Consider the following 50,531-nt stretch of genomic DNA (forward strand, 5'->3'; position numbering starts at 1 on the left):
CCTCACCGCGGCGCTGGACGCCGAGCTCGCGACGGTCCCGGGGCTGCGCCGCCTCGGCCCGGTGACGGGGGACCGGCTGCCCGTGGCGGCCTTCCTCCTCGACGACCTCCCGCACGGCCTGGTGGCCGCCCGGCTGTCCGCGGAGTTCGGGATCGGCGTGCGCAGCGGCTGCTTCTGCGCCCACCCGTACATGGCCCGCCTGCTGGAGCTGAGCGAGGAGCAGGTCCGCGCCTTCCACGACGCGGCCCGGGCCGGCGAGGTCCGGCTGCCCGGCGCCGTGCGCGCCAGCGCCAACCGCGGGACGACCCTGGACGACGTCGCGGCGCTCGGAGCGGCGCTGCGCACCGTCGCGGCGACGCCGGAGGAGAGCGCCCGCTACCGCGTCGACGAGCTGGGCGAGTACCTGCCCGGTGAGGCGCGGACGCCGGTCCTGCTGGGGGCCTGACCCCGGGAGGTCAGACGCGGGCGAGCAGCGACCTCAGCGGCGGCGGGTACGCCGCGGGCTCCAGCCGCTCGACGAGGGCGCGCGCGTAGCGGGCCTTGCGACCGCTGGTGGTGCCGAGGAAGCGGCGCAGCTGCGCGTCGGCCGGGCGCCCGCGCTGCGCCGGCTGCCGCCGGAAGGTGGTCAGGGCGTGGGCCTCGCGGTGCTCGGCGACGGCCGCCTCCACCCCGGCCGTCCCCACCGCCCGGACGAGCTCGTCCTCGAGGTCGGCGACGCAGGCGGAGAACCCGGCCGTCGCCGGGTCGGGCACCCCGAGCGCCCGGCGGACGACGTCCCGCTCGGCGAGGTCGTAGAGGCCGGCCACGCGGACGCCGGGACCGATCGCGGCGAGGTGGCGGCGGACGGCGTGCGCACCGCCCATCGCGACCACGTCCACGCCCTCGGCGGCCAGGTCCCGGCCGAGGCCCCGCGCGGCCGCCAGCACGGCCTCGCGGTCACTGACCCCCTCGACGAGCACCACCGCGCGGAGGACGGGCGGGAGCGGCACGGGCGGACGGTCCCACGCGGGGGGGCGGGGAGGCCACCGGGTTGCCGGGTGGAGCGGAGGAGAGCGGGTGACGGGAATCGAACCCGCACTGTCAGCTTGGGAAGCTGATGTTCTGCCATTGAACTACACCCGCGACGGCCTGACGGCCGGACGCCAGCGTAGCAAGGACGGCGGGACCGGTCGGCAGGCCGGGGTCAGCCGGCGGGCCGGGGGCTGCGGATGGTCACCGTGGTCCCCTCCGGCCCCGGAACCGCGGTGACGTCGGCGAACGCGCTCATGAGCATCGAGCCGCGGCCGCGGTCCATGCTCGACGTCCGCTCCTTCCACTGCCCGTGGTCGCGCACCGCGATCTCCACCGCGCCGCCGTCGACGGCCACCCGGACGTCCACGTACGGCTCGCGCGGGTCCTGCGCGTGCTCCACCGCGTTGGTGGCGGCCTCGCAGGCGGCCAGCACGAGGTCGTGGACGCGGTCCTCGTCCAGGCCGGCGGCGGTGAGCAGCGCCCGCAGCCGGCGGCGCAGCGGCGGGATCGCCGCCGCGCTCGAGGGGAACCGCCAGGTCGTCGTCGCACCCGGGAGGTGCGCCGGGGCCGGCGCCGCGGGGGCGGCCGGGACGGCGTCGGCGGCGCGGGGACGCGGCGGCGCGGGAGCGGGGACGGCCGGGGCGGACGGCGACGGGGCGGCCGGGGGCGCCGGCTCCCGCCGGCCCCGGGAGCGCTCGAGGACCGCGCGCAGCCGGCCGAGCAGCTCCGCGGACTCGAACGGCTTGGGCAGGTAGTCGTCGACGCCGGCGTCGAAGCCCTCGACCGCGGCCTCCTGCCCGGCCCGCGCGGTGAGCATGACCACCGGGACGGCGCGCGTCGCGGGGTCGGTCCGCAGCGCGCGCAGCAGCCCGAACCCGTCCAGGCCCGGCATCATCACGTCGGTCAGGACGACGTCGGGACGCACCCGCGCGACGTCGCGCAGGGCCGCCTCGCCGTCGGCCGCCGTCCGCACCGTCCACGACGGCGACAGCAGCCGGGCGAGGTAGGCGCGCATGTCGGCGTTGTCGTCGACGACGAGCACGGTGCCCAGCGGGTCGGGCGACGGGGCGGGCCGGCGCAGGTCGTCGTCCCACGGGGTGAGCGCGGCCGCGCGGACCGCGGCGGCCGACGCGGGCGGCGGGGTGTCGGTGTCCGGCTCGCCGAAGGGCAGCCGCACGGTGAAGGTGCTCCCGGCGCCGGGCTCGCTCTCCACCTCCACGGTGCCGCCGTGCAGCGCGACCAGCTCCCGGACCATCGCCAGGCCCAGGCCGGTGCCCTCCCGGCTGCGCGCGGGGGAGCCGGTCACCCGGTGGAACCGCTCGAACAGCGCCGGCAGCTCGGCGGCGGGGATGCCCACGCCGGTGTCGGCCACCCGCAGGACCACCTCGTCGCCCTCGGCGCGCAGGGAGACGGTGATGCCGCCGACGAAGGTGTACTTGACCGCGTTGGCGACCAGGTTGAGGACGACCTTCTCCCACATCCGCGGGTCCACCGCGGCGGGGCGGGGCAGCGGCGGGCAGTCGACGTCGAGGGTCAGGCCGGCCCGCTCGGCCGCGGCGCGCAGCACGCCGGCCAGCTCGCCGGTGCAGGCGGCGAGGTCCGTGGCCACCCGCACCGCCGCCGTGCGCCCGGCCTCGATGCTCACGAACTCCAGCAGGTCGTCGACCAGGCGCTTGAGCCGCTGGCCGTTGCGCAGGGCGAGGGTGAGCCGCTCGCGCACCGGCTCCGGCAGCTCCCCGCCCGAGTCGGCGAGCGCGTCGGCGATCGGGGCCAGCAGCAGGGTCAGCGGCGTGCGCAGCTCGTGGCTGACGTCGGAGAAGAACGTCGTCTTGGCCCGGTCCAGCTCGGCCAGCACCTCCGCGCGGGCGCGCTCGGCGGCGTAGGCGCGCGCGTCGGTGACCGCGCCGGCGACCTGCGCGGCCAGCAGCTGGTGGAAGGTGCGGTACTCCTCGTCCAGCGCCCGGTTGGGGCTGACGCCGACCAGCAGGGCGCCCACCGCCTCCCGCCCCGCCCCGCCCGACAGCGGCAGCGCGACCGCCCGCTCCACCTCGTCACCGAACGGCCCGCCGGGCACGTGCAGGGCGGCGACGTCGACCGCGCCGAGCTCGGCCGCCGCGCCCACCGCCGCCGGCAGCGCCGCGGCGCCGACGCCCGCGGTGGCCACCCGGTGCAGCCGGCCCTCGCCGTCGCCCAGGTAGACCGCGGCGAACGGGACGTCGAGCGGGTCGGCCTCCAGCGCCCCGCACACCCGGACGGCCAGGTCGCGCTCGTCCTCGCGCCGGCCGGCCGCGGTGGCCACCTCGTGCAGCAGCCGCTGCCGCCGCTCGGCCACCACCTGGCGGGTCACCTCGGTGCACACCGCGTGCATCCCGGCCACCTGGCCGTCGTCCCCGAAGGCGGGGGCGTGCGAGACGGTGAAGTAGGTCTCCTCGCGGTAGCCGGCACGCTCGAGCAGCAGCAGGAGCTGCGGGATCCACGAGGCCTCGCGGGTGGCCATCGCCCGCTCGACCGGCTCCTGCAGCGCGGCCCAGCCCTCGGCGAGGGTGATCCGCAGGTCGTCGCCGATGGCGCCGGGGTGCTTCGCGCCGATCAGCGTGGCGTAGGCGTCGTTGTAGAACTGCGTGTACTCCGGACCCCAGGTCAGGATCATGGGGAACCGCGAGGCCAGCACGGTGCGGACGGCGTAGCGCAGGCTCGCCGGCCAGCTCTCCACCGGCCCGACCGGCGTCGTCGCCCAGTCGAAGGCGGCCATCAGCCGGCCGTTCTCGCTGCCGCCGGCGAAGACGTCCTCGGTCCCGGGGCCCGGCACGACGCCGCGGACCCCGCCGGACGCGACGGGATCCGGCGCCACGCACACCTCCCGGCACAGCCGTGCGGACGCGGGCGGGACCGCCGGCGCGTCAGGACCTCGGGAGCCGAGCTGCTCCCCGCTGCTCGAACGGTACATCCGTGACCCGGGACCCCACCGGCCGTGCCGCGGTCAGCGCCGCATCTCGGCCAGGAACCCGGTGGCCTCCGAGCGCAGCCGCTCGGCCATCTGCGACAGGCCGGTGACGTCGGTGTCCGCGGTGCCCAGCGACGCCGTGCCGTCGACGGCCGCGGCGATCCCGTCGACCAGGCCGTTCATGTCGGTGACCGTGGTGCCGACCGAGCCGATGACGGCGGTGACGTCGTCGCAGGCCGCGCGGATCGCCTCGACCTGCGCGGTCACCCGCTCGGTGGCCTGCGCGGTCTGGTCGGCGAGGTCCTTGACCTCGGAGGCGACGACGGCGAAGCCCTTGCCGGCCTCCCCGGCGCGGGCGGCCTCGATCGTGGCGTTGAGCGCCAGCAGGCGGGTCTGCGCGGCCACGGACTCGATGAGGGCGATGACCTCGCGGATCTCGGCCGAGGTGCGGGTCAGGGAGCCGAGCGTGCCGGTCGCGTTGCCCACCTCGGCCGACGCCGCCGACGCCGCGCTGGTCAGCCCGGCGGCGGACGCGCTCATCTCCGTCGCCGCCGTCGCGACCTGCTCGCTCATCGCCAGCACCACCGACTCGAACGCGTCGGCCAGCCGCAGCCGCGAGGTCTGCGCCTCGGTGACCCGCCCGGCGGTCGCCCGCATGGCGTCGCGGGCGGTGTTGATGTCGGTGGCCGCGTGCCGGTAGGCGCCGTGCAGCCCCGTGCGCAGCACGCTGCGGTGGAAGCGGCCCTCGGCGGCGGCGGCCAGCGCCGCCCGGGACTCGCGCACGAAGGCGTCGCTGACGTCGAGCGCGCGGTTGACGCCGTGCCGCAGCGCGACCAGTTCCGGCACGGCGTCCGAGCCGTCGACCGGCACGGCCCGCGCCTCCAGGTCGCCGCGCGCGGCCGCCTCGCAGGTCTCGGTCAGCCGGCGCACGAACGCGCGGTGGACCGCGAGCTCCGCGGCGTCGGAGCGGGTGCGGGAGCGGGAGCGGGCCATCTCAGTCCTCCTCCTCGGCGATGACCGACCACACGAAGTCCTCGTAGGACGCCGCGTGCTCGGCGATCAGCCGGTCGAACAGCTCGGACGACGCCGCGACGGCCGCGCGGGCGTTCGGGTGCCGCCGCTCCTCGGCCAGGAGGCGCTCGTAGATCGGGCGGACGCGGTCGACCGCCCGGCGGGAGGGCCGGCGGCGGTTGGAGTGGTAGCCCACGACCGACCCGTCGGCGCCGTAGGACGGCGTCACGTGCGCCAGCACCCAGTAGTGCGCGCCGTCGGCGGCCAGGTTGTCGATGTAGGCGAACAGCTCCTGCCGGGCGGCGAGGGTGTTCCACAGCAGCGTGAACACCGCGCGCGGCATGTCGGGGTGCCGGATGAGGTTGTGCGGCTGCCCGATGACCTCGTCGAGGGTGTAGGCGCCCACCCGCAGGAACACGTCGTTGGCGTACGTGATCACCCCGCGCGGGTCGGTCTTGGAGACGATGAGCTCCTCGGCCGCGAAGGTCCGCTCCTCACCCGTCGGCCGCACGGCGAGGCGGCCGGCGCGCGGTGCGGTCCGGGGGCGGGTGTCCAGCACGCGGTGTCCTCCTGCGTCCGGCGGGTCGTCCCGGCAGGTATCGGCAGGAACCGTCCGGACGCGACCCGAACCGGGGGGTCCGGGACCTCCGTCCCGCGGGAAGCGGAGGGGGCGCCCGGCGGCCTCCCTAGACTCCGCGCCATGCTGCTGTCCGACCGCGACATCCGCGCCGCGATCGCCGAGGGGCGTCTCGGCATCGAGCCGCACGACGCGGGGCTGGTGCAGCCCTCGAGCATCGACGTCCGGCTCGACCGCTACTTCCGGGTGTTCAACAACGCCCGCTACACCCACATCGACCCCGCCCAGCAGCAGGACGACCTGACCACCCTGGTCGAGCCCGACGGCGACGAGCCGTTCGTCCTGCACCCCGGCGAGTTCGTCCTCGGCTCCACCCTCGAGGTCGTCACCATCCCCGACGACCTCGCCGCCCGGCTGGAGGGCAAGAGCTCGCTCGGGCGCCTGGGGCTGCTCACCCACTCGACGGCGGGCTTCGTCGACCCCGGCTTCTCCGGCCACATCACGCTGGAGCTGTCGAACGTGGCCAACCTGCCGATCACGCTGTGGCCGGGCATGAAGATCGGCCAGCTGTGCCTGTTCCGGCTCACCGGCCCGGCCGAGCACCCGTACGGCTCGGCGGTGTACGGCTCCCGCTACCAGGACCAGCGCGGGCCGACGCCGTCTCGCTCGTTCCGGAACTTCACCCGCGCGGAGACCCGGCGGGCGCAGGGCTGACCGCCGCCGGCGACCAGCCGGGCACCTCGTCGTCGACGAACCGGTCCCGGGTGACCAGCCACCCGGTGACCGTGAGCCCGACGGTGGCGACGGCGACGAGCACGAACATGCCGGTGTAGCCGCCGGTCGCGCCGCGCAGCACGCCGACCAGCAGCGGCCCGGCGCCGGCGAGGACGTACCCCCAGCCCTGCGTGACCGTGGACAGCGCGGCCGTCGTCTCCGGCGTCCGGGCGCGCAGCCCGATCAGCGCCAGCACCATGCTGAAGGTGCCCATGCCGACGGCGAGCACGCTCATCCACAGCCACGGCAGCGTGCGCGGGGCCAGCCACAGGCCGCCCCAGCCGACGACGTAGCAGGCCATGAAGCCCAGCAGCAGCGGCCGCTGCCACCGCTGGCGGACGGTGAGCGACGGGGTGACCGCGTTGACCGGGATGACGACGACCGAGTTGATCCCGAGCAGCAGCCCGGCGGTGGCCGCGCTCAGGCCGGAGTCGCGCAGGTACTGCGCCGACCAGCCCATGACGACGTAGGCCTGCGTCGCCTGCAGGCCGAAGAACGCCGCCAGGGTGAGCGCCAGCGGGCTGCGCGCCAGCGGCGCCATCCGCACCGCGCGGTGGGTGCCCCGGCTCGCACCGGGGGAGCGCGGGGCGAGGAACCACGGCACCGCGGCGACCAGCGCGAGCAACGCCCACACGCCGATGGCCCACCGCCAGCCGCCCGGGCCGACGGCGGCGGCGATCGGCGCGGTGGAGATCGCCGCGACGGCCCCGCCGATGGCCATGGAGGCGCTGTAGGCGCCCACCAGCAGGCCGGTGCGCGCGGGGAACCAGCGCTTCACCAGGCCGGGCAGCAGCACGTTGCCCAGCGCGCCGCCGACCATCGCCAGCACCGTGCCGGCGACGAACAGCGGGAACGAGTCGACGACCGCCCGCAGCACCAGCCCGGCGGCCATGGTGAGCAGCGCGCCGGCCAGCACGTGCGCGTCCCGGAACCGGGCGGCGAGCGGCGGCCCGGCGAAGCCGATGGCGGCGAAGCACAGCACCGGCAGCGTCGTCACCACGCCGGCCGCGGCGCTGGAGACGCCCAGCCCGCGCTCGAGCTCCTCGAGCACCGGGCCGACGGTGCTCACCGCCGTCCGCAGGTTCGCGGCGGTCAGCACGATGGCGACCGCGACGAGCGCGAGTCCGCGCCGTCGCTCGCCGGCCGTCGGGATCGGGGGAGCGTCGTCGGCCGTGCGGGTCACCCGTCGATGGTCCCCCGCACGTCCGGCCCGCCCCGAGGCGGGTGCACGGGCCAACCGTCTAGGTGCGCAGCCCCGTGCGCGGCGTGGCCTCGAAGCGGGGCAGCACCTGGGGGACCCGCCGCCACAGCACCCGCTGCAGGAGCAGCGTGACCACGGCGGCCAGCAGGATGCCGGCGAGGTTGATCCCCAGCTGCAGGGCCGCGCGCCAGAACTCGGCGCCGCCGCCCAGGGCCAGCGACACGGCCATGTCCGCGGCGGCGGGCACCGTCGTCACGGAGATGAAGACGCCGACCAGCGCCCCGCTCTTCGCCGACGTCAGCGACAGCACGCCGGCGATGCCGGCCAGCACCGCCACCACCACCGACCAGTGGTCCGGCGCGGTGATGAACCCGGTCTGCGGGCGGTCCGTAGCGAGCACCCCGGGGTCGACCCAGCCCAGCCCGCGGGCGGCGAGCGCGGCCAGCGCGGTGACCGCGATCGCCAGGGCGAAGCCGGCGAGCAGCGCGCGGGCCGCCGCCCGGGCGACCCCGCGCCGCCGGTGCACGAGCGCGACGGCGAGCCCCGCCAGCGGGGCGAACTCCGGGCCGAGCACCATCGCGCCGATGACCAGGACCGCCGAGTCGTTGACGATCGCGATGCCGGCCAGCAGCGTCGCGATGGTCAGGAACGACAGGTAGGAGACCGACAGCGACGAGTCCGCGGCCGTCGTCCGCACCACCTGCTCCCAGACGACGGCGTCCGAGCCGTCGCCCGGCGCGGCCTCCTCCGCCCGCTCGGCGACGGCGGAGACGGCGGTGTCCACGGCCTCGATCGCGATGCCGCCGTCGCGGTCGACGTGCAGCTCGCGCAGCGCCCCGACGAGGGCGTCGGCGGACTCGCGGGCGACGTCGGCGAGGAGCAGGTCGCCGGGCGGCTCGACCGAGGCGCCGGGCAGCACGGCGAGGTGGGCGGTCCCGGGGCAGCGGGCGAACAGGTCGCGGACGGCGTCGGTCCGGTCGGGCGGGACGGTCACCCGCAACTGCAGCAGCACGCGCGGTGTTCTACCGGAGGACCGGCCCCCGAGACGGCGGACGCCGCCGGCGAGGAGTTGCCTTGCCGGCGGCGTCCGTCAGGGTGGTGCGGGTCCTCGCTCAGGCCTGGCCGTGGCCGGTGGCGGCGGAGCCGGTGCCCGCGACGTCGTCGTCCGCGGTGCCGACCTCGGCGCCGTGCTCGGTGCCCGGGGTGCCGACCGGCGCCATCGAGCGCAGCAGGATCTGGCTGACGTCGAGGACCTCGACGTGCTCGGCGGCCTCGCCGTTCTGCTTCTTCGCCGTCAGGGCGTCCGACAGCATCGTGATGCAGAACGGGCACGCCGTGGAGATGACGTCCGGGTCGAGGCCGAGGGCCTCCTCGGTGCGCTCCACGTTGATCCGCTTGCCGATCTTCTCCTCCATCCACATGCGCGCGCCGCCGGCGCCGCAGCAGAAGCCGCGGTCCTTGCAGCGGTGCATCTCCTGGGTGGAGAGGCCCTGCACGCTGTCGAGGATCTCCCGCGGCGGCGTGTAGACCTTGTTGTGCCGGCCGAGGAAGCACGGGTCGTGGTAGGTGACCTTGCGGTCCACCGGCGTCACCGGGGTGAGCCGGCCCTCCTCCACCAGCTGGCTGAGCAGCTGCGTGTGGTGGACGACCTCGTACTCGCCGCCGACCTGCGGGTACTCCCGGCCGAGCGAGTTGAAGCAGTGCGGGCAGGTCGTGACGATCTTGCGGGTGCCGGGCACGCGGCCCTCGAAGACGCCGTTCAGGGTCTCGACGTTCTCCTGGGCCATCATCTGGAAGACGAACTCGTTGCCCATGCGGCGGGCGGGGTCGCCCGAGCAGGTCTCCCCGGAGCCCAGGACGGCGAACTCGACGCCGGCGGTGTGCAGCAGCTCGGCGACGGCCTTGGTGACCTTCTTGGCGCGGTCGTCGATGGCGCCGGCGCAACCGACCCAGAACAGGTACTCGACGTCGTAGGGCAGCGGGCCGTCGGCCATGCGGACCTCGAAGTCGACCTCCTTGATCCAGTCCTCGCGGGTGCTCGGGCTGACGCCCCAGGGGTTGCCGCGGTTCTCGAGGTTGCGCAGCATCACGCCGGCCTCGGACGGGAAGTTCGACTCGATGAGCACCTGGTAGCGGCGCATGTCGTCGATGTGGTCGATGTGCTCGATGTCGACCGGGCACTGCTCGACGCAGGCGCCGCAGTTGGTGCAGCTCCACAGGACGTCGGGGTCGATGACCCCGCCCTCCTCGAGGGTGCCGACCAGCGGGCGGTGCGCCTGCGCGTCGTTGGTGCCCTCGATGCGCGCGTAGCCGGAGGCCCAGACCTGCTCGTCGCTGGGCTTGAGGACGTCGAAGTCCGGGGCGGTCTCGGCGGCGGTCTTCTCACCCAGGAGGTACGGGGCCTTGGCGTAGAGGTGGTCCCGCAGGTCCATGATCACCATCTTGGGAGACAGCGGCTTGCCCGTGTTCCAGGCAGGGCACTGGCTCTGGCACCGCCCGCACTCGGTGCAGGTGGTGAAGTCGAGCATCCCCTTCCAGGTGAAGTCCTCGATCTTGCCGCGACCGAAGACGTCGTCCTCGCCCGGGTCCTCGAAGTCGATCGGCTTGCCGTTCGAGGTCATGGGCTGCAGCGGGCCGAGGGCGGGGGCGCCGCTGGTGCCCTCGCGCTTGAAGTAGATGTTCGGGAAGGCGCTGAACCGGTGCCAGGCGACGCCCATGTTGAGCGTGCGGCTGAGGACGACCAGCCAGACCAGCGAGACGACGATCTTCACGAACGCGACGACGCTGAGCAGGTCCGGGCTGTCGGGCAGCACGGTGGCCAGCAGGCCCGAGACCGGGTGCGACCAGGCCGGCGCCTCGGTGAGGTCCGAGGAGATCTTGAGCGCGCGGATCAGCAGGATGCAGATGCCGACGGTCAGGACGACGGCCTCGACGAAGTAGCCGCGCCCCTCGTTGGACCCGGCGAAGCGGCTCGCGCGGCCCTGGCGGCGCGGGTGGTCCTTCTGGCGCCGGTAGATCAGGTACAGGATGCCGAGGATCGTCCCGGTGCCGATGACGTCGGCGAAGAGGTTCCACAGGCTCCACTCGCCGAGCAGCGGCAGGTGGAAGGCCGGGTTCCAGACCTCGCCGAAGGCCTCGACCAGGGTGAGGAACAGGCCGTAGAAGCCGACGAAGACGAACCAGTGGGCGGCGCCGATGGCCGACCACTTGAGCATCCGGGTGTGGCCGAGCGACTCGACCAGCAGGGTCTTCATCCGCGGGCCGAACGGCCCGAACCGGCTGCTGTCGGCCTGGCCGGTGCGGATGATCCGGACCATCGCCCGGACGGCCTTGTAGGCGAGGACGACCGACACGATGAGGAACAGCACGCTGATCGTGCCGAGCACGATCTGCAGGGGGCCCGTCATGATTCCCTCTCCCCACGCCTCTGCGGCGTCGGTTGACTCCGTCCGCACCGGACGACGAGAAGGGTCCCGCCGCCGTCTCCGGTCCGTCGGACCGGGGGCGGATCACGCGCGGGCGGCGGTGCCCACGCAGCCCAGCACGATAGCCGGGGTGCACTCAGGTTACTCGGCAGTAACCGGAGGCACGGCGCCCCGATCCGGGGCGGTCCGACGGTGCTCCCCGCCCACCGACCGGCGTCCTGACGTGCGGTTTCAGGATCCGGGGATCCGGCTGGAACACGACGGAGAGGTGTTTCCGCGCAGGCGGCGTCGGGGCGGGGAGTGACCGGGCTCACGCCCCCGGGTCACGCCCCGGTCACCGCGTCCCGGCCGTCGCACGACCAGGCCGCCTGATCGTGCCGCGTCCTGGTGCAGCGCCGACGGTGAGCCAGGAGGCGTCGTGGTGAGCCAGGACGGTGTCGCGACGTCGTCCACAGGTTCGGTGGGGACCTCGGCGCGGTCGCCGCACGATCGAAGACTGTCGACGTGCACCCGGAACTCGTCCGCCTCGCGGCCGCCCGACTCGGCGTCTTCACCGCGCGAGAGGCCGTGCGCGTCGGCTACCGACCCGACGAGATCCGCTCCGAGCTGAGCGCCGGCCACTGGCGCTGGTTGCGGCGAGGCATCTACGTCCGCGCCCGAGACCTCGCTGCCGCCGAGTCGGACGTCCGGCTCCGGCACCTCCTCGACTGCGTCGCGGTCCTGCTCGCCCTGGCTCCCGGTCCGGCCCTGAGCCACACCTCCGCCGCCCGGGTCCACCGCCTCGTCCTCCCCGAGGACGTCGACGGGGCCGTGCGGCTGACCCACCCGGGCCAGTGGCGGCGCGGTCGGGGTTACGTCGTCGCCCGGGCTTCGCTCCCGGACGGTGACCTCGGGCGACTCGCCGGATTCGGCGTGACCGCGCCGGCGCGGACGCTCGTCGACTGCGCCCGGGAGTGGGACCTCGTGGACTCGGTGGTGGCGATGGACGCCGCACTGCACGACCGGCTCGTCGGACGGGAAGACCTGCAGGCTGCCGTCCTCCGTGCGGTGCACTGGATCGGCATCGGCGACGCGGCGCGGGCCCTCGGGCTCGCGGACGGCCGCGCGGAGTCCCCGCTCGAGTCCCGTGGTCGGCTCGCGTTGATCGAGGCCGGACTGCCCCGTCCGGAGTTGCAGGTCGAGGTGCACGGTCCGCGAGGCTTGGTCGCGCGGGTCGACGCCTGGTACGACGACGCCGGCGTCGCCATCGAGTTCGACGGGCGGGTGAAGTACCTCGACCCCGTCGACGGCCGGCATCCCGGGGAGGTGCTCTGGCGGGAGAAGCGGCGCGAGGACCTCCTGCGCGCGCTGGGCATCCGGGTCGTGCGCCTGGCACACGAGGACCTCGTGCCCGGACGGCGGCGCGAACTCGAGGCCCGGGTGGGTGGGCTCCTGGCGGCCCCGGCGGTCGGGCCGCGCCGGTACCGCGTCGTCCGCACCGTCGAGCCCACCAGGGGGACCGGGCCGATCGCGGCGTCGTCGACCTAGCTCGCCGTCGTGCGTCCTGGCTCACCGCCGACGCTGAGTCAGGACGCAGCACGATCAGGCCGCCTGATCACGCGCAGCTCGACCCCTCGGGAACACCGCCGGGAGGTCTGCCGTTACGGTGGGCAGGAAAGTTGAGCGGACCCCGCGCAAGGCGGGAGATCCCTCGACCGACCCCCACGACACCCAGCACCACCCGAGCACACGGAAGAGGAGCCAGCTCCATGGCACGAGCGGTCGGCATCGACCTCGGCACCACCAACTCCGTCGTCACCGTCCTGGAGGGCGGCGAGCCGACGGTCATCGCCAACAGCGAGGGCTCGCGCACCACGCCCTCGGTCGTCGCGTTCGCCAAGAACGGCGAGGTCCTGGTGGGCCAGTCGGCCAAGAACCAGGCGGTCACCAACGTCGACCGGACCATCCGGTCGGTGAAGCGCCACATGGGCACCAACTGGCAGACCGGCGAGATCGACGGCAAGCGCTACACGCCGCAGGAGATCAGCGCCCGCATTCTGCAGAAGCTCAAGCGGGACGCCGAGACCTACCTGGGCGAGACGGTCACCGACGCCGTCATCACCGTCCCCGCCTACTTCGAGGACGCGCAGCGCCAGGCCACCAAGGAGGCCGGTGAGATCGCGGGCCTCAACGTCCTGCGCATCGTCAACGAGCCGACCGCGGCCGCGCTGGCCTACGGCCTGGACAAGGGCGAGACCGAGCAGACGATCCTCGTCTTCGACCTCGGTGGCGGCACGTTCGACGTCTCGCTGCTCGAGATCGGCGAGGGCGTCATCGAGGTGAAGGCCACCGCCGGTGACAACCACCTCGGCGGTGACGACTGGGACGAGCGGATCGTCAAGCACCTGGTGCAGACGTTCAACGCCCAGAACGGCATCGACCTGTCCAAGGACAAGCTGGCCATGCAGCGCCTCCGCGAGGCCGCCGAGAAGGCCAAGATCGAGCTGTCGGGCGCGCAGTCGACCAACGTCAACCTGCCCTACATCACCGCCGGCGCCGAGGGCCCGCTGCACCTCGACGTCACGATGACCCGCGCCGAGTTCCAGCGGCTCACCCAGGACCTGCTCGACCGCACCCGCGCGCCGTTCAACCAGGCGATCCGCGACGCCGGCGTCTCCGTCGGCGAGATCGACCACGTCGTCCTGGTGGGTGGCTCGACCCGCATGCCGGCCGTCACCGAGCTGGTCCGCGAGCTGACCGGCGGCAAGGAGCCCAACAAGGGCGTCAACCCGGACGAGGTCGTCGCCATCGGCGCCGCCCTGCAGGCCGGTGTCCTCAAGGGCGAGGTCAAGGACGTCCTGCTGCTCGACGTCACCCCGCTGTCCCTCGGCATCGAGACCAAGGGCGGGATCATGACCAAGCTCATCGAGCGCAACACCACGATCCCGACCAAGCGCTCCGAGATCTTCACGACGGCCGACGACAACCAGCCGTCCGTGCAGATCCAGGTGTTCCAGGGTGAGCGCGAGATGGCGATGTACAACAAGAAGCTCGGCATGTTCGAGCTGACCGGCCTGCCGCCGGCGCCGCGCGGCGTCCCGCAGATCGAGGTCGCCTTCGACATCGACGCCAACGGCATCGTGCACGTGTCCGCCAAGGACCTGGGCACGGGCAAGGAGCAGTCGATGACCATCACCGGCGGCTCGGCCCTCCCCAAGGAGGACATCGAGCGGATGATGCGCGACGCCGAGGCCCACGCCGAGGAGGACAAGCGCCGCCGCGAGGAGGCCGAGACCCGCAACCTGGCGGAGTCGCTGCAGTACCAGACCGAGAAGTTCCTCGCGGAGAACGGCGAGCGCATCCCGGCCGACAAGAAGGAGGAGCTCGGCGAGGCCCTGACCGAGCTGCGCTCCGCCCTCGGCGGCTCGGACATCGCCGCGATCAAGTCGGCGCAGGAGAAGGTCGCCCGCGTCTCGCAGGAGGTCGGCGGCGCGCTCTACGCCCAGCAGGCCCAGGCGGGTGACGGTGCCGGTGCCGCGGGCGCCTCGGGTGACGGGTTCGGCGCGTCGGCCCCGTCCGGCGACGACGACGTCGTCGACGCCGAGATCGTCGACGAGGACACCGACCGCCGATGAGCCAGGGGGACGAGCAGCCGCGGGTCGTGATCCGGGACAAGCGGCGGATCGACCCCGTCAGCGGTGAGGTGCGGACGCCGGCCGGCGAGCAGCCGGCCGGCGTGCCGCCCCGCCCGGCTCCGGCACAGACACCGGCCCACCCATCGCCAGGGGAGCAGATGACCGAGAACCAGACCGCCGTCCCGGAGGCCCCGGCCGCGCCGGTCGTCGACAGCGCCGCGGACGGCGACCTGTCCCGCCAGCTGACCGAGCGCACCGAGGACCTGCAGCGGGTCACCGCCGAGTACGCCAACTACCGGCGGCGGGTCGACCGGGACCGGCAGCTCGTCGTCGACCAGGCGGCCGAGCGCTTCGCCGCCCAGCTGTTCCCGATCGTCGACGACATCGAGCGGGCCCGGGACCACGGCGACCTGACCGGCGCCTTCAAGGTGGTCGCCGACCGCGTGCTCGGGCTGCTCGACGGCCTGGGCGTGGAGGCCTTCGGCGTCGCGGGGGACCCGTTCGACCCGTCGCTGCACGAGGCCGTCCTGCACGACACGTCCGACCAGGTCACGGTGCCCACCGCGACGACGGTCCTGCGGCAGGGTTTCCGCCGGGGCGACCGCGTGCTGCGCACGGCCATGGTGTCCGTGACCGAGCCCGCGGGCGGCGCCGCGGACGCCCACGAGCAGGAGGCGACCGGCGGCGGCGTGCCGGGGGAGACCCCGGCCGCCGGCTGACCGGCCGCCACCAGACGCAGAGAGGAGGCGTCCGATGAGCACCCGGGACTTCATCGAGAAGGACTACTACGCCGCGCTGGGCGTCTCCCAGGGCGCCGACGCCGCGGAGATCAAGAAGGCCTACCGCAAGCTCGCCCGCGACCTGCACCCGGACAAGAACCCGGGCAACACGCAGGCCGAGGCGCGCTTCAAGGAGGTCTCCGAGGCCTACGACGTGCTGTCCGACCCCAAGCGGCGGGCCGAGTACGACGACGCCCGCCGGCTGTTCGGCTCCGGCGGCGCCGGGGCGCGTGCCGGGTTCCCCGGGGGCTTCCCCGGCGGGACCGGCGGCGGCCAGCCGTTCGACCTGGGCGACCTCTTCGGCGGAGCCGGGGGCGCCGGGACGCGCGGCGGGGGCGGCGGGCTCGGTGACCTGTTCGGCAACCTCTTCGGCGGTGCCGCGCCGGGCTCGGCCCGGGCCCGCTCCCAGGCGGCGTCCGGGCCGGCCCGCGGGCAGGACGTCGAGACCGAGGCCACCCTCTCCTTCGAGGAGGCCGTCCTCGGTGTCACCGTGCCGCTGCGGATGCAGAGCCCGGGCACCTGCCCGACCTGCTCCGGCAGCGGCGCCCGCCCGGGCACCTCGCCGCACACCTGCGAGGTGTGCGGCGGCGCCGGGGTCACCAGCCGCAGCCAGGGCGCGTTCGCCTTCTCCGAGCCGTGCCGCAACTGCCGCGGCACCGGCCAGGTGGTCGACGACCCGTGCCCGACCTGCCAGGGCGACGGCGTCACCACCCAGACCCGCACGATCACCGTGCGGATCCCGGCCGGCGTCAAGGACGGGCAGCGGATCCGGCTGGCCGGCAAGGGCGCGCCGGGACGGCGGGGCGGCCCCGCCGGCGACCTGTTCGTGGTCGTGCACGTCAGCGACCACGAGCTGTTCGGCCGCAAGGGCGAGGACATCACGCTCACCGTGCCGGTCACCTTCCCCGAGGCGGTCCTCGGCGCGACGCTGACCGTGCCGACCCTGGACGGCAACGTCACGCTCAAGGTGCCCGCCGGCACCGCGAGCGGCCGCACGCTGCGGGTCCGGGGACGGGGCGTGCCCGGCCGCGGCCGCAACGGCGACCTGCTGGTGACCGTGGAGGTCGCCGTCCCGCAGCGGCTCTCGGCCGAGGCCGAGCGGGCGGTGAAGACCCTCGACGCCGAACTGGGCGACCCGCGCCCGCAGATCACCGCGGCCACCCAGCGCAACGCCGAGCGCGGGAGCACCCGGTGAGCGCCGCGGGGACCGAGGGCCGGGAGCGCGCCGACGCGAGCCGCGCCGTCGCCGACGACGCGCCGGTCTTCGTGATCTCCGTGGCCGCGCAGCTGGCCGGCATGCACGCCCAGACGCTGCGCCAGTACGACCGGCTCGGCCTGGTCACCCCGGGCCGCACGGCGGGCGGCGGGCGGCGCTACAGCCCGCGCGACGTCGCGCTGCTGCGCGAGGTCCAGCGGCTGTCCCAGGAGGACGGCGTCAACCTGGCCGGCATCAAGCGGATCATCGACCTGGAGTCCCAGGTCGAGGCGCTGCAGCAGCGCGTGCACGAGCTGGTCGCCGAGCTCGAGGAGTCCGAGCACCGGCGGATCGCCGCGGAGACGGCGATGCGCAGCGGCTACGGCCGCGACCTGGTCGGCACCGACCTCGTGCCGGTGCGGCGGCAGCACACGTCCGCGCTGGTCGTCTGGCGCCCGAGGGAGGCGCAGCGGTGAGCGGGAACCCCGGGGGCGCCGGCGTCGTCCAGGGAGACGTGACGACCACGCGCCGGGAGCAGCAGCACGAGTCCTTCGTGCGGCTGGAGCGCGAGATCGGCCTGCTGCTGCGCCGGTCGCGGGCCATCTCGGCCCGGCTCGCCCGCGAGCTGCACCCCGACCTCGACGGCGCGGCCTACGGCCTGCTCGCGCTGCTGGCCGACGCCGGCCCGCTGCGCGCCAGCGACCTGGTCGCCCGGCTCGGCCTGGACAAGAGCACGGTCAGCCGCCAGGTGGCCTCCCTCGTGGCACTCGGCATGGTCGACCGCGAGCCCGACCCCGCCGACGGGCGGGCGCAGGTGCTCACCCCGTCCCCCGAGGGCGCGGCCCGGCTCGCCCGCATCCGCGACGCCCGCCGGGCGCGCTGGGAGGCCGACCTGTCCGGCTGGCCGGCCGAGGACGTCGCCCAGCTCGGCGAGCTGCTGGCCCGGTTCAACCGGCTCGGCGAGGCCCGCGAGGCGGGGGACGCCGCGGTTCCCGCGTCCTGACCCCGCCCCTCCCGCACCACGCCACGACGGCGCCCGGACCCCCGCGGTCCGGGCGCCGTCGTCGTGTCGGGGGAACACGCCGGGCGGGTAGGAGGTTGTAGACAGCAACCAACCGGATGTATGGTTGCGGTCTGCAATCACCTTGTCCACGAGGTCGCCATGCCCATCACCTCCCGGACGCGCGAGCGGCTCACCGCCGGCATCGCGCGCCTCGTCCGGGCCGGCCGGCACGTGTCCGGCCGGGCCGCGGACTCCGTCTACGGGGAGCTGCCCTCCTTCGGCTGGGCGCTGCTCGTCCCGCTCGAGCGCGACGGCGAGCAGCGCTGCAGCGCGCTGGCCGCGCAGGCCGGCGTCGACGTCTCGGTCGCCAGCCGCCAGGTCGCCGCCCTCGAGAGGGCCGGCCTCGTCGAGCGCCGGCCCGACCCGCACGACGGCCGCGCCAGCCTCATCCGGGTCTCCGCCGCGGGCGTCACCGCCCTGGCCCAGACCCGCGCGCTGCGCTCGGAGTGGGCCACCCGGGCCCTGGCCGGCTGGGACGAGGCCGACGCCCACCGGCTCACCGAGCTGCTCGAGCGGCTGGCCGACGACCTCGACCGCGCCGCGCCCCCGCCCGCCCGCCCGCCGCACGCCGGCTCCCCGCACGCCGTCGGGGCCGCCTCGTGACCACCGCCCGCCCGTCCGGGCCGCCGTCCGCACCCGATCCCGCACCGACCAGGAGCACCGTGACCACCACCCGCGAGCCCGCCGTCGCCGCCCCGGCGGCGGAGGCGCCCGCCGAGCAGCAGGGCCGCATGACGCACCGGCAGATCCTCGAGGCCCTCTCGGGGATGTTGCTGGCGATGTTCGTGGCGTTCCTGTCCTCGACCGTCGTCTCCAACGCCCTGCCCACGATCATCACCGACCTGCGGGGCAGCCAGAGCCAGTACACCTGGGTCGTCACCGCCACCCTGCTCGCCTCGACGGCGTCCACGCCGATCTGGGGCAAGCTCGCCGACCTGTTCAGCAAGAAGCTGCTGATCCAGCTGTCGATCGTCGTCTTCATCGTCGGCTCGATGCTCGCCGGCCTGTCCCAGTCGGTGGGCACGCTGATCGGCTGGCGCGTGCTCCAGGGCCTGGGCCTCGGCGGCCTGCAGGCACTGGTGCAGATCGCGATGGCCGCGATGATCAGCCCCCGCGAGCGCGGCCGGTACTCCGGCCTGCTCGGCGCGGTCATGGCCGTGGCCACCGTCGGCGGCCCGCTGCTCGGCGGCCTGCTGGTCGACACCAGCTGGCTCGGCTGGCGCTGGTGCTTCTACGTCGGCGTGCCCTTCGCCGCCGTGGCGCTGGTGCTGCTGCAGCGCACGCTGCACCTGCCGGTGACCAGGCGCCGGGTCCGCATCGACCACCTCGGCGCCGCGTTCCTCACCGCGGGCGTCTCCGCGATGCTCATCTGGGTCACCCTCGCCGGCGACCGGTTCGCGTGGGCCTCGGTCGAGACGGCGCTGTTCCTGGCCGGCAGCGCGCTCGCCGTCGTCGCCTTCGTCGTGACCGAGCTGCGGGCGGCCGAGCCGATCGTCCCGCTGCGGCTGTTCCGCGACCGGACCACGACCCTCGCCATCGTGGCCAGCGTCGCGATCGGTGTGGCGATGTTCGGGTCCACCGTCTTCCTCGGCCAGTACCTGCAGATCTCCCGCGGCTACTCGCCGACGGCGGCCGGCCTGCTGACGATCCCCATGGTCGGCGGCCTGCTCGTCTCCTCCACCGTCTCGGGCATCCTCATCACCCGCCACGGCCGGTGGAAGCGGTTCCTGGTGGCCGGGTCGCTGCTCGTCGTCGCCGGGTTCGGCCTGCTGGCGACCGTCGACCACGAGACGGACATGGTCCTGCTCGGCGTCTTCCTGTTCGTCCTCGGCGTCGGCATCGGCATGACCATGCAGAACCTGGTCCTCGCGGTGCAGAACACCGTGGCCGCGAGCGACCTCGGCGCGGCGTCGTCGGCGGTGGCGTTCTTCCGCAGCCTCGGCGGCACCATCGGCGTCTCGGTGCTCGGCGCGGTGCTCAGCAACCGGGTGACCGACCTGATCACCGCCGGCCTGCCGCCGGAGGCGGCCGCGGCCGGCGGCGGCTCGAGCCGCGTCGGCCTGGCGAGCCTGGCGGACGCGCCGCCGGCCATCCAGGAGCTCATCCGGGTCTCCTACGGCGACGCGACCGGCCGGGTCTTCCTCGTCTCCGCGGTCATCGCGGTGGTCGCCGTCGCGGCCATCCTGCTCATCCGCGAGGTGGCCCTGCGCACCGAGAGCGGCGAGGAGCGGCTGGCCCGCGAGTCCCGCCCCGCGCTCGCCGAGGACGAGGCGGTCGGCGCCGCCCGCTGAGAGGACGCACGACGGCCCGCTCCCCGAGTCGGGGAGCGGGCCGTCGTGCGTCCCGGGGGTCAGGACTCGAGCTGGGCGTCCAGGGTGATGTCGACGGCGGCGAGCGCCTTGCTCACCGGACAGCCGACCTTCGCCGCCTGCGCGGCCTTCTCGAACCCGTCGGCGTCGAGGCCGTCGACCTCGGCGCGCACGGTGAGCGTGATCCCGGTGATCGTGGCGCCGTCCTGGAGGCCGAGCGTGACGTCGGCCGTGACCTCGAGGGACTGCGGCGTGCCGCCGGCCCGGGCGATCTCCCCCGACAGCGCCATCGAGAAGCAGGCGGAGTGCGCCGCGGCGATGAGCTCCTCGGGGCTGGTGGAGCCACTGGCCTCGTCTGCCGTGCGCTTGGGCCAGCTCACGTCGAAGGTGCCGAGCTTCGAGCTGGACAGCTCGACCTGGCCGGAACCCTCCTGGAGGGTGCCGTTCCAGGCGGTGCGGGCGGTGCGGGTGGGCATCGGGCTGCCTTCCGGTCGCGGGGGCACGCCGGCGTCGTCTCGCCGGCGCGCGGGACCCCGCGGCCCTACCCCGGTGGGTTGTAGGCAACCCACCGCCCGGGTCACACGGCGCGCGGCGCCTCGGTGACCCGCTGGGTCAGCACGTTGAGCGTCTGCTTGAGGTCGGAGAAGGACTCCACGTCCAGGTCGAGCGCGCAGATCATGTCCTGCGAGATGGCGAAGGCCCTGTCGCGCAGGGCCCGGCCGGCGTCGGTGAGGGCGATGGCCACCGACCGCTCGTCCTCCACGCGGCGGTGGCGCGTGACCAGCCCGGCCGCGGTGAGCCGCTTGAGCAGGGGGGACAGGGTGCCGCTGTCGAGCGCCAGGCGGGCGCCGAGCTGGCCGACGGTCTGGTGGTCCTCTTCCCAGAGCAGCATCATCACCAGGTACTGCGGATAGGTGAGCCCGAGCTCCTCGAGCATCGGCCGGTACCGGGCGGTCATCGCGCGGGACGCTGCGTACAGCGCGAAGCACAGCTGATCGTCCAGAGCCACGCTCGGGGCAGGGCGGCGCGGGTCTCCGGTGGTCGTCATGCCCTGAGTGTAGGGACCATCCGGTCGCGTGGCATGCAGTTGTGCCGGATGTCAACCCCTCGGGGCGCCTCCTCGACCACCTCCTGCACCGCGAGGCAAGTTGAGCGGAACAGACTCAACCCCTGGTCCGTTGCACCGGTCGACAGGATCCCCCGCCGGGACCCCGGCACGCCCAGGAGAGGACCGAGCGCACCGACCATGGAGAGCAAGCTGACCACCCGTTCGCAGGAGGCGTTCGCGGCCGCCCAGCGGCTGGCGGTCGACCGGGGGCAGGCGGCGCTGGAGCCGCTGCACCTGCTCGTCGCGCTGCTGCAGCAGGGCGACGGCATCGCCGGCCCGCTGCTGACCGCCACCGGAGCGGACCCGGCCGACGTCCGGGCCAAGGCCGAGGCCGCCCTGCGCCGCATGCCGAGCGTCAGCGGCGCCACCGTCGCCGCGCCGTCGCCGTCGCGTGAGCTGCTGCGGGTGGTCAACGCCGCCGGCGAGCAGGCCGGCGCGCTGGGCGACGAGTACGTCTCCACCGAGCACCTGCTGGTCGGCCTGGCCGGCTCCGAGGGCGAGGCCGGCACGGTGCTCACCAGCGCCGGTGCCACCCGCGACGCGCTGCTGGCCGCCTTCCGCACCGTGCGGGGCAACCGCAAGGTCACCACGGCCGACCCCGAGAGCACCTTCCAGGCGCTGGAGAAGTTCGCCGTCGACCTCACCGAGCGCGCCCGCGAGGGGAAGATCGACCCGGTCATCGGCCGGGACACCGAGATCCGCCGCGTCGTGCAGGTGCTCTCCCGCCGCACCAAGAACAACCCGGTCCTCATCGGCGAGCCCGGCGTCGGCAAGACGGCGATCGTCGAGGGCCTGGCCCAGCGGATCGTGGCCGGCGACGTCCCCGAGAGCCTCAAGGGCAAGCGGCTGATGGCGCTGGACCTGGCGAGCATGGTCGCCGGCGCCAAGTACCGCGGCGAGTTCGAGGAGCGGCTCAAGGCCGTCCTGCAGGAGATCGCCGAGTCCGAGGGCCAGGTCGTCACCTTCATCGACGAGCTGCACACCATCGTCGGCGCCGGCGCCACGGGCGACTCGGCCATGGACGCCGGCAACATGATCAAGCCGATGCTCGCCCGCGGCGAGCTGCGCATGGTCGGCGCGACCACGCTCGACGAGTACCGCGAGCACATCGAGAAGGACCCGGCGCTGGAGCGCCGCTTCCAGCAGGTCTTCGTCGGCGAGCCCTCGGTCGAGGACACGATCGGCATCCTGCGCGGGCTCAAGGAGCGCTACGAGGTGCACCACGGCGTCCGGATCACCGACGCCGCGATCGTCGCCGCCGCCACGCTGTCGGACCGGTACGTCACGGCCCGCTTCCTCCCCGACAAGGCGATCGACCTGGTCGACGAGGCGGCCAGCCGGCTGCGCATGGAGATCGACAGCCGCCCGGTGGAGGTCGACGAGGTCGAACGCGCCGTGCGCCGCATGGAGATCGAGGAGATGGCGCTGGAGAAGGAGGACGACCCGTCCTCGCTCGACCGGCTGGCCGCGCTGCGCGCCGACCTCGCCGACCGGCGCCAGGAGCTCGCCGAGCTGACCGCGCGCTGGCAGCAGGACAAGGGCGCGATCGTCCGCATCCAGCAGCTCAAGGAGGAGCTGGAGCGGCTGCGCACCGAGTCCGGGCGCGCCGAGCGCGAGGGCGACCTCGCCCGCGTCGCCGAGCTCCGCTACGGCGTGATGCCGCAGCTGGAGAAGGACCTCGCCGCGGCCGAGGAGTCGGTGGCCGCCCAGGCGTCCATGCTCAAGGAGGAGGTCGGCCCCGACGACATCGCCGAGGTCGTCCAGGCCTGGACCGGCATCCCCGCCGGCCGGCTGCTCGAGGGCGAGACGGCGAAGCTGCTGCGGATGGAGGACGAGCTCGGCAGGCGGGTCGTCGGCCAGCCCGACGCCGTCCGCGCCGTCTCCGACGCCGTCCGCCGCGCGCGGTCGGGCATCGCCGACCCCGACCGGCCCACCGGCTCGTTCCTGTTCCTCGGCCCCACCGGCGTCGGCAAGACCGAGCTGGCGAAGGCGCTGGCGGAGTTCCTGTTCGACGACGAGCGGGCGATGGTCCGCATCGACATGAGCGAGTACTCCGAGAAGCACTCGGTGGCCCGGCTGGTCGGCGCCCCTCCGGGCTACGTCGGCTACGAGGCCGGCGGCCAGCTCACCGAGGCGGTCCGGCGGCGGCCCTACACCGTCGTGCTGCTCGACGAGGTGGAGAAGGCCCACCCCGACGTCTTCGACGTGCTGCTGCAGGTCCTCGACGACGGCCGGCTCACCGACGGCCAGGGGCGGACGGTGGACTTCCGCAACACCATCCTGATCCTGACGTCGAACCTCGGCTCGCAGCTGATCGCCGACCAGTCGCTGCCGGAGGAGGCGCGGCGCTCCGCGGTCATGGACGTCGTCCGGTCGCACTTCAAGCCGGAGTTCCTCAACCGCCTCGACGACGTCGTGGTGTTCCGGGCGCTGGGCAGCGAGGAGCTGGCCGGGATCGTCGAGATCCAGGTGGGCGTGCTCGCCCGCCGGCTGGCCGCCCGCCGGCTGACGCTGACCGTCACCGACGCCGCCCGCGAGTGGCTGGCGCTCAACGGGTTCGACCCGGTCTACGGCGCCCGCCCGCTGCGCCGCCTGGTGCAGTCGGCGATCGGCGACCCGCTGGCCCGCGCGCTGCTGGCCGGGGACATCCGCGACGGCGACGAGGTCGTCGTCGACGCGCCGGACGACCTGGCCGAGGAGGGCCTCACCGTCCGCCGCGGCTGACGCGAGGAGCTCCTCACCCGGGCCCGCCGTCCCTCGGGGCGGCGGGCCCGTCGCGTCCCCGGGGCGGGATGCGGGGAGGCGCCGCGCACGGCACGGGCACGATGGCGGCAGGACGTCGAGGAGAGGAAGGGGACGACGTGACCGAGGAACGGGGAGGACGACTCCCGGGCTACGGGAACGCGCCGTCGGCGCCCGGCGCCGAGCCCCGGCCGCCGGCCGAGCGACCGGTCGCGGTGCGGGTGGGGATCGGCGCGTTCATGGCCGCGCTGATCCTCGGCCTGGTGTCCTCGGTGGTCACGCTGTCCGACGTCGACGGGATCGTCGCGGAGGTGCAGGCCGCCTCGGGGGCCGAGGTCCCCGAGGCGACGGCGCGGGCCGCGTTCTGGGTCGGCGCGGGCTTCGGGGCGGTGCTGGTGGCCCTGGAGGCGCTGGTCATCCGGTTCGCCTGGACCGGGCGCAACTGGGCGCGGGTGGTGCTCCAGGTCCTCGGTGCGGTCAACGTCCTCGGCGGGCTGTCCGGCCTCACCGGTCCCGGGGCGACCGGCTCGGGGTTCCTCGGGTCGCTGTCGGTGTTCATCACCCTGATCAGCGCGGTCGGGCTCGTCGCGCTCGCCCTGCGGCCGGCCGCCGAGTGGTACCGGGCCGAGGGGGAGCGCCGGCGGTCGTCCGCCCGCTGACCACCGGCCGGGCGCGCTGCGCGTCCGGTGGTGGCCGGACGGCGGCCCGTCGATCATGATGCGCGGGCGACCGCCACGGGAGAGGACGGACATGACCGCAGGACAGGGCCCGCAGGGCTGGGACCAGCCGGGGCAGGACCCCTACGGCCAGGGCGCGTACGGCCAGGGCGCCCACGGCGGGTACGCGTCCGCGCCGGCGGCGCCCGACGGCTTCGGCGCGCCCGCCCCGGTCGAGCGCCCGTCGGCCGTGGTGCTGGGCGTGGGCGCCTTCGCGGCCACGCTCGTCCTGGGCCTGCTGAACGCCCTGGTCACGTTCGCGGACGTCGACGACTTCATCGCGCAGGTGCAGGCCGCCTCGCCCGACGTCGCGATCAGCGAGTCGGCGGCGCGGGCCGCCCTGGTCGCCGGCGCCGGCTTCGCGCTGGTCCTGGTGGCGCTGCAGGTCCTGTTCCTGTGGTTCGCGTGGAAGGGCCGCAACTGGGCGCGGATCGTGCTCTGGGTGCTGGGCGGCCTGGGCGTGGCCGGCTCGCTGGTCGGCTTCCTCGGCGGCGGTGCCCCGACCGTCTCGGGCCTGCTGACGGTGCTGTCCCTCGCCTCGCTCCTGCTCACCGTGGTCGGCATCGTGGCGCTGGCGCAGAAGCCGGCCAGCGCCTGGTACCGCTACCAGGGCTGGCTACGGGCACAGGGACGCTGAACCGTCGCCCGCGATCAGATCTCGTCACCATCTCGTCACCTCCGGTGGTGAACCGCTCGCCCGGCCGGCCCGAACACCGGACGTGACCACCACCGAGCAGGCCCCCGCGCCGGCCACCGGGCCGGACGGGGCCGCCCGCCCCGCCGGCCGCGGCACGCGCCGGCTGCTCGCCGCCCTCGCCGGGCTGCCGGCCGCCGCGGTCGCGCTGGGCGTGGCCGAGCTGGCCGCCGCGTCCGTGGGCCCGGCGTCCTCGCCGGTCGTGGCGGTCGGCGACACGGTCATCACCCTGGTCCCCGAGCCGGTGAAGCAGTTCGCCGTCGCGACGTTCGGCGAGGACGACAAGGTCGCCCTCGTCGTCGGCACGCTGGTCCTCGTCGCGCTGTACGCGGTGCTCGTCGGGCTGGTGTCGCTGCGCTCCCGGCGGACCGGCGTGGCCGGGATCGTGCTGTTCGGCGCCGTCGGCGCCCTCGCCGCGGCCACCCGGCCGGCGGGGGGGCCGCTCGACGCGCTGCCCTCCGTCGTGGGCGCGGGGGCCGGCGTCGTCGCCCTCCTCCTGCTGGTGGCCCCGCTGACCGTGCCGGCCCCCCGGAGTGACCACCAGGCGGTCACGGACCGGCTGCCCGGCGCGCCGCCGACGGCCGACCGCCAGGGCGCCGGCATGGACCGCCGCCGCTTCGTCCTCACCGGCGGCGCCGCCCTGGGCGCGGCCGCGGTCGCCGGCGGCGGCGGGCGGTTGCTGCAGCGCCGGTTCGACGTCAGCGGTGCCCGCGGAGACCTCACCCTCCCGACGCCGTCGTCCCCGGCCGCCGCGCTGCCCCCGGGCGCCGACCTCGCCGAGCGCGTCGAGGGGCTGACGCCGCTGTTCACGCCCAACCGCGACTTCTACCGGGTGGACACCGCGATCACCGTCCCGCAGATCCGCCCCGCCGAGTACCGGCTCGAGCTGACCGGGATGTTCGACTCCCCGCGCACGTACACGCTCGCCGACCTGTTCGACCGCGACGACGTCGTCGAGCGCGACGTCACGCTCACCTGCGTCTCCAACGAGGTCGGCGGCGGCCTGGCCGGCACCGCGCGCTGGACCGGCGTCCCGCTCGGCGCCCTCCTCCGCGAGAACGGCGTCTCCGACCGCTCCGACCAGCTGGTCTGCCGCTCGGCCGACGGCATGACCATCGGCGCGCCCACCCGCGCGGCGCTGCAGGTCGAGGACGCGATGATCGCCTTCGGGATGAACGGCGAGCCGCTGCCGGTCGAGCACGGCTTCCCGGTCCGGATGCTCATCCCGGGGCTGTACGGCTACGTCTCCGCCTGCAAGTGGATGACCTCGATCGAGGCCACCACCTACGACGCCTTCGACGCCTACTGGGTCCAGCGCGACTGGGCCGCCCAGGGCCCGGTCAAGGTGGCCTCCCGGATCGACACCCCGGCCCCCCTGCGCCGGTTCCGGGCCGGCCGGCGCCCGATCGCCGGCGTCGCCTGGGCGCAGACCCGCGGCATCGGCCGCGTCGAGGTCCGGGTCGACGACGGCGAGTGGCGGGAGGCCGAGCTCGCCCCGGCGGTGGACGCCGACGTGTGGCGGCAGTGGCGGCTGCCCTTCGACTTCGCCCCCGGCTCCTACCAGCTCACCGTCCGGGCCACCACGGCCGACGGCGAGGTGCAGACCGGGGAACGCGCCCGGCCCTTCCCGAACGGGGCCAGCGGCCTGCACTCCATCCGGGTGATCGCGACCTAGCGGCCCCCGCCCGCGGGGCGGCACCCGGCACACCCCAGAGCCCGTCTCGGCCACCCGGCCGCAGACGCCTCTCCCGACCCCTCGAACGGGCCGGGGGACCATGGACCGACGACCGAGGAGCACACCCCGTGAAGAGCACCCTGACCCGCGGCCTCCTGCTGGCCTCCGCCTCGACCCTCGCGGTCACCCTGAGCGCCTGCGGCTCGGAGGACACCGGCGCGGCCTCCGACGGCCCGCCCTCCGCCAGCAGCTCGCCGGCGGCGGACAGCGCCGACTCGACGGAGAGCAGCAGCCCGATGGCCGAGCCGGCGTCCGACGAGCCCTTCGGGGCCGCCTGCTCCTCGGTCCCGGCCGACGGCGAGGGCAGCTTCGCCGGCATGACCGACGACCCGGTGGCCACCGCGGCCAGCAACAACCCGGTGCTGTCGACGCTGGTGCAGGCGGTCATCCAGGCCAACCTGGTGGACACGCTGAACACCACCGACGACATCACCGTCATCGCCCCGGCCAACCCGGCGTTCGAGGCGATCCCGGCCGACCGGCTGCAGGCCGTGCTGGCCGACCAGGCGATGCTGACCCAGGTCCTGACCCACCACGTCATCCCGGGCCGGCTCTCGCCGGACCAGCTGGCCGGCACGCACACCACCGTGGCCGGCGACGAGGTCACCATCGACGGCTCGGGCGAGAGCTTCACCGTCGCCCGGACCGTGACCGGCACCCCGGCCTCGGTGATCTGCGGCAACGTGCAGACCGCCAACGCCACCGTCTACGTCGTCGACCAGGTCCTGGCGCCCGCGCAGGGCTGAGACGCGACGGCCACCGGCCCGGTTCCCTCGCGGGAGCCGGGCCGGAACCGTGCGTAGATTCGCCTCCATGACGGCGCCCGCTGCCCAGCCCGACCGCGACCGCCTGCTCGAGCTGGTCGTCGACCTCGCCGTCGTCCACGGGCGGGTCACGCTGTCCTCCGGGCGCGAGGCCGACTGGTACATCGACATGCGCCGGCTGACCCTCCACCACGAGGGCGCGCCGCTGGTCGGGCGGGTGATGCGCCAGCTCACCCGGGACCTGCGCTACGACGTCGTCGGCGGGCTCACCCTCGGCGCCGACCCGGTCGCCACGGCGATGCTGCACGCCGCCGCCGGCGGCGAGGGCTTCCTCGACGCGTGCGTGGTCCGCAAGGCCGGCAAGGCGCACGGGCTGCAGCGGCGGATCGAGGGGCCCGACGTCGCCGGGCGGGCGGTGCTCGTCGTCGAGGACGTCTCCACCACCGGCAGCAGCCCGCTGACCGCCGTCGAGGCGCTGCAGGAGGCCGGGGCCGAGGTCATCGCCGTCGCGGTGGTCGTCGACCGCGGTGGGCGGGCCGCCGTCGAGGCCGCGGGCCTGGAGTACCGCGCCGCCTTCGAGCTGTCCGACCTCGGCCTGTCGTAGCCGCGCAGATCCGCGGAGGTGCGCGGGACATCTCCGCGGACGTGCCCGGGATCGGCCGTACGGTGTGGCGGTGACCACACTCGCCACCGCGTGGGTCGACGAGCTCGCCGCCGTGCTCGGCCGCGACGGCGTCCTCACCGACCCCGACGTCACCGCCGCCTACGCCCGCGACCAGGCGATGCTCGCCGAGGCCGGCACCCCCGCCGCGGTCGTCCTCCCCCGGAGCACCGACGACGTCGCCGCGGTCATGCGGGTCGCCTCGCGGCACGGCGTCCCGGTCGTCCCGCGCGGCGCGGGCTCGGGGCTGGCCGGCGCGAGCAACGCCGTCGACGGCGCGATCACCATGGTCATGACCCGCATGGACGCCGTCCTGGAGGTCAGCGCCGCCGACCGGCTCGCCGTCGTCCAGCCCGGCGTGGTCAACAAGCAGCTGCGCGACGCCGTCGCCGGCTCCGGGCTGTTCTACCCGCCGGACCCCTCCAGCTACGACTGGTGCACGATCGGCGGCAACCTCTCGCAGAACTCCGGCGGCCTGTGCTGCGTGAAGTACGGCGTCACCACCGACTACGTGCTCGGCCTCGAGGTGGTCCTCGCCGACGGGCGGGTGCTGCGCACCGGGCGCCGCACGGTCAAGGGCGTCGCCGGCTACGACCTCGCCCGGCTGTTCGTCGGCTCGGAGGGCACCCTCGGCGTCATCACCGAGGCCACGCTCGCGCTGCGCCCGGCGCCGCAGCAGCCGGTGACCCTGGTGGCCACCTTCGCCACCACCGCGCAGACCGGGCAGGTGGTCGAGCGGGTGGTCACCTCAGGGCTGGTGCCCAGCCTGCTGGAGGTCATGGACAACACCTGCATCTGCGCCGTCGACGACCTGCTGCACGCCGACCTCGACCGGGCCGCGCACGCCCTGCTCGTCGCGCAGTCCGACGCCGGGGGCGAGGCGGCGCTCGCCGAGGTCGAGGCGCTGGCGCGGCTGTGCCGCGAGGCCGGCGCGGAGCTCGTGCACACCACCGCCGACCCCGCCGAGGGCGACCTGCTGCTCGCCGCCCGCCGGATGGCGCTGCCCGCGCTCGAGCAGCTGGGCAGCACGCTCATCGACGACGTCGCCGTGCCCCGCTCGCGGATCGCCGAGTTCCTCGACGGCTGCGACGGCATCGCCGTGCGGCGGGGACTGACCATCGGCGTCGTCGGGCACGCCGGCGACGGCAACATGCACCCGACGGTCTGCTTCGACCCCACCGACCCCGACCAGCGGGCGCGGGCGTTCGCCGCCTTCGACGACGTCCTGGAGCTGGGCCTGGCGCTGGGCGGCACGGTCACCGGCGAGCACGGCATCGGCTCGATCAAGGTCGAGTGGCTGGAGCGCGAGATCGGCGAGGTGTCGCTGGACGTGCACCGCCGGATCAAGGACGCCCTCGACCCGGCCGGCCTGCTCAACCCCGGCAAGGTGCTGCGCCGCAGGGGTTGAGACGGGGGCCTGTCGGGGGTTCCGCGCCCGGGAGATACTGACCGCCGACCAGCGTCGATCGACAGGAGTGCCCCGATGCCCATCGCGACCCCCGAGGTCTACGCCGACATGATCAGCCGGGCGAAGGAGGGCGGCTTCGCCTACCCGGCCATCAACTGCACCTCGTCGGAGACGATCAACGCGGCCCTCCGCGGGTTCGCCGACGCGGGCAGCGACGGCATCATCCAGTTCTCCACCGGCGGCGCGGAGTTCGGCTCCGGCACCCGGGTCAAGGACATGGTCACCGGCGCCGTCGCGCTGGCCGAGTTCGCGCACGTCGTCGCGGAGAAGTACCCGGTCAACGTCGCGCTGCACACCGACCACTGCCCCAAGGACAAGCTCGACTCCTACGTCCGGCCGCTGATCGCGCTGTCGAAGGACCGGGTCGACGCGGGCCAGGCGCCCCTGTTCCAGTCGCACATGTGGGACGGCTCGGCGATCGACCTGGAGGAGAACCTCCAGATCGCCGAGGAGCTGCTCGAGAAGACCGCGGCGGCCAAGATCGTACTCGAGCTGGAGATCGGTGTCGTCGGCGGCGAGGAGGACGGCGTCGCCCACGAGATCAACGAGAAGCTCTACACCGCCCCCGGCGACTTCGTGGCCACCGCCAAGGCGCTCGGCCTCGGGGAGCGCGGCGTCTACCTGCTGGCGGCGACCTTCGGCAACGTCCACGGCGTCTACAAGCCGGGCAACGTCAAGCTGCGCCCGGAGGTCCTCAAGCAGGGCCAGGAGGTCGTGTCGCAGGAGTTCGGCCTCGGGGACGGCGGCAAGCCGTTCAACTTCGTCTTCCACGGCGGCTCGGGCTCGCTGCAGTCGGAGATCCGCGAGGCGCTGTCCTACGGCGTCGTGAAGATGAACGTCGACACCGACACCCAGTACGCCTTCACCCGGCCGATCGCCGGGCACATGTTCAGCAACTACGACGGCGTGCTGAAGATCGACGGCGAGGTCGGCAACAAGAAGACCTACGACCCGCGCAGCTACCTCAAGGCCGCCGAGACCGGCATGGCCGCCCGCGTCGTCACCGCGTGCGAGGACCTGCTGTCGGCCGGCCAGTCGCAGGGCGCCTGAGCCGTGACCCACGCGCACCAGAACCTGCTCGGCGAGCCGCCGGCCACGCTGCTGCCCGGCGACCCCGAGGCGGAGGCCGCGCTGGCGGCCGGCACGGACCCCGCCGAGGTCGCCGCCGGCCACCCGCGGGCCAGCGCGGCCTGGGCGGCGCTGGCCGAGGCCGCGCTCGCGGACGGCCGCACCATCGAGGCCTACGCCTACGCCCGCACCGGCTACCACCGCGGCCTGGATGCGCTGCGGAGGAACGGCTGGCGGGGCCACGGCCCGGTGCCGTGGTCGCACGAGCCCAACCGGGGCTTCCTGCGCTGCGTCACCGTGCTCGCGCGCGCCGCCGAGGCGATCGGCGAGACCGACGAGCAGGAGCGCTGCACCCAGCTGCTGCGCGACTGCGACCCCTCGCTCGCACCCTGACCCGGGCTCCTTCCCCGGGACCCGGCCCGGATCACCCACGGTCACCGTGACGGGTGAGGCCGCCCCCGCACCACTGCGTTCACCGGGCGGGGCGGCCTCGCCGGGAGAACACTCCGTGTCCAGCGCGCCCCGCCGGGGCGCCCGTCACAGGAGGTGTCCGTGGCAACGCTCCTCTGGATCCTCGCCGTCGTCCTGGTGGTCGCCGGCATCTTCGCGATCCTCCGCAAGCAGCTGCTCTGGGGCATCGTGCTGATCGTCGTGGGCCTGTTGGTGGGCCCCGGCGGCGTCAGCCTCTTCACCTGACCCGCCCCCGGGCTCGGCGGCCTAGCGGTCGCCGAGCTCGGGGTGCAGCTCCTGCAGGCGGGCGGTCAGCGCGGTGAGCTCCTCACCGCCGGCCATGAGCCGGGTCAGGTCGTCGGCGTCGACGTCGGCGCGGGTGAGGTCGCCGGCCACCTGGCCGCGGGCCAGCAGCAGGAAGCGGTCGCCCACCAGGTGCGCGTAGCGCGGGTTGTGGGTGACGACGACGACGGCGAGCCCCTGCGCCCGCGCGCCGAGCACCGCCTGCCCGACCAGCGTGTGCTGGGCGATGGTCATCGGCTCGGTCGGCTCGTCGATCACCAGCGCCCGCGAGCCGTAGTGCACCGCCCGCGCGATCGCCAGGCTCTGCCGCGACCCCGGCAGGAGCGTGTTCACCGGCTGGTCGGGGTCGATGCCGGTGACGCCGATGCGGTCCAGGGCGCGCACGGTGGTCTCCCGGGCGGCGTCGACGTCCAGGCGGCGCAGCGGCCACGGCCGGCGGGTCGGCTCGGCGCCCAGGCACAGGTTGCGCCACACCGGCAGCAGCGGCGCGACGGCGAGGTCCTGCCAGACCGTGGCGATCCCCGCAGCCCGCGCCGCCCGGGGGCTGCGGAAGCGCACCGGGACGCCGTCGAGGAGCAGCTCGCCCTCGTCGTGCCGGCGCAGCCCCGACAGCACCGACACCAGCGTCGACTTGCCCGCGCCGTTCTCGCCGAGCACGCAGGTGATGCGACCGCCCTCCAGCGCGACCGCGACCCGGTCCAGCGCCGGCACGCCGCCGTGGCGGACGCTCAGCCCGCGCAGCTCCAGCACCGGTGGCACGGCGGTCACGAGCGCGGCGCGGCCCGCAGCCGGGCGCGCACCACCCCTCCCACCAGCAGCGCGACCAGCAGCACGACGCCGAGCAGCGCCTGCGACCAGCGCGGGTCCCACCCGGCGAGCTCCACGCCCTCGCGGGCGGCGGCGTAGAGCAGCGCGCCGACCGCGGCGCCGGCCATCGACCCCTGCCCGCCGGTCAGCAGGCAGCCGCCGATCACCGCGACCACCACGTAGTCGATGGCGCTCACCAGGGCCGGGGTGGCGCCGACGCTCGCGGCCGGCACTAGCGCCAGCGTGCCGAGCAGCCAGCCCGCCGTCGCGGTCAGCGCGTAGAGCACCAGCGTCGTCCGGCGGACCGGCACGCCCAGCTCGCGGGCCGCCCGGCGGGAGCCGCCCATCGCCAGCACCTCGTTGCCGAACCGCGTCCGCCACAGCAGCCAGCCGGCGCCCGCGGTGGCGGCCAGCCACCACAGCAGCGACACCGGGAAGGTGCCGCCGCCCACCTCGGCGGTGGCGCCGAACACGGCGGACGCCGAGGACCAGCCGGGCGCCTCGTCCAGGCCGCTGATCCGCGGCGCGCCCGCGACGAGCGGGACGCCGGACAGGGTGGTGCCCTGCAGCACCAGCGCGGTGGCGAGGGTGGCCAGGAAGCTCGGCAGCCCGGTGCGCACCACCAGCCAGCCGTTGACCAGCCCGACGGCGAGGGCCGCGGCCAGCGACGTCGCCAGCGCGGGCCAGATGCCCCACCCGGCGGGGCCGGCGAGCAGCGCGGTGAGGACGGCGCTGCCGAGGGTGACGGTGCCGATCGACAGGTCGAAGTGGCCGCCGACCATGAGCAGGCCCACCGCCACGCCGCCGATGCCGAGCAGCGCCGCGGCGTCGAGGACCCCGCCCAGCCCGGCCGGCGTGAGCAGGTCGGGCGTCCGGAGCCCGAACAGGACGAGGACGATCACCAGCCCGAGGACCGCGACCAGGCTGGGCCGGGCGAGGGCCCGGTCGAGCAGCCGCCGGCGCGGCGGGGCGACGCGGAACGCGGGCAGGCGGTCGACGGTCACCGGGCCACCGGGGGGAACGGTCGCAGGAGGGCCTCCTCGGTCTGGAGTCCCTCCAGTGTCCACGACGGCGGCCGCGATCGCGTCCCCCTCAGGGGCGCAGGCGCCAGCGCACCCGGTCGTCGGCGTACCAGGTCCAGCGGGAGACCGGCCGCGGGTAGGGGACGCCGTCGCGGGTGACCCGGGCCGGGTCGCTGGCCAGCTGCAGCGCGCGGCCGGAGCTCCGCCGCGGCGGGCGCATCAGCTGCGGGGAGACGACGACGCGGATCGTGTCGACGGCGGTCCAGTCCGGCCGCACGTCGATCCGCGCCACCATCCCGTCGGCCACCCGGGCGTCGTCGTGGTGGGCCTGCACGCCCAGGCGCGCGGCCAGCGGCAGCCGCCCCTTCCCGGCGGCCTCGTAGCGGCCGTGCTGCAGCAGCACCCCGCCGTGGTCGTCGCGGACCAGCGACAGCTCCCGCTCCCCGCCGCTGCCGATGCCCAGGTCCCGGGCCAGCCCCCGGGAGGCGCTGTCGTCGGCGGGGTCCCAGGACACCGGGACCTCCGCCGTCCGGCCGGCGGCGTGCAGCACGGCCAGCACGCCCGCGAGCGCCGGCACAGGGCCGCGCACCAGCAGGGAGTCCGCGTCCGGCGCCTCGGCGAGGACGGCCCGCTCGGGCGCCCGTCCGGGCGCGAGACCGCGCAGGTCGAACTCGACGAGGGGCATGCCGATACCCTGCCACCTGCCAGCCGGTCGACCGCCGGTGACGAGTCCTGAGGGGGACGACAGCGAGATGCCGGCAGTCGTGCTGATCGGCGCCCAGTGGGGCGACGAGGGCAAGGGCAAGGCCACCGACCTGCTCGGGGGCCGCGTCCCCTACGTGGTCCGCTACCAGGGCGGCAACAACGCGGGGCACACCGTCATCACGCCCGACGGCGAGCGCTACGCCCTGCACCTGATCCCGTCGGGGATCCTCACGCCGGGCTGCACGCCGGTCATCGGCAACGGCGTCGTCGTCGACCCGCAGGTGCTCATCGGCGAGCTCGCCGGACTGGAGGAGCGCGGCGTCGACACCTCGCGGCTGGTCATCTCGGCCGACGCCCACCTGATCATGCCGCACCACCGCGCGCTGGACCGCGTCACCGAGCGGTTCCTCGGCAAGCGCAAGATCGGCACCACCGGCCGCGGCATCGGCCCCGCGTACGGCGACAAGGTGGCCCGCACCGGCATCCGGGTGGCCGACCTGCTGGACCTGTCGATCCTGCGGCAGAAGCTCGAGGGCACCCTGATCGAGAAGAACCAGGTCCTGGTCAAGGTCTACAACCGCAAGGCCATCGACGTCGACGAGGTGGTCGAGGAGTACGCCGGCTACGCCGAGCAGCTCAAGGGCCGCATCGCCGACACCCGGCTGATGCTCGCCGACGCGCTCGACGCCGGCGAGTGGGTGCTGCTGGAGGGCTCGCAGGGCACCCTGCTCGACGTCGACCACGGCACCTATCCGTTCGTGACGTCGTCCAACCCGACGGCGGGCGGCGCGGCCACCGGGAGCGGCATCGGCCCCACCCGCATCTCCCGGGTGGTCGGGATCCTCAAGGCCTACACGACCCGCGTGGGCTCGGGCCCGTTCCCGACCGAGCTGTTCGACGCCAACGGCGAGTACCTGCGCAAGCAGGGCGGCGAGGTCGGCGTGACCACCGGCCGCGACCGCCGCTGCGGCTGGTTCGACGCCGTCGTCGCCCGCTACGCCAGCCGGGTCAACGGGATCACCGACTACTTCCTCACCAAGCTCGACGTGCTCTCCGGGCTGGAGACGGTGCCGATCTGCGTCGCCTACGACGTCGACGGCGTCCGGCACGAGGAGATGCCGATGACCCAGACCGGCTTCCACCACGCGAAGCCGGTGTACGAGGAGATGCCGGGCTGGTCCGAGGACATCCGGCACTGCCGCTCCTTCGACGAGCTGCCCGCCGAGGCGCAGGCCTACGTCCGCCGCCTCGAGGAGCTCTCCGGCGCGCGGATCAGCGTGATCGGCGTCGGCCCGGGCCGCGACGAGAACGTCGTCGTCCACGACCTGATCGACTGACGGAGGACCCCCTGCCCCCGCCACTCGCAGGCTCGCGGCGGGACCCTGCAGGGGCCTTCCCGTCGGGCGGCTCCGGTCAGGCGGCTCCGGTCAGGCGGCGGTGTCCACCGCGGTGTCGATCGCGGGGGCGGCCGTGTGCTCCAGCTCGGCGCGGGCGGCGACGACGACGTCGGGGTTGTCGGTGATGATCCCGTCGACCCCGAGGGCGAGCAGCAGCCGCGCGGCCCCGAGCGCGTCGCCCCGGGCGGCCGGGTCCTCGCTGCTGCGCAGGTGCCGCGGGAGGAACTCGTTCTCCGCCGCCAGCGTCCACGGCACCACCGTGAGGCCGGCGGCGTGCGCGCGGGGCAGCAGGTCGGACACGCCGGTCATCCGCTGGTCGGCGTCGCGCAGCAGGACGTGGTCCACGCAGGGCGCGATGCCCTGCGCGTAGGTGGACACCGCGCGCAGCCCGGCGTTGGTGAGCAGGTGGTCGTCGCAGGCGGTGACGTCGACCAGCTGGAACATGGTCGGGCCGTCGTCCCCGAGGTCGGCGCGCAGCCGGCGCAGGGCCGCGGCGTCGAAGGACTGGACGACGACGGTGCCGTCGGGGGAGGTCGCGTCCAGCCGCCGCAGCTCGGCGGCGACCAGCTCGACCATCGGCTGGCCGCGCTCGGCCGACCAGCTGGGCTTCTTGAGCTCGGCGAGCACGCGCACCTGCCGCAGCGGCGTCGACCGCCGGCGGGCCAGCTCCACGACCTCCTCGAGGGTGAGGACCCCGAACTGGCCGTCGTAGGCGGTGTTGAGCGGGCGCAGGTCCGGCCGCCGCTCGACGGCGCGCAGGGTGCGCAGCTCGGCGAGGGTGAAGTCCTCGGCGAACCAGCCGGTGCGCCGCTTGCGGCCCACCCGGCGCGTGGTGCGGCGGTCGGCGAACTCCGGCCGGGTGGCGACGTCGGTGGTGCGCGACAGCTCGTTCTCGTGCCGCGCGATCAGCGCGCCGTCCTTCGTGACGACGATGTCGGGCTCGATGAGGTCGGCGCCCATGTCGATGGCCAGCTCGTAGCTGGCGATCGTGTGCTCCGGCCGGTAGGCGCAGGCACCGCGGTGCCCCACCACGAGCGGACGGGAGGACCGGGCCACGGCGGGAGTCGCAAGCGACTCGATCGCGTGCATGCCGTCCAGAACACCCGACCGAGGTGTCGGGATGGCGAACGCGGACTGGCGAGTCTCTGAGAATTGGGAGGACACCGCGCTGACCTGCGCGGGACCATCCACCCCGTGACACATCTCTCAGGGATCGGCTGGTCCCGGGCGCGTCTGGCGCAGCTCCCGCCGGGGACCGAGCCCGGACGGGTGGCGCGGGTCGACCGCGGCCGGCTGACCGTGCTCACCGCCGACGGCGAGCGGCGCGTGCACCCCGCCGCCGCGCTGCACGACCCCGACGGGGTGGCGGCACCCGCGGTCGGCGACTGGGTGGCGCTGCGCGGGGAGCTCGCCGTCGCGCTGCTGCCCCGCACCTCGGCGTTCACCCGCACGGTCGCCGGGCGCACCTCCGCCGCGCAGGTCGTCGCCGCGAACCTGGACCTGGTCCTCGTCGTCGACGCGCTCGCCGGCCCGACCCGGGCCCGCCGCGTCGAGCGCTACCTCGCCGTCGCGTGGGGGAGCGGGGCGACGCCGGTCGTCGTCCTCACCAAGGCCGACCTGTGCGACGACGTGGCCGCCGCCGTCGCGGAGGTGGCCGAGGACGCCGTCGGCGCGCAGGTGCTGGCCGTCAGCGCGCGCACCGGCGCGGGCCTGGACGCGCTGCGGGCGCTGCTCGGGCCCGGCGTGACGGCGGCGATGGTGGGGCCGTCCGGCGTCGGGAAGTCCTCGCTGGCCAACGCGCTGGCCGGCCGCGAGGTGGCGCCCACCCGGGAGATCCGGGAGGCCGACGGCCGCGGCCGGCACACCACCACCTCCCGCGAGCTGCACGTCCTGCCCGGCGGCGGCCTGCTCGTCGACACCCCCGGCATGCGGGAGCTCGGCCTCTACGACGACGAGGGCGTGGACACCGCCTACGCCGACGTCGCCGAGCTGGCCGCCCACTGCCGGTTCCGCGACTGCGAGCACCGCACCGAGCCCGGGTGCGCCGTCGCCGCGGCGATCGACGAGGGCCGGCTCGACCCGGGCCGCCTGCTGGGCTGGCGCAAGCTGCAGGCCGAGGCGCGCCGCCAGCTGCTGCGGGCCGACGCCCGCGCCCGCGCCGCCGAGCACCAGCGGGTCAAGGCGCTGCACCGGGCGTACCGGTCCCAGCCGAACCGGGTGCGGTAGCAGGCCCCGTCCAGGGCACCGCCCCGAGCGTGCGCGGGGTGGGGAGGACGGGGTCCTTCATGGGTAGGGTCGCGGTCCGTGCGCGTGCTCGTGATCGGCTCCGGTGCCCGGGAGCACGCCCTGTGCGTCGCTCTGCAGTCCGACCCCGCGGTGACCGCGCTGGCCTGCGCGCCGGGCAACGCGGGCACCGCCCGCATCGCCGAGCAGGCCGCACTCGACGTCGCCGACCCGGTGGCGGTGGCCGCGCTGGCCACCGGCTGGGCCGCCGACCTGGTCGTCGTCGGCCCCGAGGTACCGCTGGTCGCCGGCGCCGCCGACGCCGTCCGCGACGCCGGCGTCGCCTGCTTCGGCCCGTCGCAGCAGGCCGCGCAGATCGAGGGCAGCAAGTCCTTCGCCAAGCACGTCATGGCCGCCGCCGGGGTGCCGACCGCCCGCTCCTGGCCCGTCGGCGGGCCCGCCGAGCTGGAGACGGCGCTCGACGAGGCAGGCGCGCCGTACGTGGTCAAGGACGACGGGCTGGCCGCCGGCAAGGGCGTCGTCGTCACGACCGACCGGGACGCCGCGGTCGCCCACGGGCACCGGGTGCTCGACGCCGGGGGAGCGGTGCTGGTCGAGGAGTACCTCGACGGCCCGGAGGTGTCGCTGTTCGCCGTCACCGACGGGACGACGGTGCTGCCGCTGCTGCCCGCGCAGGACCACAAGCGCCGCGACGACGGCGACGCCGGCCCCAACACCGGCGGGATGGGCGCCTACGCCCCGCTGCCCTGGGCGCCGCCGGGCCTGGTCGACGAGGTGCTGGCCACCGTCCTGCAGCCGACCGTCGACGAGATGCGCCGCCGCGGCGAGCCGTTCAGCGGGCTGCTCTACGCGGGCCTGGCGCTGACCTCTCGCGGCGTGCGGGTGGTCGAGTTCAACGCCCGCTTCGGCGACCCCGAGACCGAGGTGGTGCTGCCGCTGCTGGAGACCCCGCTGGCCGGGCTGCTGCACGCCGCGGCCACCGGCACGCTCGCCGACCACCCGCCGCTGCGCTGGCGCGACGGCGCGGCGGTCACCGTCGTCGTCGCGGCCGAGGGCTACCCCGAGCGGCCGCGCACGGGCGACCCGATCGCCGGCGCCGACAGCGAGGGCGTGCTGCACGCGGGCACCGTCGTGGATGCCGAGGGCACCGTCCGCTCGGCCGGCGGGCGGGTGCTCGCGGTGACCGCCACGGGCGCCGACCTCGCCACCGCGCGGCAGGCCGCCTACGAGCGGGTGGCCGCCGTCCGGCTGGCCGGCGCGCACTGGCGCAGCGACATCGCGCTGGCCGCCGTCGAGGGGCGCATCAGCGTTGGCTGACCCCGCCGACCGCATCTGGGACCGCGCCTGCGACCCGGACGTCCCGGCGACCCACCCCGGCGACGCCGCGCTGGCCGCGGTGCTCCTCTGCCACGGGATGGCGATGAACGGCGGCCTGCTGCACGCGGTCGAGGGCCTCGGGCCCGGCCGCCGCGCCGCCGCGGTCACCGGCTTCCGCCTGCTGGGGCTGGACGCGGCCGCCGACGCGGTGGAGGACGTCGCCCGGGAGGCCGCCGCGCTGCGGGAGGACGACGCCGACGCGGCCGAGCGGCTCGAGGTCGAGGCCGGCCGGCGCTACGACGCCGCGCTCCCGGAGTGGGACGAGACGATCGACCGGGCGTTCCGCGCCCACCTCGCCGCCCACCCGGGGGCCTACGCCCCGGCCGGGGACGTCCCCTAGCCGCGGACGCCGACCGCCGGCCTCGCCCGCTCGGGCCGCGGCTCGGGCGGGCGCGGGCCGTCGTGCCGGCGGGACAGGTAGGTGCCGGCGACGTTCGCGCAGGCCACCACCGGCACCGCGATCAGCGCGCCGAAGATCCCGGCGACCAGCAGGCCGGCGGCGATCGCCAGCACGACCGCCAGCGGGTGCACGTGCACCGCCTTGCCCAGCAGCAGCGGCTGCAGGACGTGCCCCTCGAGCTGCATGACCAGGACGACGATCGCCAGCGCGATCAGCGCCTTGATCGGGCCGACGGCGACCAGCGCGACCAGCACCGCGATCGAGCCGGCCAGGAACGACCCGATGATCGGGATGAACGCGCCGAGGAACACCAGCGCGGCCAGCGGGATCACCAGCGGCACGCCGAGGACCGCCAGGCCGACGCCGATGCCGACGGCGTCGACCAGCGCCACGGCGACGGTGGCGCGGACGTAGGAGATGAGCGTGCGCCACGACCGGCGGGCGGCCTCGTCGATGAACGCGCGCGAGTCGCGGGGGAACAGGCCGACCAGCCACAGCCAGATGGACCGGCCGTCCTTGAGGAAGAAGAAGAGCGTGAACAGCGCCAGGACGACGCCGGTGAACACCTCGCCGACCGTGGCGGCCGTGGTGAGCGCGCCGGTGGCCAGCGTCTCCCGGTTGGACACGATGGCGTCCTGGGCGGCGGTCACCGCGTCGTCGATCTGCCGCTGGGTGACCGGGAAGGTCTCGACGACGAAGTCGCGGATCTGGTCCAGGCCCTGGCTGACCTGGTCGGCGAGGTCGGAGAAGCCGGCGCTGAACCGCTCGACGACCAGCGTGATGATCCCGGCGACGACGGCCAGCCCGACCAGCAGCATCGCCATCGCGGCCAGCGACCGCGGCCACCCGCGCCGGATGAGCGCGGCCGCACCCGGCTGCAGCAACGCCGCCAGCAGCAGCGCGACCATGACCGGGACGATCACCACGGCGACGTACGCCGCCGCGTAGAGCAGCACGTACAGCCCCGCGAGGACGACGATCAGCCGCCACGACCAGGCCGCCGCCGTGCGCAGCGCGCCGGGCACCGCGGCGTCGCCCTGCGGGGCCTCGCGGCCCGGGCCCAGCAGCCGGCGGCCGCGCTCGGCGGCCCGGTGCGGGCGCCCGCCTTCCGGGGGGCCGCTCACCCCGCCCGCACCCAGCGGCCCGTCGAGGTCGGGGGCGCCGGGCTCGGGACTGCCGAGCGGCGGCTCACCGTCGGCCAGCGGGTCGGCGGGACCGGCGTCGGCCTCCTCGTCGTACACCTCGTCGTGCACCAGGATCGCCCGGTCGTCGTCGCGCTCGGGCCACGCGTGCGGGTCCCGCTCACCCGCCGCCCGGATGCGCTCGCGCGCGCGGGCGACCAGGGAGCCGGCCTGTCGCAGCATGGGGTCCTCCGCGGTCGGTGGGGGCCGTTCTCGATCACGCTAGCGCTGCGGGAGGATGCTCCCGTGTTCCGACGACTCGACCGGCTGCCGGGGGTACCCGCGTGATCGACCGCTACACGCTCCCCGAGATGGGCCGGGTCTGGAGCGACGAGCACAAGTACGAGCTGTGGTGCCGGGTGGAGACGCTGGTGCTGGAGGCGCACGCGGCCGCCGGGCGGGTCCCGGCCGACGTCGTCGAGCCGGTGCGCAACGCCCCGCCGCCGACCGCCGCCCGCGTCGCGGAGATCGAGGAGACGACGCAGCACGACGTCATCGCCTTCCTCACCGCCTGGGCCGACAACACCGAGCCCCGCTCGGCGGCGGCCTACGTGCACCACGGCATGACGTCGTCGGACCTGCTCGACACCGCGCTCGCCGTGCAGCTCACCGAGGCCACCGACGTGCTGCTGGCCAAGGCCGACCGGCTGGTCGCCGCGTTGCGCCACCACGGCCTGGCGCACCGGCAGACCCTGCGGGTCGGGCGCACGCACGGCGTGCACGCCGAGCCGGTGGTGTGGGGGCACCGGGTGGCCGACCTCGCGTTCGCGACGGCCCGCTCCCGCGACCGGCTGCGCGCGGCACGCGAGCGTGTCGGCGTCGTCGCGATCTCCGGCGCCGTCGGCACCTACTCGCTCATCGACCCGTCGGTGGAGGTCGTGGTCGCCGAGGCGCTCGGGCTGCGGCCGGCCGACGCCTCCACCCAGGTGGTCATCCGCGACTCGATCAGCGAGTGGGTCGCCGCGCTGGCGGTCATCGCCACCGTCTGCGAGACCATCGCGCTCGAGGTCCGGCACGGGCAGCGCACCGAGGTGCGGGAGCTGTCGGAGGCCTTCGGCTCCGGCCAGAAGGGCTCCAGCGCGATGCCGCACAAGAAGAACCCGATCCGCTCGGAGCGGATCGCCGGGCTCGCGCGGGTGGTGCGCGCCGCCGTCGTCCCGGTGATGGAGGGCATCCCGCTGTGGCACGAGCGGGACATCTCGCACTCGTCCACCGAGCGGGTGTTCCTCCCCGACGCCGCGATCACCACCGACTACCTGCTGCACCTGACCACCGGCCTGGTGGAGAACCTGGTCGTCGACGTCGACCGGATGCGGGCCAACCTCGACCTCACCGGCGGGCTGATCTACACCTCCGCCGTGCTGCTGGAGCTGGTCGAGTCCGGGCTCTCGCGCGAGGACGCCTACGCGCTGGTGCAGGGCGCGGCGATGGAGACGTGGAACTCCGGGACGCCGTTCCGGTCGACGCTGCGCACCCGCGCGGACTCCTCCGGCGTGACGCTCGACGAGGCGCGGCTGGACGAGATCTGCCGCCCCGAGGGCTACGTGCGCAACCTCGGCCCGCTGTTCGACCGGCTGGCCGCGCTGACGTGACCGTGGACCTGCCCCTGGTCGCCCGCGGCAAGGTGCGGGAGGTCTACGACGCCGGCGACGACCGCCTCCTGCTGGTCGCCTCCGACCGGATCTCGGCCTACGACCACGTGCTGCCGACGCCGATCCCGGACAAGGGGCGGGTGCTCACCCAGCTGTCGGTGTGGTGGTTCGAGCAGCTGACGCCGGTGCTGTCCGCGTTCGGCGCCACCCACCACCTGGTGTCGGCCACCGACGTGCCGGCCGGCGTCGCCGGGCGGGCGATGCTCGTGCGGCGGCTGGACATGCTGCCGGTCGAGTGCGTGGCGCGCGGCTACCTGTCCGGCTCGGGGACCGTCGAGTACTCGCGCACCGGTTCCATCCGCGACGTGCCGCTCCCGCCCGGGCTGGTCGAGGGCTCGCGGCTGCCGGAGCCGGTGTTCACGCCGTCGACGAAGGCCGAGGTGGGGGAGCACGACGAGGCGATCGACTTCGCGCGCGTGGTGTCCCTCGTCGGCGCCGCGCGGGCGGAGGAGCTGCGGGAGCTGACGCTGGCGCTGTACCGGCGGGGCGCGGAGGTCGCCGCGGGGGCGGGCATCCTGCTGGCCGACACGAAGTTCGAGTTCGGCCTCGGTGCCGACGGCGGCCTGGTGCTCGGCGACGAGGTGCTCACGCCGGACTCGTCGCGCTTCTGGCCGGCGTCGTCGTGGGCGCCCGGGGCCCCGCAGCCCTCGTTCGACAAGCAGTACGTCCGCGACTGGCTGACCTCCTCGGGCTGGGACCGCGTCTCGCCACCGCCGGAGCTCCCCGACGACGTCGTCTCCGCCACCCGCGAGCGCTACGTCGCCGCCTACGAGCAGCTGACCGGCACCTCCTTCCGCTGATGCGGACGCGCGCGGGCATCGGGTACCGCTCCGGCGGGTCGGGCGGGGACCTGCTCCTGCTGCTGCACGGGCTCGGCGCGACCGGCGCGGTGTGGGACCGGCTGCTGCCGCTGGCCGAGCGGTCCTGGCCCGGGTCCTGGGCGGTCCCCGACCTGCGCGGGCACGGCCGCTCCGTGGCCGAGCCGCCCTACGGGTACGCGGTGCACGCCGCGGACGTGGCCGCGGTGGCGGCCGACCGCGGGGCCACGCGGGTGACCGTGCTCGGGCACTCCTTCGGCGGCGTCGTCGGCGCGGTGCTCGCCGGCGGCTGGTACGGCGTCGACGTCGTCCGGGTCGTCGCGGTCGGGGTCAAGATCGACTGGACCGACGACGAGGTCGCGCGGGCCCGCTCGCTGGCCGGCCGCCCGCCGCAGGTGTTCCCGACCGCCGCCGAGGCCGCCGCGCGGCACCTGCGGCTGGCCGGGCTGACCGGGCTGGTGGACCCGGCCTCCGGGGTGGCCCTCGCCGGGGTCCGCGAGGCCGGCGGCGGGTTCACCGCGGCGCTGGACCCGCGCGTGTTCGGCGCCGTCGGCCCGCCGGTCGAGGAGGTCCTGTCCCGCGCGGAGGCGCCGCTGCGGCTGGCCGCCGGCGCGACCGACCCGATGGTCGGTCTCGACGCGATGCGACGGGTCGACCCCGGTGCGGTGCTGCTCGAGGACGCCGGGCACAACGCGCACTGGGAGGCCCCCGAAGCCGTGTGGCGCCTCGTCGCCCCCTGACGCCCTCGCGAGATCGGCGGTCTCGTGGTCATCAGCGCTCGATCGCCACGAGAGCGCCGATCTCGCGCGGACCTGTGGACGATCGGAGCGGGGGTGGCGCCGTCCTGGGCAGAGTGCGCGGATGCCGACCCGACGTGTGCGGTCCCGTCTCACCGGCCCCGCGACCCGGGCCCGGGCGCTGGACGCCGGCATCCGCGACTGGCAGCTGCGGCACGCCGACGTCGAGCGCCTCTCCCGCGACACCTACCTGCCGCGGGCGCTGTCCGGCGAGGTGCGGTCCCGGCTCGCCGCCGTCCTGCTCACGGCTCCTCCCGGCGCCGTGGCCAGTCACGCGACCGCCGCGGCGCTGTGGGACGTGGAGATCCCGCTGCAGGACCGTTCGGACCGGAGGGTCGACGTGACCGTCCCGATGAGCTCGCGTCCGGGGAGCCGCCGTGACCGCCGGGTCCACCGCACGCCGCTGCCCGCCGAGGACGTGACCCGGCGGGGCTCGGTGCCGGTGACCACCCCGGCGAGGACGTGGCGGGACCTCGCCGGGGTCCTGCAGCCGCCCGCGCTGCTCGCCGTGACCGACCAGCTGCTCGACCGCTGGGTGTCGCGGTCCGACCTCGACCGCCAGCTGGCCCGGCGGCCGGCCGGCCGCGGATCGGCCCGCGCCCGCGCCGTCCTCCCGGTCGCCGACCCCCGCGCCGAGTCCCCGATGGAGTCGGTGCTGCGGTGGCTGCTGCACGCCGCCGGTCTCCCCGTCCCGGCCCTCCAGCACGTCGTCCGCGACGCCACCGGGCGGCAGCTCGGCCGGGCGGACCTGGCGTGGCCCGACCGGCGGGTGCTCGTCGAGTTCGACGGCGACGTCCACCGTGGGCGGGACGTCTTCGTCGGCGACCTGCGCCGGCAGAACCGGCTCGTCGCCGCGGGGTGGACGGTCCTCCGGTTCACCTCCGCGGACGTCCTCGGCAGGCCCGACGACGTCGTGACGGAGGTCCGCCGGGCCCTGCGCTGACGAGATCGGCGGTCTGGTGGCGATCAGCCGCCGATGGCCACGAGACCGCCGATCTCGCGGGGACGGGCAGGCCGGGTGCGGGGCCCGGGTACGCTCGGGAGCCGTGCCGCAGGTGGTCGTCGACGTCGTCCTCAAGCCGGAGATCTCCGACCCGCAGGGGCAGGCGGTGCTCGGCGCACTCGGCCGCCTCGGCCACACGCAGGTCACCGGGGTCCGCCAGGGCAAGCACTTCGTCCTCGACGTCGAGGGCACCCCGGACGAGGCGGAGCTCAAGCAGATCGCCGAGACGCTGCTGGCCAACCCCGTCATCGAGGACGTCGAGCTGCACCTGCCGGGGGCCTGAGCCGTGCGCATCGGGATCATCACCTTCCCGGGCTCCCTCGACGACGTCGACGCCGCCCGCGCGGTGCGGCTGGCCGGCGCCGAGCCCGTCGTCCTCTGGCACGCCGACCACGACCTGAAGGACGTCGACGCCGTCGTCCTGCCCGGCGGCTTCTCCTACGGCGACTACCTGCGCGCCGGCGCCATCGCCGCCCGCGCGCCCCTGGTGCAGGACGTCGTCGACCGGGCGCGGGAGGGCATGCCGGTCCTCGGCATCTGCAACGGCTTCCAGGTCCTCTGCGAGGCGGGGCTGCTGCCCGGCGCGCTCACCCGCAACAGCCACCTGCACTTCCGCAACCGGGACCAGCGGCTGCGCATCGAGCGGGCGGACACCGCGTGGACCTCGGCCTACGCCGAGGGCCAGGAGATCGTCGTCCCGGTGAAGAACGGCGAGGGCCGCTACGTCGCCGCGCCGGCCGAGCTCGAGCGGCTCGAGGGCGAGGGCCGGGTCGCGGTCCGGTACGTCGGCGGCAACCCCAACGGCAGCCTGCGCGACGTCGCGGGGGTCACCAGCGAGGACGGCCGGGTCGTCGGGCTCATGCCCCACCCCGAGCACGCCGTCGAGGACCTCACCGGGCCGTCGACCGACGGGCTCGGCTTCTTCACCAGCGTCCTGAAGGCGGTCGTCAGCGCATGACGCAGGGTCTCTCCGACCTCGACACGGGCCCCGGCCCGCTGGCCGACCGGCTCGACACCGTCGCGCTCGCGGAGAGCACCCCGGACGTCGGGCAGCCCTTCGCCGAACTCGGCCTGAAGAGCGACGAGTACGCGCGGATCCGCGACATCCTCGGCCGGCGGCCCACCACCGCCGAGCTGGCCATGTACTCGGTCATGTGGAGCGAGCACTGCTCCTACAAGAGCTCCAAGGTGCACCTGCGCCGGTTCGGCGACCTGCCGCGCAGCGAGCACCTCCTGGTCGGCATCGGCGAGAACGCCGGCGTCGTCGACGTCGGCGACGGCTACGCGGTCACCTTCAAGGTCGAGTCGCACAACCACCCCAGCTACGTCGAGCCCTACCAGGGCGCGGCCACCGGGGTCGGCGGCATCGTCCGCGACATCCTCACCATGGGCGCCCGGCCGGTCGCCGTCATGGACTCGCTGCGCTTCGGCCGGGCCGACGCCCCCGACACCGCCCGGGTGCTGCCCGGCGTCGTCGCCGGCGTCGGCGGCTACGGCAACTGCCTGGGCCTGCCCAACATCGGCGGCGAGCTGCTGTTCGACGAGTGCTACGCCGGCAATCCGCTGGTCAACGCGCTGTGCGTCGGCGTGATGAGGCACGAGGACGTCCGCCTGGCCAAGGCCGAGGGCGCCGGCAACAAGGTCGTCCTGTTCGGTGCCCGCACCGGCGGTGACGGCATCGGCGGCGTGAGCGTGCTGGCCAGCGAGACCTTCGACCAGGAGGGTCCGGCCAAGCGGCCGAGCGTGCAGGTCGGCGACCCGTTCACCGAGAAGCTGCTCATCGAGGCCTGCCTGGAGATCTTCGCCGCCGACCTGGTCACCGGCATCCAGGACCTCGGCGGCGCCGGGCTGTCCTGCGCCACCTCCGAGCTGGCCAGCGCCGGCACCGGCGGCATGCACGTCGACCTCGACCGCGTCCCGCTGCGCGACAGCACCCTGACGCCCGCCGAGATCCTCATGAGCGAGTCGCAGGAGCGCATGTGCGCGATCGTCGAGCCGGCCAAGGTGGACGCCTTCCTCGCCGTCTGCCGCAAGTGGGACGTGCTGGCCACCGTCATCGGTGAGGTCACCGACGGCGACCGGCTCACCGTCGACTGGCACGGCGAGCGCATCGTGGACGTCCCGCCGCGCACCGTCGCCCACGAGGGCCCGGTCTACGAGCGGCCGATGCAGCGCCCCGCCGACCTCGACGCCCTGCAGGCCGACGACCCGGCCGCGCTGCCCCGCCCGGCCACGCCTGAGGAGCTCACCGCGCACTGGCTGGCCGTCGTCGCCAGCCCCGACGGCGCGGACAAGACCTGGGTGACCGAGCAGTACGACCGCTACGTCCGCGGCAACACCGTGCTCGCCCAGCCCGACGACGCCGGCGTGGTCCGCATCGACGAGGACACCCACCGCGGCATCGCCCTCGCCCTGGACGGCAACGCCCGATTCACCCGGCTGGACCCCTACGCCGGCGCGCAGCTCAACCTCGCCGAGGCCTACCGCAACGTCGCCGTCACCGGCGCCCGGCCGCTGGCGGTCACCAACTGCCTGAACTTCGGCTCCCCCGAGGAGCCCGAGGTCATGTGGCAGTTCGCCGAGGCCGTCCGCGGCCTGGCCGACGCCTGCCGCGCCCTCGGCCTCCCGGTCACCGGCGGCAACGTGAGCCTCTACAACCAGACCGGCGACGTCGCCATCAACCCGACGCCGGTCATCGGCGTCCTGGGCGTGCACGACGACGTCCGCACCCGGGTCCCCACCGGCTGGCGGGCCGCCGGCGAGACCGTGCTGCTGCTGGGCGAGACCCGGCCGGAGTTCGGCGGGTCGGCGTGGGCGAGCGTCGTCCACGGCCACCTCGGCGGCCGCCCGCCGGCCGTCGACCTCGAGGCCGAGCACACCCTCGGCGAGCTGCTCGGGGCCCTGGGCCGCGAGGGCCTGGTCACCTCCGCGCACGACCTCGCCGACGGCGGCCTGGCCCAGGCGCTGACCGAGTCCGCGCTCCGCTACGGCACCGGGGCGACGCTGCGGCTCGGGGACGACGCGTTCACCGCGCTGTTCAGCGAGTCCGGCGCCCGCGCCGTCGTCACCACGACCGACCCCGAGGCGGTGCGCACCACCGCCGAGTGGGCCGGCGTCGCGGTCACCGAGCTCGGCACCACCGGCGGCGACGTCCTCGCCGTCGAGGGCGTCGGCGAGCTGCCGCTGGCCGAGCTCCGGGCGGCGTGGACGGCGACCCTCCCGGCGCTGTTCGGGTCGCCGGAGGCCACCGTGGGCACCGTCCCGGCGGGCACCGTCCCCACCAGCTGATGCCCGCGCAGCAGCCGATCCCCGCCGAGGAGCTGCGCGCCGCCGTCGACGCCGTCCGCCCCTGGCTGGCCGGGGAGGCCGAGCAGCCCCCGCGGTCGGTGCTGGGCGCCGCGGTGAAGACGACCGCGCGGTGGCTGGCCCAGCAGGTACCCGGCCGCTCGGTGGAGCTGCGGGTGCCGCCGCACGTCGCCGTCCAGCTGGTGCCCGGGCCGCGACACACCCGGGGCACGCCGCCGAACGTCGTCGAGACCGACGCGGCCACCTGGCTGCGGCTGGCCACCGGCGGGCTCGGCTGGGCCGAGGCCGTCGCCGGGGGGCTGGTCAGCGCCAGCGGCAACCGCGCCGACCTGTCGGCCCACCTGCCGCTGCCTCCGCTGCGGCGGACCTGTACGCAGGACCTCAGCCGGTGAACAGCGTCAGCGCGGTCTTGACCGTCTGGTACAGCCCGTAGGCCAGCGGGACGCCGACCAGCGTCCACGCGAACGCGATCAGCCCGGTGGGCGTGTGCACGGGCTGCTGCCCGTCGGGCGAGGTCGTCTTCGACAGCGGCGTGCTCATCGGGCGGCGCTCCGTTCCGGGGTCGAGGGGGCGGCCGGGGCGGCGTCGCGGTGCGGCTCGTGCCACTTGCTGGCCACCGGCCGCACCAGCAGGTTCGCGACGAACCCGACGGCCAGCAGGCCGACCATGATGAACAGCGCCGGCCGGTAGTTGGCCGCCACCAGGCTGCCCGGCTCACCCTGGGTGTCCAGGACGCTGTTGACGATCAGCGGCCCGGCAACACCGGCCGCCGACCACGCGGTGAGCAACCGGCCGTGGATGGCGCCCACCTGGTAGGTGCCGAACAGGTCGCGCAGGTAGGCGGGGACGGTGGCGAACCCGCCGCCGTAGAACGAGATGATCACCGCGGCGAGCAGCACGAACACCCAGGTGGCGCTGTTGCCGATGGTGGCCAGCGCGACGTAGAGCAGCAGGCCGACGCCGAGGTAGACCATGTAGATCGGCTTGCGGCCGATGTAGTCCGACGTCGAGGACCACACGAAGCGGCCGGCCATGTTGCCCAGCGACAGGACCCCGACGAAGCCGGCCGCCGCGGTCCCGGCCACCAGCGACGTGTCCCCGGTGCGGAAGAAGTCCTGGATCATCGGCGCGGCCTGCTCGAGGATGCCGATGCCCGCGGTGACGTTGCAGAACAGCACCACCCAGAGGAGCCAGAACTGCGGGGTCTTGATCGCGTTGTTGGCCGAGACGCTCTCGGTGGTGACCAGGGCCTTCTGCTTGATCGTCGACGGGTCGAAGCCGGCGGGCCTCCAGCCCTCGCCGGGCACCCGCACGATGAAGGCGCCGAACATCATGAACACCAGGTAGAGCGCGGCGAAGGTGAAGAACAGCGCCGCGACGGCGTCCCCGTTCGGCACCGAGCCCTGGGTGCCGGGGTCGTAGGCCGGGTCGTACCAGCTCATCACCTGCCGGGACAGTGGCGAGGCGATCAGCGCGCCGCCGCCGAAGCCCATGATGGCCATGCCGGTGGCCAGGCCCGGCCGGTCGGGGAACCACTTGATCAGCGTGGAGACCGGCGAGATGTAGCCGATGCCCAGGCCGATGCCGCCGATGACGCCGTAGCCGAGGTAGACCAGCCACAGCTGGCGGGTCTCGATCCCCAGCCCGCCCACGAGGAAGCCGGTGACCCAGAGGCAGGCCGCGGTGAACATCGCCGCGCGGGGGCCGTTGCGGTCGACCCACGTCCCGAACAGGGCGGCCGACAGGCCCAGCATGACGATGGCGATCGAGAAGATGATGCCGATCGCCGTCAGCGACGTGTCGAAGTGCTCGACCAGCGCGGGCTTGTAGACGCTCGTGGCGTAGGCCTGCCCGATGCACAGGTGCACCGCCAGGGCCGCCGGCGGGATCAGCCAGCGGTTGAAGCCGGGACGGGCGACGATGCGCTCACGGCGCAGGAAGCCGGGCAGCGCCACGGGGGACCTCCACGGGGACGACGACTGCGGGGAACGCTACGGCCGGGTTCGGGAACCTGCCCGTCGGGGCGGGGTTCCCGGCCAGCGGGAGCAGCGGGCGCGGACCCCGCCGGGCCGCCCATAGGCTCCCGGCATGGCCTACGAGGTGAGGGGCGTCGTCGCCCGCGGCAAGGGAGAACCGGTCAGCGTCGAGACGGTCCTGGTGCCCGATCCGGGGCCGGGTGAGGCGGTGGTCGACGTCGCGGCCTGCGGCGT

48 protein-coding genes and 1 tRNA gene (1 of these 49 only partly in view) are annotated in these 50,531 nt (G+C 75.1%); 32 read left to right on the forward strand and 17 right to left on the reverse strand.

Annotation, left to right across the window (positions count from 1 at the left end; all coding sequences use genetic code 11):
• Positions 1–445, forward strand: the 3' end of a protein-coding gene (locus ACI8AB_RS10800) for an aminotransferase class V-fold PLP-dependent enzyme (protein ID WP_456950132.1). The gene continues 914 nt to the left of window position 1, outside the view; the window shows 445 of its 1,359 coding nt (coding positions 915–1,359); its start codon lies off the left edge, out of view; its stop codon occupies positions 443–445.
• Between the two features lie 10 nt (positions 446–455).
• Here ACI8AB_RS10800 and ACI8AB_RS10805 read toward each other — a convergent pair whose 3' ends face one another.
• The 5 genes from ACI8AB_RS10805 to ACI8AB_RS10825 form a co-directional block, all read right to left on the reverse strand.
• Positions 456–989, reverse strand: coding sequence for a TOPRIM nucleotidyl transferase/hydrolase domain-containing protein (locus tag ACI8AB_RS10805; RefSeq protein WP_387992023.1), 534 nt, complete (start codon positions 987–989; stop codon positions 456–458).
• Positions 990–1,051: 62 nt separating this feature from the next.
• Positions 1,052–1,122, reverse strand: a tRNA-Gly gene (locus tag ACI8AB_RS10810).
• A gap of 61 nt (positions 1,123–1,183) precedes the next feature.
• Positions 1,184–3,862: an ATP-binding protein gene (locus ACI8AB_RS10815; RefSeq protein ID WP_456950133.1), complete on the reverse strand. Its 2,679-nt coding sequence runs from the start codon at positions 3,860–3,862 to the stop codon at positions 1,184–1,186.
• Between the two features lie 129 nt (positions 3,863–3,991).
• Positions 3,992–4,948: a methyl-accepting chemotaxis protein gene (locus ACI8AB_RS10820; protein WP_456950134.1), complete on the reverse strand. Its 957-nt coding sequence runs from the start codon at positions 4,946–4,948 to the stop codon at positions 3,992–3,994.
• 1 nt (position 4,949) lies between these two features.
• Positions 4,950–5,525 (reverse strand): PAS domain-containing protein, encoded by a 576-nt coding sequence (locus tag ACI8AB_RS10825; RefSeq protein ID WP_456950135.1) that lies wholly within the window; start codon positions 5,523–5,525, stop codon positions 4,950–4,952.
• Positions 5,526–5,666: 141 nt separating this feature from the next.
• Here ACI8AB_RS10825 and dcd point away from each other — a divergent pair, with 141 nt between their 5' ends.
• Complete coding sequence (gene dcd, locus ACI8AB_RS10830; protein ID WP_387992035.1) at positions 5,667–6,257, forward strand: dCTP deaminase; 591 nt, start codon at positions 5,667–5,669, stop codon at positions 6,255–6,257.
• Here the strand turns inward: dcd and ACI8AB_RS10835 are convergent.
• The 3 genes from ACI8AB_RS10835 to ACI8AB_RS10845 all read right to left on the reverse strand — a co-directional run bounded on the left by ACI8AB_RS10835 (position 6,223) and on the right by ACI8AB_RS10845 (position 10,925).
• Entirely contained in the window at positions 6,223–7,500 is a 1,278-nt protein-coding gene (locus ACI8AB_RS10835; RefSeq protein WP_456950136.1) for a CynX/NimT family MFS transporter, read from the reverse strand. The two genes, dcd and ACI8AB_RS10835, sit on opposite strands and share 35 nt — an antisense overlap.
• Before the next feature lie 58 nt (positions 7,501–7,558).
• On the reverse strand, positions 7,559–8,530 hold the full coding sequence (locus ACI8AB_RS10840) for a DUF389 domain-containing protein (protein ID WP_456950137.1): 972 nt from the start codon (positions 8,528–8,530) through the stop codon (positions 7,559–7,561).
• Positions 8,531–8,630: 100 nt separating this feature from the next.
• Positions 8,631–10,925 (reverse strand): heterodisulfide reductase-related iron-sulfur binding cluster, encoded by a 2,295-nt coding sequence (locus tag ACI8AB_RS10845; RefSeq protein ID WP_387992044.1) that lies wholly within the window; start codon positions 10,923–10,925, stop codon positions 8,631–8,633.
• A gap of 522 nt (positions 10,926–11,447) precedes the next feature.
• On the opposite strand from ACI8AB_RS10845, the gene ACI8AB_RS10850 reads away from it, so the two are divergent.
• The 8 genes from ACI8AB_RS10850 (at position 11,448) to ACI8AB_RS10885 (ending at position 19,885) form a co-directional block, all read left to right on the forward strand.
• The gene (locus ACI8AB_RS10850) at positions 11,448–12,470 is read left to right on the forward strand and encodes a hypothetical protein (protein ID WP_456950138.1); all 1,023 of its coding nucleotides are present in this window, start codon (positions 11,448–11,450) and stop codon (positions 12,468–12,470) included.
• 221 nt (positions 12,471–12,691) lie between these two features.
• Positions 12,692–14,557, forward strand: a complete 1,866-nt coding sequence (gene dnaK, locus ACI8AB_RS10855) for a molecular chaperone DnaK (RefSeq protein WP_456950139.1) — start codon at positions 12,692–12,694, stop codon at positions 14,555–14,557.
• Complete coding sequence (gene grpE / locus ACI8AB_RS10860) at positions 14,554–15,276, forward strand: nucleotide exchange factor GrpE (RefSeq protein WP_456950140.1); 723 nt, start codon at positions 14,554–14,556, stop codon at positions 15,274–15,276. The genes dnaK and grpE overlap by 4 nt, the downstream gene beginning before the upstream one ends.
• A gap of 34 nt (positions 15,277–15,310) precedes the next feature.
• The gene (gene dnaJ / locus ACI8AB_RS10865; RefSeq protein ID WP_456950141.1) at positions 15,311–16,531 is read left to right on the forward strand and encodes a molecular chaperone DnaJ; all 1,221 of its coding nucleotides are present in this window, start codon (positions 15,311–15,313) and stop codon (positions 16,529–16,531) included.
• Positions 16,528–17,007: a heat shock protein transcriptional repressor HspR gene (locus ACI8AB_RS10870; RefSeq protein WP_387992059.1), complete on the forward strand. Its 480-nt coding sequence runs from the start codon at positions 16,528–16,530 to the stop codon at positions 17,005–17,007. The genes dnaJ and ACI8AB_RS10870 overlap by 4 nt, the downstream gene beginning before the upstream one ends.
• Before the next feature lie 38 nt (positions 17,008–17,045).
• Positions 17,046–17,534, forward strand: a complete 489-nt coding sequence (locus ACI8AB_RS10875; RefSeq protein WP_456950142.1) for a MarR family winged helix-turn-helix transcriptional regulator — start codon at positions 17,046–17,048, stop codon at positions 17,532–17,534.
• Between the two features lie 159 nt (positions 17,535–17,693).
• Positions 17,694–18,197 (forward strand): MarR family winged helix-turn-helix transcriptional regulator, encoded by a 504-nt coding sequence (locus ACI8AB_RS10880; protein WP_456950143.1) that lies wholly within the window; start codon positions 17,694–17,696, stop codon positions 18,195–18,197.
• 59 nt (positions 18,198–18,256) lie between these two features.
• Positions 18,257–19,885 carry a DHA2 family efflux MFS transporter permease subunit gene (locus tag ACI8AB_RS10885; RefSeq protein WP_456950144.1) on the forward strand — a complete coding sequence of 543 codons (1,629 nt, stop codon included), beginning with the start codon at positions 18,257–18,259 and terminating at the stop codon, positions 19,883–19,885.
• Positions 19,886–19,944: 59 nt separating this feature from the next.
• On the opposite strand, the gene ACI8AB_RS10890 is transcribed toward ACI8AB_RS10885, so the two are convergent.
• Together ACI8AB_RS10890 and ACI8AB_RS10895 are read right to left on the reverse strand one after the other, a co-directional pair.
• On the reverse strand, positions 19,945–20,379 hold the full coding sequence (locus tag ACI8AB_RS10890; RefSeq protein ID WP_456950145.1) for an OsmC family protein: 435 nt from the start codon (positions 20,377–20,379) through the stop codon (positions 19,945–19,947).
• Between the two features lie 101 nt (positions 20,380–20,480).
• Complete coding sequence (locus tag ACI8AB_RS10895) at positions 20,481–20,951, reverse strand: MarR family winged helix-turn-helix transcriptional regulator (protein ID WP_456950146.1); 471 nt, start codon at positions 20,949–20,951, stop codon at positions 20,481–20,483.
• Between the two features lie 198 nt (positions 20,952–21,149).
• Between ACI8AB_RS10895 and clpB the strand changes: the two genes are divergently transcribed.
• From clpB to ACI8AB_RS10945, 10 genes are all read left to right on the forward strand, one after another.
• On the forward strand, positions 21,150–23,735 hold the full coding sequence (gene clpB, locus ACI8AB_RS10900; protein WP_456950147.1) for an ATP-dependent chaperone ClpB: 2,586 nt from the start codon (positions 21,150–21,152) through the stop codon (positions 23,733–23,735).
• Positions 23,736–23,872: 137 nt separating this feature from the next.
• Positions 23,873–24,412 carry a hypothetical protein gene (locus tag ACI8AB_RS10905; RefSeq protein WP_456950148.1) on the forward strand — a complete coding sequence of 180 codons (540 nt, stop codon included), beginning with the start codon at positions 23,873–23,875 and terminating at the stop codon, positions 24,410–24,412.
• A gap of 91 nt (positions 24,413–24,503) precedes the next feature.
• Positions 24,504–25,106 (forward strand): hypothetical protein, encoded by a 603-nt coding sequence (locus ACI8AB_RS10910; RefSeq protein WP_456950149.1) that lies wholly within the window; start codon positions 24,504–24,506, stop codon positions 25,104–25,106.
• Positions 25,107–25,188: 82 nt separating this feature from the next.
• Positions 25,189–26,838, forward strand: coding sequence for a molybdopterin-dependent oxidoreductase (locus ACI8AB_RS10915; RefSeq protein WP_456950150.1), 1,650 nt, complete (start codon positions 25,189–25,191; stop codon positions 26,836–26,838).
• Positions 26,839–26,966: 128 nt separating this feature from the next.
• Complete coding sequence (locus tag ACI8AB_RS10920; RefSeq protein ID WP_456950151.1) at positions 26,967–27,644, forward strand: fasciclin domain-containing protein; 678 nt, start codon at positions 26,967–26,969, stop codon at positions 27,642–27,644.
• 67 nt (positions 27,645–27,711) lie between these two features.
• Positions 27,712–28,266, forward strand: coding sequence for an orotate phosphoribosyltransferase (gene pyrE / locus ACI8AB_RS10925; protein WP_456950152.1), 555 nt, complete (start codon positions 27,712–27,714; stop codon positions 28,264–28,266).
• A 70-nt stretch (positions 28,267–28,336) separates the two neighbouring features.
• Positions 28,337–29,731, forward strand: coding sequence for an FAD-binding oxidoreductase (locus ACI8AB_RS10930; RefSeq protein WP_456950153.1), 1,395 nt, complete (start codon positions 28,337–28,339; stop codon positions 29,729–29,731).
• Between the two features lie 75 nt (positions 29,732–29,806).
• Positions 29,807–30,841 carry a class II fructose-bisphosphate aldolase gene (fbaA, locus tag ACI8AB_RS10935; protein WP_387992097.1) on the forward strand — a complete coding sequence of 345 codons (1,035 nt, stop codon included), beginning with the start codon at positions 29,807–29,809 and terminating at the stop codon, positions 30,839–30,841.
• A 3-nt stretch (positions 30,842–30,844) separates the two neighbouring features.
• Positions 30,845–31,252 (forward strand): DUF3151 domain-containing protein, encoded by a 408-nt coding sequence (locus ACI8AB_RS10940; protein WP_456950154.1) that lies wholly within the window; start codon positions 30,845–30,847, stop codon positions 31,250–31,252.
• A gap of 159 nt (positions 31,253–31,411) precedes the next feature.
• Positions 31,412–31,555, forward strand: a complete 144-nt coding sequence (locus ACI8AB_RS10945) for a GPGG-motif small membrane protein (protein ID WP_387992103.1) — start codon at positions 31,412–31,414, stop codon at positions 31,553–31,555.
• A gap of 21 nt (positions 31,556–31,576) precedes the next feature.
• On the opposite strand, the gene ACI8AB_RS10950 is transcribed toward ACI8AB_RS10945, so the two are convergent.
• From ACI8AB_RS10950 to ACI8AB_RS10960, 3 genes are all read right to left on the reverse strand, one after another.
• Positions 31,577–32,380 carry an ATP-binding cassette domain-containing protein gene (locus tag ACI8AB_RS10950; protein ID WP_456950155.1) on the reverse strand — a complete coding sequence of 268 codons (804 nt, stop codon included), beginning with the start codon at positions 32,378–32,380 and terminating at the stop codon, positions 31,577–31,579.
• Positions 32,377–33,423: an ABC transporter permease gene (locus ACI8AB_RS10955; protein WP_456950156.1), complete on the reverse strand. Its 1,047-nt coding sequence runs from the start codon at positions 33,421–33,423 to the stop codon at positions 32,377–32,379. The genes ACI8AB_RS10950 and ACI8AB_RS10955 overlap by 4 nt, the downstream gene beginning before the upstream one ends.
• Positions 33,424–33,511: 88 nt before the next feature.
• Positions 33,512–34,126 carry a hypothetical protein gene (locus tag ACI8AB_RS10960; protein ID WP_456903921.1) on the reverse strand — a complete coding sequence of 205 codons (615 nt, stop codon included), beginning with the start codon at positions 34,124–34,126 and terminating at the stop codon, positions 33,512–33,514.
• Positions 34,127–34,193: 67 nt separating this feature from the next.
• On the opposite strand from ACI8AB_RS10960, the gene ACI8AB_RS10965 reads away from it, so the two are divergent.
• Entirely contained in the window at positions 34,194–35,483 is a 1,290-nt protein-coding gene (locus ACI8AB_RS10965) for an adenylosuccinate synthase (RefSeq protein WP_456950157.1), read from the forward strand.
• 90 nt (positions 35,484–35,573) lie between these two features.
• On the opposite strand, the gene ACI8AB_RS10970 is transcribed toward ACI8AB_RS10965, so the two are convergent.
• Positions 35,574–36,575 carry a glycerophosphodiester phosphodiesterase family protein gene (locus tag ACI8AB_RS10970; protein WP_456950158.1) on the reverse strand — a complete coding sequence of 334 codons (1,002 nt, stop codon included), beginning with the start codon at positions 36,573–36,575 and terminating at the stop codon, positions 35,574–35,576.
• Positions 36,576–36,737: 162 nt separating this feature from the next.
• Between ACI8AB_RS10970 and rsgA the strand changes: the two genes are divergently transcribed.
• The 3 genes from rsgA to ACI8AB_RS10985 all read left to right on the forward strand — a co-directional run bounded on the left by rsgA (position 36,738) and on the right by ACI8AB_RS10985 (position 39,504).
• Positions 36,738–37,769, forward strand: coding sequence for a ribosome small subunit-dependent GTPase A (rsgA, locus tag ACI8AB_RS10975; RefSeq protein WP_456950159.1), 1,032 nt, complete (start codon positions 36,738–36,740; stop codon positions 37,767–37,769).
• A gap of 78 nt (positions 37,770–37,847) precedes the next feature.
• Positions 37,848–39,104 carry a phosphoribosylamine--glycine ligase gene (gene purD, locus ACI8AB_RS10980; protein WP_456950160.1) on the forward strand — a complete coding sequence of 419 codons (1,257 nt, stop codon included), beginning with the start codon at positions 37,848–37,850 and terminating at the stop codon, positions 39,102–39,104.
• The gene (locus ACI8AB_RS10985; protein WP_456950161.1) at positions 39,097–39,504 is read left to right on the forward strand and encodes a DMP19 family protein; all 408 of its coding nucleotides are present in this window, start codon (positions 39,097–39,099) and stop codon (positions 39,502–39,504) included. The genes purD and ACI8AB_RS10985 overlap by 8 nt, the downstream gene beginning before the upstream one ends.
• Here the strand turns inward: ACI8AB_RS10985 and ACI8AB_RS10990 are convergent.
• Positions 39,501–40,928, reverse strand: coding sequence for an AI-2E family transporter (locus ACI8AB_RS10990; RefSeq protein ID WP_456950162.1), 1,428 nt, complete (start codon positions 40,926–40,928; stop codon positions 39,501–39,503). The two genes, ACI8AB_RS10985 and ACI8AB_RS10990, sit on opposite strands and share 4 nt — an antisense overlap.
• Positions 40,929–41,029: 101 nt before the next feature.
• Between ACI8AB_RS10990 and purB the strand changes: the two genes are divergently transcribed.
• The 8 genes from purB (at position 41,030) to ACI8AB_RS11030 (ending at position 48,713) form a co-directional block, all read left to right on the forward strand.
• Positions 41,030–42,337, forward strand: coding sequence for an adenylosuccinate lyase (gene purB, locus ACI8AB_RS10995; protein ID WP_456950163.1), 1,308 nt, complete (start codon positions 41,030–41,032; stop codon positions 42,335–42,337).
• Between the two features lie 2 nt (positions 42,338–42,339).
• Complete coding sequence (locus ACI8AB_RS11000) at positions 42,340–43,197, forward strand: phosphoribosylaminoimidazolesuccinocarboxamide synthase (protein ID WP_456950164.1); 858 nt, start codon at positions 42,340–42,342, stop codon at positions 43,195–43,197.
• Positions 43,197–43,955 (forward strand): alpha/beta fold hydrolase, encoded by a 759-nt coding sequence (locus ACI8AB_RS11005; protein WP_456950165.1) that lies wholly within the window; start codon positions 43,197–43,199, stop codon positions 43,953–43,955. Before ACI8AB_RS11000 ends, ACI8AB_RS11005 begins: the two co-directional genes overlap by 1 nt.
• A gap of 121 nt (positions 43,956–44,076) precedes the next feature.
• The gene (locus tag ACI8AB_RS11010) at positions 44,077–44,955 is read left to right on the forward strand and encodes an endonuclease domain-containing protein (RefSeq protein ID WP_456950166.1); all 879 of its coding nucleotides are present in this window, start codon (positions 44,077–44,079) and stop codon (positions 44,953–44,955) included.
• A 103-nt stretch (positions 44,956–45,058) separates the two neighbouring features.
• Positions 45,059–45,298 carry a phosphoribosylformylglycinamidine synthase subunit PurS gene (gene purS / locus ACI8AB_RS11015; protein WP_387992145.1) on the forward strand — a complete coding sequence of 80 codons (240 nt, stop codon included), beginning with the start codon at positions 45,059–45,061 and terminating at the stop codon, positions 45,296–45,298.
• A gap of 3 nt (positions 45,299–45,301) precedes the next feature.
• On the forward strand, positions 45,302–45,973 hold the full coding sequence (gene purQ / locus ACI8AB_RS11020; protein ID WP_456950167.1) for a phosphoribosylformylglycinamidine synthase subunit PurQ: 672 nt from the start codon (positions 45,302–45,304) through the stop codon (positions 45,971–45,973).
• The gene (gene purL / locus ACI8AB_RS11025; RefSeq protein WP_456950168.1) at positions 45,970–48,303 is read left to right on the forward strand and encodes a phosphoribosylformylglycinamidine synthase subunit PurL; all 2,334 of its coding nucleotides are present in this window, start codon (positions 45,970–45,972) and stop codon (positions 48,301–48,303) included. Before purQ ends, purL begins: the two co-directional genes overlap by 4 nt.
• A complete protein-coding gene (locus ACI8AB_RS11030) occupies positions 48,303–48,713 on the forward strand; it encodes a sterol carrier family protein (RefSeq protein ID WP_456950169.1) in 411 nt (136 codons plus the stop codon). Before purL ends, ACI8AB_RS11030 begins: the two co-directional genes overlap by 1 nt.
• On the opposite strand, the gene ACI8AB_RS11035 is transcribed toward ACI8AB_RS11030, so the two are convergent.
• Both ACI8AB_RS11035 and ACI8AB_RS11040 read right to left on the reverse strand, forming a co-directional pair.
• Entirely contained in the window at positions 48,703–48,861 is a 159-nt protein-coding gene (locus tag ACI8AB_RS11035; RefSeq protein ID WP_387992157.1) for an MFS transporter small subunit, read from the reverse strand. The two genes, ACI8AB_RS11030 and ACI8AB_RS11035, sit on opposite strands and share 11 nt — an antisense overlap.
• A complete protein-coding gene (locus ACI8AB_RS11040; protein WP_456950170.1) occupies positions 48,858–50,276 on the reverse strand; it encodes an OFA family MFS transporter in 1,419 nt (472 codons plus the stop codon). The genes ACI8AB_RS11035 and ACI8AB_RS11040 overlap by 4 nt, the downstream gene beginning before the upstream one ends.
• Between the last annotated feature and the right edge of the window lie 255 nt (positions 50,277–50,531).

The sequence above is a fragment of the Geodermatophilus sp. SYSU D00698 genome (assembly GCF_054050335.1).

Coding starts and splice junctions, on each gene's coding strand:
- ACI8AB_RS11035 (WP_387992157.1), bottom strand. CDS start 48,861: ATGAGCACGCCGCTGTCGAAGACGACCTCGCCCGACGGGCAGCAGCCC.
- purL (WP_456950168.1), top strand. CDS start 45,970: ATGACGCAGGGTCTCTCCGACCTCGACACGGGCCCCGGCCCGCTGGCC.
- dcd (WP_387992035.1), top strand. CDS start 5,667: ATGCTGCTGTCCGACCGCGACATCCGCGCCGCGATCGCCGAGGGGCGT.
- ACI8AB_RS11005 (WP_456950165.1), top strand. CDS start 43,197: ATGCGGACGCGCGCGGGCATCGGGTACCGCTCCGGCGGGTCGGGCGGG.
- ACI8AB_RS11010 (WP_456950166.1), top strand. CDS start 44,077: ATGCCGACCCGACGTGTGCGGTCCCGTCTCACCGGCCCCGCGACCCGG.
- ACI8AB_RS10895 (WP_456950146.1), bottom strand. CDS start 20,951: ATGACGACCACCGGAGACCCGCGCCGCCCTGCCCCGAGCGTGGCTCTG.
- fbaA (WP_387992097.1), top strand. CDS start 29,807: ATGCCCATCGCGACCCCCGAGGTCTACGCCGACATGATCAGCCGGGCG.
- dnaJ (WP_456950141.1), top strand. CDS start 15,311: ATGAGCACCCGGGACTTCATCGAGAAGGACTACTACGCCGCGCTGGGC.
- ACI8AB_RS10820 (WP_456950134.1), bottom strand. CDS start 4,948: ATGGCCCGCTCCCGCTCCCGCACCCGCTCCGACGCCGCGGAGCTCGCG.
- pyrE (WP_456950152.1), top strand. CDS start 27,712: ATGACGGCGCCCGCTGCCCAGCCCGACCGCGACCGCCTGCTCGAGCTG.
- ACI8AB_RS10890 (WP_456950145.1), bottom strand. CDS start 20,379: ATGCCCACCCGCACCGCCCGCACCGCCTGGAACGGCACCCTCCAGGAG.
- dnaK (WP_456950139.1), top strand. CDS start 12,692: ATGGCACGAGCGGTCGGCATCGACCTCGGCACCACCAACTCCGTCGTC.
- ACI8AB_RS10880 (WP_456950143.1), top strand. CDS start 17,694: ATGCCCATCACCTCCCGGACGCGCGAGCGGCTCACCGCCGGCATCGCG.
- ACI8AB_RS11030 (WP_456950169.1), top strand. CDS start 48,303: ATGCCCGCGCAGCAGCCGATCCCCGCCGAGGAGCTGCGCGCCGCCGTC.
- ACI8AB_RS10990 (WP_456950162.1), bottom strand. CDS start 40,928: ATGCTGCGACAGGCCGGCTCCCTGGTCGCCCGCGCGCGCGAGCGCATC.
- clpB (WP_456950147.1), top strand. CDS start 21,150: ATGGAGAGCAAGCTGACCACCCGTTCGCAGGAGGCGTTCGCGGCCGCC.
- ACI8AB_RS10845 (WP_387992044.1), bottom strand. CDS start 10,925: ATGACGGGCCCCCTGCAGATCGTGCTCGGCACGATCAGCGTGCTGTTC.
- ACI8AB_RS10960 (WP_456903921.1), bottom strand. CDS start 34,126: ATGCCCCTCGTCGAGTTCGACCTGCGCGGTCTCGCGCCCGGACGGGCG.
- ACI8AB_RS10965 (WP_456950157.1), top strand. CDS start 34,194: ATGCCGGCAGTCGTGCTGATCGGCGCCCAGTGGGGCGACGAGGGCAAG.
- grpE (WP_456950140.1), top strand. CDS start 14,554: ATGAGCCAGGGGGACGAGCAGCCGCGGGTCGTGATCCGGGACAAGCGG.
- ACI8AB_RS10910 (WP_456950149.1), top strand. CDS start 24,504: ATGACCGCAGGACAGGGCCCGCAGGGCTGGGACCAGCCGGGGCAGGAC.